The organism is Moraxella sp. K1664, from assembly GCF_039693965.1.
Lineage (GTDB): Bacteria > Pseudomonadota > Gammaproteobacteria > Pseudomonadales > Moraxellaceae > Moraxella.
In genome coordinates, this window is the sequence record NZ_CP155576.1 from 115343 (window position 1) to 172534 (window position 57192).

63 protein-coding genes, 3 tRNA genes and 2 pseudogenes (2 of these 68 only partly in view) are annotated in these 57192 nt (G+C 42.1%); 23 read left to right on the forward strand and 45 right to left on the reverse strand.

Annotation, left to right across the window (positions count from 1 at the left end; genetic code table 11):
• Positions 1-1684 carry the 5' portion of a 1-deoxy-D-xylulose-5-phosphate synthase gene (locus tag AAHK14_RS00625; protein WP_065255467.1) on the reverse strand. It extends 419 nt beyond the left edge of the window, so only the first 1684 of its 2103 coding nucleotides appear in the window; the start codon lies at positions 1682-1684; its stop codon lies beyond the left edge, outside the window.
• Between the two features lie 279 nt (positions 1685-1963).
• Between AAHK14_RS00625 and ribA the strand changes: the two genes are divergently transcribed.
• Entirely contained in the window at positions 1964-2569 is a 606-nt protein-coding gene (ribA, locus tag AAHK14_RS00630) for a GTP cyclohydrolase II (protein WP_172823625.1), read from the forward strand.
• Here ribA and AAHK14_RS00635 read toward each other — a convergent pair.
• The 7 genes from AAHK14_RS00635 to AAHK14_RS00665 all read right to left on the reverse strand — a co-directional run bounded on the left by AAHK14_RS00635 (position 2562) and on the right by AAHK14_RS00665 (position 8677).
• Positions 2562-2873 carry a DUF3761 domain-containing protein gene (locus tag AAHK14_RS00635; RefSeq protein WP_065255468.1) on the reverse strand — a complete coding sequence of 104 codons (312 nt, stop codon included), beginning with the start codon at positions 2871-2873 and terminating at the stop codon, positions 2562-2564. The genes ribA and AAHK14_RS00635 overlap by 8 nt on opposite strands.
• A complete protein-coding gene (locus tag AAHK14_RS00640) occupies positions 2874-4721 on the reverse strand; it encodes a DUF4407 domain-containing protein (protein WP_194092508.1) in 1848 nt (615 codons plus the stop codon).
• Between the two features lie 70 nt (positions 4722-4791).
• Complete coding sequence (locus tag AAHK14_RS00645) at positions 4792-5409, reverse strand: hypothetical protein (protein WP_065255470.1); 618 nt, start codon at positions 5407-5409, stop codon at positions 4792-4794.
• 25 nt (positions 5410-5434) lie between these two features.
• Complete coding sequence (locus AAHK14_RS00650; protein ID WP_065255471.1) at positions 5435-5881, reverse strand: surface-adhesin E family protein; 447 nt, start codon at positions 5879-5881, stop codon at positions 5435-5437.
• Positions 5882-5910: 29 nt separating this feature from the next.
• Complete coding sequence (locus AAHK14_RS00655; protein WP_065255472.1) at positions 5911-6267, reverse strand: hypothetical protein; 357 nt, start codon at positions 6265-6267, stop codon at positions 5911-5913.
• Positions 6268-6276: 9 nt separating this feature from the next.
• Entirely contained in the window at positions 6277-6588 is a 312-nt protein-coding gene (locus AAHK14_RS00660; protein ID WP_156065031.1) for a hypothetical protein, read from the reverse strand.
• 220 nt (positions 6589-6808) lie between these two features.
• The gene (locus tag AAHK14_RS00665) at positions 6809-8677 is read right to left on the reverse strand and encodes a DnaJ domain-containing protein (RefSeq protein WP_319822976.1); all 1869 of its coding nucleotides are present in this window, start codon (positions 8675-8677) and stop codon (positions 6809-6811) included.
• Positions 8678-8937: 260 nt separating this feature from the next.
• Between AAHK14_RS00665 and AAHK14_RS00670 the strand changes: the two genes are divergently transcribed.
• On the forward strand, positions 8938-9351 hold the full coding sequence (locus AAHK14_RS00670; RefSeq protein ID WP_065255475.1) for a helix-turn-helix transcriptional regulator: 414 nt from the start codon (positions 8938-8940) through the stop codon (positions 9349-9351).
• 161 nt (positions 9352-9512) lie between these two features.
• Positions 9513-9848, forward strand: a complete 336-nt coding sequence (locus AAHK14_RS00675) for a hypothetical protein (RefSeq protein ID WP_065255476.1) — start codon at positions 9513-9515, stop codon at positions 9846-9848.
• An 82-nt stretch (positions 9849-9930) separates the two neighbouring features.
• On the opposite strand, the gene secB is transcribed toward AAHK14_RS00675, so the two are convergent.
• The 5 genes from secB to AAHK14_RS00700 all read right to left on the reverse strand — a co-directional run bounded on the left by secB (position 9931) and on the right by AAHK14_RS00700 (position 12989).
• Complete coding sequence (gene secB, locus AAHK14_RS00680; protein ID WP_029103669.1) at positions 9931-10371, reverse strand: protein-export chaperone SecB; 441 nt, start codon at positions 10369-10371, stop codon at positions 9931-9933.
• A gap of 53 nt (positions 10372-10424) precedes the next feature.
• Positions 10425-10685, reverse strand: a complete 261-nt coding sequence (gene grxC, locus AAHK14_RS00685; protein ID WP_062498975.1) for a glutaredoxin 3 — start codon at positions 10683-10685, stop codon at positions 10425-10427.
• A 60-nt stretch (positions 10686-10745) separates the two neighbouring features.
• Positions 10746-11165 carry a rhodanese-like domain-containing protein gene (locus AAHK14_RS00690; protein WP_065255477.1) on the reverse strand — a complete coding sequence of 140 codons (420 nt, stop codon included), beginning with the start codon at positions 11163-11165 and terminating at the stop codon, positions 10746-10748.
• 66 nt (positions 11166-11231) lie between these two features.
• On the reverse strand, positions 11232-12278 hold the full coding sequence (rsgA, locus tag AAHK14_RS00695) for a ribosome small subunit-dependent GTPase A (protein WP_065255540.1): 1047 nt from the start codon (positions 12276-12278) through the stop codon (positions 11232-11234).
• 150 nt (positions 12279-12428) lie between these two features.
• Positions 12429-12989 (reverse strand): LysE family transporter, encoded by a 561-nt coding sequence (locus AAHK14_RS00700; RefSeq protein ID WP_281133521.1) that lies wholly within the window; start codon positions 12987-12989, stop codon positions 12429-12431.
• A 33-nt stretch (positions 12990-13022) separates the two neighbouring features.
• On the opposite strand from AAHK14_RS00700, the gene AAHK14_RS00705 reads away from it, so the two are divergent.
• Both AAHK14_RS00705 and AAHK14_RS00710 read left to right on the forward strand, forming a co-directional pair.
• On the forward strand, positions 13023-13559 hold the full coding sequence (locus AAHK14_RS00705) for a helix-turn-helix domain-containing protein (RefSeq protein ID WP_065256690.1): 537 nt from the start codon (positions 13023-13025) through the stop codon (positions 13557-13559).
• A 2-nt stretch (positions 13560-13561) separates the two neighbouring features.
• Entirely contained in the window at positions 13562-14482 is a 921-nt protein-coding gene (locus AAHK14_RS00710; protein ID WP_264753555.1) for an IS3 family transposase, read from the forward strand.
• 43 nt (positions 14483-14525) lie between these two features.
• On the opposite strand, the pseudogene AAHK14_RS00715 reads toward AAHK14_RS00710, so the two are convergent.
• From AAHK14_RS00715 to AAHK14_RS00745, 7 genes and pseudogenes are all read right to left on the reverse strand, one after another.
• Positions 14526-14618 (reverse strand): annotated as a pseudogene (locus AAHK14_RS00715) (amino acid transporter); the annotation flags it as partial.
• A 56-nt stretch (positions 14619-14674) separates the two neighbouring features.
• Positions 14675-14765 (reverse strand) — tRNA-Ser (locus AAHK14_RS00720).
• A gap of 84 nt (positions 14766-14849) precedes the next feature.
• A complete protein-coding gene (locus AAHK14_RS00725) occupies positions 14850-15554 on the reverse strand; it encodes a YdcF family protein (RefSeq protein ID WP_065255479.1) in 705 nt (234 codons plus the stop codon).
• Positions 15554-16603 (reverse strand): UDP-N-acetylmuramate dehydrogenase, encoded by a 1050-nt coding sequence (gene murB / locus AAHK14_RS00730; protein WP_065255480.1) that lies wholly within the window; start codon positions 16601-16603, stop codon positions 15554-15556. The genes AAHK14_RS00725 and murB overlap by 1 nt, the downstream gene beginning before the upstream one ends.
• A gap of 1 nt (position 16604) precedes the next feature.
• Positions 16605-17066, reverse strand: a complete 462-nt coding sequence (locus AAHK14_RS00735) for a low molecular weight protein-tyrosine-phosphatase (RefSeq protein ID WP_065255541.1) — start codon at positions 17064-17066, stop codon at positions 16605-16607.
• Positions 17067-17284: 218 nt separating this feature from the next.
• The gene (locus AAHK14_RS00740; RefSeq protein ID WP_083108149.1) at positions 17285-18331 is read right to left on the reverse strand and encodes a mechanosensitive ion channel domain-containing protein; all 1047 of its coding nucleotides are present in this window, start codon (positions 18329-18331) and stop codon (positions 17285-17287) included.
• Between the two features lie 24 nt (positions 18332-18355).
• Positions 18356-19171 (reverse strand): energy transducer TonB, encoded by an 816-nt coding sequence (locus AAHK14_RS00745; RefSeq protein WP_083108165.1) that lies wholly within the window; start codon positions 19169-19171, stop codon positions 18356-18358.
• Between the two features lie 220 nt (positions 19172-19391).
• On the opposite strand from AAHK14_RS00745, the gene AAHK14_RS00750 reads away from it, so the two are divergent.
• Positions 19392-19482 (forward strand) — tRNA-Ser (locus tag AAHK14_RS00750).
• 21 nt (positions 19483-19503) lie between these two features.
• Here the strand turns inward: AAHK14_RS00750 and AAHK14_RS00755 are convergent.
• The 13 genes and pseudogenes from AAHK14_RS00755 to AAHK14_RS00815 form a co-directional block, all read right to left on the reverse strand.
• A complete protein-coding gene (locus tag AAHK14_RS00755) occupies positions 19504-19833 on the reverse strand; it encodes a DUF3817 domain-containing protein (protein ID WP_143821921.1) in 330 nt (109 codons plus the stop codon).
• 128 nt (positions 19834-19961) lie between these two features.
• On the reverse strand, positions 19962-20330 hold the full coding sequence (locus AAHK14_RS00760) for an MliC family protein (protein ID WP_065255482.1): 369 nt from the start codon (positions 20328-20330) through the stop codon (positions 19962-19964).
• Positions 20331-20439: 109 nt separating this feature from the next.
• A complete protein-coding gene (locus AAHK14_RS00765; RefSeq protein WP_065255483.1) occupies positions 20440-20703 on the reverse strand; it encodes an OST-HTH/LOTUS domain-containing protein in 264 nt (87 codons plus the stop codon).
• Between the two features lies 1 nt (position 20704).
• Positions 20705-21618, reverse strand: a pseudogene (locus AAHK14_RS00770) (NYN domain-containing protein).
• A 1-nt stretch (position 21619) separates the two neighbouring features.
• A complete protein-coding gene (topA, locus tag AAHK14_RS00775) occupies positions 21620-24211 on the reverse strand; it encodes a type I DNA topoisomerase (protein ID WP_065255543.1) in 2592 nt (863 codons plus the stop codon).
• Between the two features lie 206 nt (positions 24212-24417).
• A complete protein-coding gene (locus AAHK14_RS00780) occupies positions 24418-24945 on the reverse strand; it encodes a hypothetical protein (protein ID WP_065255486.1) in 528 nt (175 codons plus the stop codon).
• A gap of 24 nt (positions 24946-24969) precedes the next feature.
• Complete coding sequence (locus AAHK14_RS00785; RefSeq protein WP_065255487.1) at positions 24970-25353, reverse strand: response regulator; 384 nt, start codon at positions 25351-25353, stop codon at positions 24970-24972.
• 141 nt (positions 25354-25494) lie between these two features.
• On the reverse strand, positions 25495-27711 hold the full coding sequence (locus AAHK14_RS00790; protein WP_065255488.1) for an ATP-binding protein: 2217 nt from the start codon (positions 27709-27711) through the stop codon (positions 25495-25497).
• Positions 27712-27720: 9 nt separating this feature from the next.
• Positions 27721-28713 carry a galactose ABC transporter substrate-binding protein gene (locus AAHK14_RS00795; protein WP_194092611.1) on the reverse strand — a complete coding sequence of 331 codons (993 nt, stop codon included), beginning with the start codon at positions 28711-28713 and terminating at the stop codon, positions 27721-27723.
• 302 nt (positions 28714-29015) lie between these two features.
• On the reverse strand, positions 29016-29456 hold the full coding sequence (locus AAHK14_RS00800) for a roadblock/LC7 domain-containing protein (RefSeq protein ID WP_065255489.1): 441 nt from the start codon (positions 29454-29456) through the stop codon (positions 29016-29018).
• Positions 29457-29508: 52 nt separating this feature from the next.
• Positions 29509-30033, reverse strand: coding sequence for an ATP/GTP-binding protein (locus tag AAHK14_RS00805; RefSeq protein ID WP_065255490.1), 525 nt, complete (start codon positions 30031-30033; stop codon positions 29509-29511).
• 105 nt (positions 30034-30138) lie between these two features.
• Positions 30139-31257 carry a hypothetical protein gene (locus tag AAHK14_RS00810; RefSeq protein ID WP_156065035.1) on the reverse strand — a complete coding sequence of 373 codons (1119 nt, stop codon included), beginning with the start codon at positions 31255-31257 and terminating at the stop codon, positions 30139-30141.
• Positions 31258-32032: 775 nt separating this feature from the next.
• Positions 32033-32698, reverse strand: coding sequence for a DUF4230 domain-containing protein (locus AAHK14_RS00815; RefSeq protein ID WP_194092610.1), 666 nt, complete (start codon positions 32696-32698; stop codon positions 32033-32035).
• Positions 32699-33021: 323 nt separating this feature from the next.
• Between AAHK14_RS00815 and AAHK14_RS00820 the strand changes: the two genes are divergently transcribed.
• Positions 33022-34749 carry a proline--tRNA ligase gene (locus tag AAHK14_RS00820; RefSeq protein ID WP_065255544.1) on the forward strand — a complete coding sequence of 576 codons (1728 nt, stop codon included), beginning with the start codon at positions 33022-33024 and terminating at the stop codon, positions 34747-34749.
• Positions 34750-34877: 128 nt separating this feature from the next.
• Positions 34878-37025, forward strand: a complete 2148-nt coding sequence (locus AAHK14_RS00825; protein WP_083141349.1) for a M3 family metallopeptidase — start codon at positions 34878-34880, stop codon at positions 37023-37025.
• A gap of 252 nt (positions 37026-37277) precedes the next feature.
• On the opposite strand, the gene queF is transcribed toward AAHK14_RS00825, so the two are convergent.
• The 5 genes from queF to AAHK14_RS00850 all read right to left on the reverse strand — a co-directional run bounded on the left by queF (position 37278) and on the right by AAHK14_RS00850 (position 41378).
• Positions 37278-38135, reverse strand: a complete 858-nt coding sequence (gene queF / locus AAHK14_RS00830; RefSeq protein ID WP_065255300.1) for an NADPH-dependent 7-cyano-7-deazaguanine reductase QueF — start codon at positions 38133-38135, stop codon at positions 37278-37280.
• Between the two features lie 157 nt (positions 38136-38292).
• Positions 38293-39063 (reverse strand): ABC transporter permease, encoded by a 771-nt coding sequence (locus AAHK14_RS00835; RefSeq protein WP_065255301.1) that lies wholly within the window; start codon positions 39061-39063, stop codon positions 38293-38295.
• Positions 39056-40036, reverse strand: a complete 981-nt coding sequence (locus tag AAHK14_RS00840; RefSeq protein WP_065255302.1) for an ABC transporter ATP-binding protein — start codon at positions 40034-40036, stop codon at positions 39056-39058. Before AAHK14_RS00840 ends, AAHK14_RS00835 begins: the two co-directional genes overlap by 8 nt.
• Positions 40037-40137: 101 nt before the next feature.
• A complete protein-coding gene (locus AAHK14_RS00845) occupies positions 40138-40821 on the reverse strand; it encodes a metallophosphoesterase family protein (protein ID WP_065255303.1) in 684 nt (227 codons plus the stop codon).
• An 89-nt stretch (positions 40822-40910) separates the two neighbouring features.
• Entirely contained in the window at positions 40911-41378 is a 468-nt protein-coding gene (locus AAHK14_RS00850) for a c-type cytochrome (RefSeq protein ID WP_065255304.1), read from the reverse strand.
• A gap of 192 nt (positions 41379-41570) precedes the next feature.
• Between AAHK14_RS00850 and AAHK14_RS00855 the strand changes: the two genes are divergently transcribed.
• The 3 genes from AAHK14_RS00855 (at position 41571) to AAHK14_RS00865 (ending at position 42818) form a co-directional block, all read left to right on the forward strand.
• Positions 41571-41647 (forward strand) — tRNA-Arg (locus AAHK14_RS00855).
• Between the two features lie 422 nt (positions 41648-42069).
• Complete coding sequence (locus AAHK14_RS00860) at positions 42070-42240, forward strand: hypothetical protein (protein ID WP_156064997.1); 171 nt, start codon at positions 42070-42072, stop codon at positions 42238-42240.
• A gap of 14 nt (positions 42241-42254) precedes the next feature.
• Positions 42255-42818: a hypothetical protein gene (locus AAHK14_RS00865; RefSeq protein ID WP_065255305.1), complete on the forward strand. Its 564-nt coding sequence runs from the start codon at positions 42255-42257 to the stop codon at positions 42816-42818.
• An 84-nt stretch (positions 42819-42902) separates the two neighbouring features.
• Here the strand turns inward: AAHK14_RS00865 and AAHK14_RS00870 are convergent, their stop codons facing one another.
• Entirely contained in the window at positions 42903-43085 is a 183-nt protein-coding gene (locus AAHK14_RS00870; RefSeq protein ID WP_065255306.1) for a hypothetical protein, read from the reverse strand.
• Between the two features lie 70 nt (positions 43086-43155).
• Between AAHK14_RS00870 and AAHK14_RS00875 the strand changes: the two genes are divergently transcribed.
• The 12 genes from AAHK14_RS00875 to AAHK14_RS00930 all read left to right on the forward strand — a co-directional run bounded on the left by AAHK14_RS00875 (position 43156) and on the right by AAHK14_RS00930 (position 50819).
• Positions 43156-43374 (forward strand): hypothetical protein, encoded by a 219-nt coding sequence (locus AAHK14_RS00875; protein WP_197035875.1) that lies wholly within the window; start codon positions 43156-43158, stop codon positions 43372-43374.
• Positions 43375-43899: 525 nt separating this feature from the next.
• Positions 43900-45192, forward strand: a complete 1293-nt coding sequence (locus AAHK14_RS00880; protein WP_083108155.1) for a replication initiation factor domain-containing protein — start codon at positions 43900-43902, stop codon at positions 45190-45192.
• Between the two features lie 64 nt (positions 45193-45256).
• A complete protein-coding gene (locus AAHK14_RS00885; protein WP_065255310.1) occupies positions 45257-45547 on the forward strand; it encodes a hypothetical protein in 291 nt (96 codons plus the stop codon).
• 9 nt (positions 45548-45556) lie between these two features.
• On the forward strand, positions 45557-45784 hold the full coding sequence (locus AAHK14_RS00890) for a hypothetical protein (RefSeq protein ID WP_065255311.1): 228 nt from the start codon (positions 45557-45559) through the stop codon (positions 45782-45784).
• A gap of 10 nt (positions 45785-45794) precedes the next feature.
• Positions 45795-46064 carry a major capsid protein gene (locus AAHK14_RS00895; RefSeq protein ID WP_065255312.1) on the forward strand — a complete coding sequence of 90 codons (270 nt, stop codon included), beginning with the start codon at positions 45795-45797 and terminating at the stop codon, positions 46062-46064.
• A gap of 72 nt (positions 46065-46136) precedes the next feature.
• Positions 46137-46595: a hypothetical protein gene (locus tag AAHK14_RS00900; protein WP_065255313.1), complete on the forward strand. Its 459-nt coding sequence runs from the start codon at positions 46137-46139 to the stop codon at positions 46593-46595.
• Positions 46596-46768: 173 nt separating this feature from the next.
• Positions 46769-47842: a hypothetical protein gene (locus AAHK14_RS00905; protein WP_194092609.1), complete on the forward strand. Its 1074-nt coding sequence runs from the start codon at positions 46769-46771 to the stop codon at positions 47840-47842.
• Between the two features lie 13 nt (positions 47843-47855).
• Positions 47856-48149, forward strand: coding sequence for a DUF2523 family protein (locus tag AAHK14_RS00910; RefSeq protein ID WP_083108159.1), 294 nt, complete (start codon positions 47856-47858; stop codon positions 48147-48149).
• Between the two features lie 83 nt (positions 48150-48232).
• Positions 48233-49285, forward strand: coding sequence for a zonular occludens toxin domain-containing protein (locus tag AAHK14_RS00915; protein ID WP_065255315.1), 1053 nt, complete (start codon positions 48233-48235; stop codon positions 49283-49285).
• 56 nt (positions 49286-49341) lie between these two features.
• On the forward strand, positions 49342-49671 hold the full coding sequence (locus AAHK14_RS00920; RefSeq protein ID WP_065255342.1) for a type II toxin-antitoxin system RelE/ParE family toxin: 330 nt from the start codon (positions 49342-49344) through the stop codon (positions 49669-49671).
• Positions 49664-49945: a NadS family protein gene (nadS, locus tag AAHK14_RS00925; protein WP_062498565.1), complete on the forward strand. Its 282-nt coding sequence runs from the start codon at positions 49664-49666 to the stop codon at positions 49943-49945. Before AAHK14_RS00920 ends, nadS begins: the two co-directional genes overlap by 8 nt.
• Positions 49946-49994: 49 nt before the next feature.
• Positions 49995-50819: a site-specific integrase gene (locus tag AAHK14_RS00930; RefSeq protein ID WP_065255316.1), complete on the forward strand. Its 825-nt coding sequence runs from the start codon at positions 49995-49997 to the stop codon at positions 50817-50819.
• Between the two features lie 175 nt (positions 50820-50994).
• Here the strand turns inward: AAHK14_RS00930 and gloA are convergent, their stop codons facing one another.
• The 6 genes from gloA to pilQ all read right to left on the reverse strand — a co-directional run.
• A complete protein-coding gene (gene gloA / locus AAHK14_RS00935) occupies positions 50995-51528 on the reverse strand; it encodes a lactoylglutathione lyase (RefSeq protein WP_065255317.1) in 534 nt (177 codons plus the stop codon).
• Between the two features lie 115 nt (positions 51529-51643).
• Positions 51644-52267, reverse strand: coding sequence for a carbonic anhydrase (locus AAHK14_RS00940; RefSeq protein ID WP_065255318.1), 624 nt, complete (start codon positions 52265-52267; stop codon positions 51644-51646).
• 32 nt (positions 52268-52299) lie between these two features.
• The gene (locus tag AAHK14_RS00945; protein WP_194092608.1) at positions 52300-53283 is read right to left on the reverse strand and encodes a hypothetical protein; all 984 of its coding nucleotides are present in this window, start codon (positions 53281-53283) and stop codon (positions 52300-52302) included.
• Positions 53284-53733: 450 nt separating this feature from the next.
• Positions 53734-54846 (reverse strand): 3-dehydroquinate synthase, encoded by a 1113-nt coding sequence (gene aroB / locus AAHK14_RS00950; protein ID WP_065255319.1) that lies wholly within the window; start codon positions 54844-54846, stop codon positions 53734-53736.
• A gap of 65 nt (positions 54847-54911) precedes the next feature.
• Positions 54912-55523, reverse strand: coding sequence for a shikimate kinase (locus tag AAHK14_RS00955; RefSeq protein ID WP_065255343.1), 612 nt, complete (start codon positions 55521-55523; stop codon positions 54912-54914).
• A 122-nt stretch (positions 55524-55645) separates the two neighbouring features.
• Positions 55646-57192: the 3' portion of a type IV pilus secretin PilQ gene (pilQ, locus tag AAHK14_RS00960; RefSeq protein ID WP_065255320.1), read on the reverse strand. The gene runs 577 nt beyond the window's last position; only the last 1547 of its 2124 coding nucleotides appear in the window; its start codon lies beyond the right edge, outside the window; it ends in the stop codon at positions 55646-55648.

Below are 57192 nucleotides of genomic sequence, written 5' to 3' on the forward strand. Positions count from 1 at the left end.
ATACCACCCTCGCCCGACCAATGGCGAAACTCTCATCACTGTCCTTGATAATCTGTCGCCCCACACCCACACCCCTGGGATAGCGAATGGCACTTGTGCCTTGATAGGCATAACAAGCACTAAGCAAATGATAGCATTCATGTTCATCGCTTGGAGCAGCAATGACAACATTTGGCACACAACGCAAATACGCCAAATCAAACACGCCTGCATGAGTTGCACCATCTTCGCCCACAAGTCCCGCTCGGTCTATGGCAAAAGTTACATCCAGATTTTGTAAGGCAATGTCATGAATGAATTGGTCATAGCCACGTTGTAAAAAGGTAGAATAAATCGCCACCACAGGCTTTAATCCACCTGTCGCCATACCCCCTGCTAAGGTTACGGCATGCTGTTCGGCTATTGCCACATCAAAAAATTTATCAGGATAAGCCTTGGCAAATGCCACCATCCCCGAACCCTCACTCATGGCAGGGGTAATGGCAACCATGCACTCGTCTGTGCCGTTATCCATAAGCCACCGCCCAAATACGTCCGAGTACTTTTGGGGTTTTGAGGCAGGGTCTGTTTTATCAGTTTTTGGCGGCTCGTTTTTGGGTAATTTACCAATGGCATGATAGGTAATGGGGTCAGCCTCAGCAGGCAAAAAGCCCTTACCCTTAACCGTATGCACATGAATCAGCACCGCCCCTTTTAACTGTTTGGTGCGCCGAAATACTTGTAAAAGTTTTGGCAAATCATGTCCATCAAAGGGCCCAAGATAGGTAAAACCAATCGCCTTAAATAGGTTATCAGGGAAAATATGGTCATGCACTTTTTCAGCGATTTTATCAGACAAGGGCATGGGCGGGGCATTTTTACCAAAGAGATTGCCAATGTTTTGCACAAGATTGCCACCGAGTTTGGCAGGGATTTTTTCTAGGGTTTCTTTTGCCCCATTTGCCATGTGTATATAATGGCGAACCCGCCTGTCATCAGGGCTAATCTCACGCTTTATCATCAAGATATTGCCATGCTTATCAATGTCAAAAGCCAGCCCACGTTGCCATAAACGTGCCAAATGGCGACTAAATCCGCCAATGGCTTGCGAGATTGACATGTCATTATCGTTTAGCACCACCGTCAAATCAGCATTTTGCTGAACAGCGTCATTCATCGCCTCAAACGCCATGCCCCCTGTCATCGCCCCGTCTCCGATGACCGCCACCACTTTGCGGTTTTCGCCCTTGATACGGCTCGCAAGGCTCATGCCAAGCCCTGCCGATATGGACGTGGAGCTATGTCCCACGCCAAAGGTGTCGTACTCACTCTCACCTCGCTCAGGAAATGCCGTCAAACCGCCTTTGGCACGGATATGCAAAAGCTCATCACGCCGACCTGTCAACACTTTATGGGCATACGCTTGATGCCCCACATCCCACACAAGTTTATCATAAGGTGTGTCATAAATGGCATGCAAAACAACCGTCAGCTCTACCACACCCAAATTTGCCCCAAAATGTCCACCACTTTGACCGACCGAATAGAGCAAATATTCACGGAGTTCGTCCGATAATTGGCACAGCTTATCGGTGCTTAACGTCTTTAAATCTTTGGGTAAATTCACTTTATCCAAAAGTGGTGTCGTTGGGCGAGAGATGGGCAGGTGCGTAAAGGTGCGTGGGGTGTGAACAGAGGTTGGCATAAGGCTAGTGTTCCAGATTTTGATTTTTCAAAAGTCATCTTTGCAAAGTTATGTTAAATCATGACAAATTTGGGGTATAATGCCAAACTTGATGATGGCAAAGCCAAACTTAAACTTAAATGAGTGGCTTATTTTACAAGATAGCCTTTTAATTTGCCATAGCAGCACCATTTAATTCACAAATTATTCACAATTTATTCACAAGTTAATCAGGGCGTGCCAACATTGATGACACAATAAGGACAGCACGCCCCATCATTGTACGTTTTGGGGAAAATTTTGTATCAATTTATCAGCAAAGCCAACTTGCCTACCGTGCATGGCGATTTTATCATTCATGCGTTTGAAAATGAACACGGTCAAGAACACGTCTTACTAAGTGTCGGCTTGCCGTCCACCGACCCCGACAAAATCCCACTCATTCGCATTCATTCTGAATGTCTGACGGGGGACGCTTTTGGCTCGTTAAAATGCGACTGTGGCCCTCAGCTTAATACCGCCATGCAAATGATACAAGCCCACGGATGTGGGGCGATACTCTATCTGCGTCAAGAGGGGCGTGGCATTGGGCTTGTGAATAAAATCCGTGCCTACGCTCTACAAGACCAAGGACATGATACGCTAGATGCCAATCTCATGCTTAATCTGCCAGCGGATGCTCGCACTTATGAGATGTGTGAGGTTATGCTAAAACACGTTGGCATTACCAAAGCCAAACTTTTGACCAATAATCCTAACAAACTTGCCTATTTGCAAGAACTGGGGATTGATGTGGTGGAGCGAGTGCCGTTACTGGTGGGTGTCAATCCATTTAATGCCGAATATTTGGCGATTAAAGGGGCAAGAATGGGGCATTTTATCCCCACGCATGTAAAGCCTATCTAAGCCAATGCTTGACACCGCCATGTGATGAACAAACACCACGCCTGCCCAAACTTTTAGAACACGTGCCGTCATTACAAATGGCGGTACATTGATTGTCATAACCATAATGCTTACTTGATGAAGCATCTTCTACTTTATTTTTTTGGGTGTGATAATAATGGTCTCTTTGATGGTTTTCTTTTTTATTTAAAAACACATAACCAAAAAATACAGACAATATTACAATAATAGCCAATGGCTTATTTTTGATGCTTTGCCAATATGCTCCGATGGCAAAGAAAATGAGCATTAAAAAATAAATCATTTATTTGTCCTGTTCATCATCTTTATTGACATAATAAGTGTATTTGTATTTTCCTTCTTTTTTGTGCTGTTCGGCGATAAATGCAATCTCTGCCTCATCACCCTTGATATAAGGCGTTTCCATGTCAGAAAAACTTGATAATAACTCTATCTGCTTTAATTCCAAATTTAAAATGGTTTTATTCCAATATTTTTCAATTTGAGAAATTCTATCCAGCTTTGATATGATGTCATCGAGTTGCTTTTTTAAGTCATCTACCTTTTGTTTGTGAATATTCATGTCTCGCTCAAAACTTAGATAATTATCTTTCATATTTTTAATGGTTTGGCTTTGGGCATATACCGCCTCCTCTGCGGCAATATAAGCACGCACCCGCTCTGGGCTGTTTCTGTCTTTGTTGGCAAAATCATTGACAATCTCTTGCAATTCAAGCAATTTTTTATTGGCCTCCTGCATTCTTTTATGCCTTGCTTCGCTGTCCTCTCCTTTACTTTGATACAATCTTTCTGCCTCAAAATACAGCTCCTCAACCTGCTTTTTTTCTATGTTAAGCTGCTCTCTTTGCGGTGTACTCTCTTGTAAAAACTGCTCTTTTTGGTTACAGGCTTCTTTGAGTGCTTTTTCTATTCTTTGTTTTTTGTCCTTAACCACTTTGTTTTGGTATTCATAGTTTTGAGCTTCTTTGGCATAGCGTTCATAATGGGATTTTTCACCATTTTTTAGTGCTTTCATGTGATTTTCTTCATCTAACATGGCTTGTCTTTTTTGCTCTCTTTTTTTGATATTATCTTGCTCTCGCTCTTCTAAGGTTTTTGCATAGCGAATGGCGATATTTTCAAAAGTTTGTGGCATTGGCATATGAGCCATATGACTGCTTTTTTCACTCTCTGGCAGATAATCATCATAGTTGCCATCGACATAACTTGACCACGCCTCTTGTAATCTGGAAGAATAATACATTTTTAAAGATTTTGGCTGCAACAATTTAGATAAAATCAAAATAACCCCCACCAATATCAAAAATCCATCAACAGCATATTGAGTATTTTTAAAGGCAGGTTCTTGTTTGAATTTATTAATGGCATTTTCACGAAAAATAGGACTGTCTTTTACCATTAAAATGCCAAAACTTTTTAATGTTTGCTCATCATTATTGACAATTGCGGTTTCTAGTTTTAATTTGTCATTTTCAAAATTTGTTTTTAATTCATCAAGATGTGTATTTGCCTCATCAATCTCTTGTTGAATGCTTTGTGCCACAGGGCCTTTGCCGTATTTTGAACCTTTTTTACCTGCAATCTCATTTTGTAATTTATCGTGCAATTTTTGAATGTAGGTTTGCTGTTCATTAATTTTCTCTTCAATTTTTCCCATCGTTTCATCTTTGGCTTGATTGATGCTATTTTGATATTGGATTGCCATCTCATTTTCAATGTCAGTTTTAAACACAAGCTGCGTCAAAAAAGGTGCGGTGATAATAAGCGATGTGATGACAATGCCCAAGCGTGCCATAAAAACAAAATAAGGTTTGTATTTTTCCCAAAAATTGGGAACATAATCTTCACCGTCTAAGGTTTTGGCATGTTCTTCGGTCATCATGTCTTGGGTTACCATGGTGCGGTCAAAAAACCAAAACAGCATAAAGATAAACGACCCAAGTACCACACCCCCCAAATAAGGATTGTCAGGTGTAAAGGTACTGCCAAAATGACCCCAAGCAAAACCCTCTGATAGAGCCGCCAAAAAAACAATCACCGAGATGACCGTCAGGTAATTTGCACCCCCTGCTGTTAATAAATTACCTTGATAAATCTTAAAGGTCAAAAAATACCAAATCTGCTTAAACATGCCAATACCAATCCAAATAGACCATATAAATAAAATGATAAAAATATGAATGCGTTTATTTTATAAACAGTTAATCAACCACTTTAAACGACTGCGTGCCAAACTCAGCACCCCCCACCCCAACTCGGATATGATAAATGCCTTTTAGGGTATTGGCGGCAAAAAACCAACAAGCATCTAGCTGATTTTGGGTGGCGTAAATTTGTCTGGCAAATTTGGCGGTATTTGAGCTTGTTTGTACGCTGCTGGTTAATTGATTATTGTCATTTTGTCCTGCATTGCCTGTAAAGCTTGCATGAACTGGCATGGTAAATAGCTCGCTGACTTCATAAGTTTGAGAGCCATTGACAGGGGTAACCGCCCAACACAGCATGTCATTTTTCTTTAAGGATAGATTCATATGACCTTTGGGTTTGCCTGTTTTTTGATTGATGACTTGCACATACAGTCTGGGCTCTTGTGCCTGCTCATATCTTTCAAGTCGTCTGCCCAATTCTTGTTCTAGCCTTTGTCTTTCTAACCGCTGTCGTCTTAACTCTTCATAATAATACGCATCTTGGGCATTTTCATATCTGGCACGACTCGCCCCTTGCTCATAAGCACCGAATAAGTTGGGGATATACATGGCATGGGCGGTGAGAGTGGATAATAATAAAGTTGATAAAGTGAGTTTGGATAGGGTTTTCATAGGGTTTCCTTATTTTTGATGAGTATTATTTGGATTGATACATTGAGCAAATATTTTTCGTAAGGTAATAATTGACAGTACCAGGGATTATTTCATCCCAAGAATCAGAAGAATAGGTATTGATATGTCGTTTTGCTCCATTGACCGCAATGCCTGATGCATTATAAAAATGAACTTCACTATTAAATACCTTATTGCGATTACAGTCTATATAATACAAATGCACACTTTCTTTGTATTTGTTACCACTTTCTTCTAATGTCTGTAATGTTGGATACACTGCTTTTACCCAAGCAGTGATGTAGTAATTGACTTTATCAGAGTTATTAAAATAATAACCTTGAATGCTATCAAAATCAATATAATTTGTTTCGTTATCTGCTACGCTATTTGCATTAGCATTTATCCAATTCACCGCCACCGCCATTTGACTGCTTGCCAAAATAAAACCTGCTAACATTAACTTTTTCATAAAAGCTCCTAAATAAAAAATTTTAAAAATCAATAACAAAACCCATAACTATTGTCAGAGATTTGCCATTGTCTACCATTTTGGTCTATGCCATTGGTATTAAATAACATACCGCCAGCAACATAAATATCATTGATTTTAATAATACTGGCTTGACCCCTATCCCACCAAATCACCGCATAATGACTAAACATGTCATAATTGCCAAAAAAGGGATTGCCTGTGGCTTGATTTAACTCTTGACCTGTATAAATCTGCGTCTGCACCTGATAGGATTTTGACCAGCTATAATTGGTCATATATTTGGCACAGATATTTTTAATCTCATAAGCATGGGCATTATTTATCAAAAATAATGCCGTTAATGCTAAGAAAAATTTTTTCATAAAATCTCCTTAAAGATTGGTAATTAAATCTAATTGCATGGGATGAATGACAGTTGCAGGACAAGTAACACCATTTATTTTTAAATGCCTCTCTGACAAAATGATTTTTTTATAGCCATGACTACCGATACTACCGAAAGTACTGTCGGATAAGCCATAGCCAACTTTATTGATAAGCTTATATTCTATCTTAGCCGCCATCTCATCATCATCCAGTTTTCTAGTGGAAAATATTGGGGTGATAAAATATGGCTTTGGAAATTGCCAAAACCCACCACCAAGATCACGACCCAAAACAATCTGATAGTCATATTTTGCCATGTCTACCGCCTTACCATCTTTGCTAGATTTGATAACATACGACATGCCATCATTAAAAAAATAGTAATATAAATATTGTTGATTGTCCGAGCAGTCAAAAGAAATAATGCCCTCTACATTGTGATACCTTATTATCACTTGACCATTATTTAAATATAAAAATAAGACGAATAGCAATAGAAAAATACCGCCAATTATCGTACCAATTATATTTCTCATATTAATAAATCTCGTTTAGCTTACTATGATTAAAAACAAAACTATTATTAATCACCATGGATGGGCAACACGCAGGGTCTTCGTGTTCGCTGTAATATTTGGATTGAGTATTAATCACACCATCATGAGCTACCCTAATACTTAAATCAATACCTAGCGTACGAATATCACCATAAAGATACTGATTATTACCAACTCCTAAATATACCGCTAATTCTGATGACTTGGTTGTCATATGACAATTTGCCACTTCGCAATAACGAAGTGCCACTACCGCATCTTTGATACCATCATTATTAACATCGGCATAAGTAATATCCTGACTTTCTAATTTATGACTATACCCATCATAACTGGCACTGTCTCTATCTAAAAATAATAAAGATTTTTTAACCGTATCATTGATTAAATCATTTAAATGATAGCCATTTTGACTGCTTTGCTGATTTTGATAATAAGCAGGTCCAACATTTTTAGGTTCAGGTGGTGTAACCACGGTATTTAACTGCGTTTTTAGATATTCTGCCCGCTCATTTAGTTGTAACACTTCACAAAGATAGCGATAAGTCTTTGCCAAATCTTTATCACTGCTTTGGGCGTTGCCATAAGCGGTACAGTCGGCTTCTCTTTGTTTGTTAATGGCTCGCTGCTCATTTCGCAAAAAATCTCGGGTGCTTGGGTGTAAGCTGTTCCATACCGTATTAATATTGGCAACGGCATCATCATAACGATTTTTTGCTTCTGCTAAGATGGCTTTTGGGTCTGGTTGTATCTCTTCACCAAAATCAGCTGTCTGAACCCTATCAGAAGCAAAATCAAATGTTGGCGTGTAAGAGCTTTGAAATGTTGGTGTGTAAGAGCTTTGATCGCTTTGATAAATTTGCTCTTGACTGCTTATGGTATCTTCTTGTGTATTGGTTGCACCATTAGTCAATATAGTCAACACTAAAACACTAGCCAATCCTAAAACTAGGATAAAAATACCGATTGCAACCATCCAAACCCAAAAGTAATCTTTTTCATAGTCGCCATCATAATCGCCCATGTCATTACTTCTTGGGTCAGCCCCAAAACGATTTCCTCCTTTTGTTGGCCGCCAAAAGCAAATGATGAGAAACATAAATGGTATTAACATCCACCAACCACGACGATCACAATCGTGCAGTCTTTTTGTGCCGATAAATAACAAAAAATAATTAAGCAACATCTCTATTATTCTCACATCAGAGCCAGCAGTAACGACTAGCATCATCACCCATAACAATAAGGTGGGAATAGACAATAAAATATAAGTCGTCCGTCTCATTCGCCCATGCAACGACCAAAATGATGGTTTATTTACCGTACTTTTTGTTTTATGGTAATGGCTGTGTTTTTGCCCATTATCTGAATGATGGTGGCGTGTATTTTGATGGGTGTTAGTATTTGTATTTGTATAATCATACTGCTTTTGTGTATTTGTGCGATTGTTATTTTTGGCGTTATCTTTTTGATTTTTTTGACGGCTTTGACCGCCCGTATCATCATAAAACGATGAATAATGATTACCAGAGTTTTGATTAGCAGTTTGGTTTTGGGTGTTTTGATGTTGATTATTTTGTGTTTGATGAATTCTTTCTTGCTCGGCTATCCATCTGTCATGCTCTGCTCGCTTAATTGGGTCTGATAAAACTTCATATGCCTTATTGATAACTTGCATAATCTTTTGGGCATTTGGGTTGTTGGGGTTTTTGTCAGGGTGATATTTTTGGGCAAGGGCTTTATAGGCAGCCTTAATCACCGCAATGTCAGCATTTCTAGCAACATTTAGATTGTCATAATGCGTGCGAAATTTTTTCATAAACTGCCTCAATAGGTCTCCTAACCACATGACTAAAAACAACCAAAAATAACGCCCTAAAACCAAACATCATATTTTGATGACCAGACATCATCAATTGACTGGTGATAAACTTTTATATATCTTATCGGCAATGTGATGGTTTAAGATGCGTTATTCATCCATACAGGATTTTATTTGCCAAAAAATTTCTGATATGTTACAATAATTTACTAAAAAGTTAAACCAACCCACACTCTACATCTGACAACTGCCAGTATGCTTCTTCTATTTATTTTATAAGGTTTTCTATGATTGACTTTGACACCATTCGTGAACTTCGTGAAGAACGTCATTGGACACAAGAACAAATGGCAGAAAAATTGGGGCTAACCCGCAATGGTTATGCTAAGATAGAGACAGGAAAAAGTACGCCTAGCCTAGAACGCTTAGATGAAATTGCAAGCCTATTTGGTGTTAAATTTGAACTGTTAAAACTTGACAGCAAAAGCGTGGTTTATCAAATCGGTGAGAATTATCACGGCAATAACAATTATTATAACAACAACGAAAAACTACAAGAACAGATTCATCAGTTGCACAACGACATAGAAAAGTTAAGACTAATCATCGCCCATAAAGATGAATTATTAAACCAAAAAGATGAGTACATCAAAATCTTAAAACACCTTGCAAAAGCTGATGATGAACTGCCAGAACTATAATATTTTATTTATAAAAATAAAAAACCATGAATAATTATCATAAACACCCCAAAAACCTGCCGTTTTGAAATTCTATAACCTTTACTTTATGTCATGATGTGCTTAGAATGTTCATGTTAATCATCATCAATCCTTTATTAATATCATCTAAGGAGCATATCATGACTTGCACCATTCACCCCAACCACGACCACGTTCACGGTAAAGACTGTGGACATACTGCCATTGTTCATGACGACCATGTGGATTATCTGCATGATGGACATTTGCACCATCAGCATGGCGACCACGTGGACGAACACGTCCTAGAAGTCAGCGAGCAAAACCCTGCCGAGTGCAACCAAGCTCACCACTGCACGGGTCACGTTCATGGCGAAGGCTGTGGACATGAAGCCGTGCCACATGGCGACCACATTTGCTATATCGTGAACGGACGTTTGCACTATCAGCATGGCGACCACTGCGATGACCACGGTGCGGTAGAGATTGTTGCTTGATATTATCACGCACGAAAAAACCCAAAAGCATGAGACTTTTGGGTTTTTGTTTTATCAATCAAATGATAAAATAGCCTAGCGATTAGGCATTGCCTTCGGCTTGGGCTTGGCTTTGTAGGAACGCTTGGTCAAAATTGACAGGAGCAAGCAGAAGTTGTGGGAAGCTACCACGAGCGATGATGTCGCTGATGACCTCACGAGCATAAGGGAACAGCACGTTCGGGCAGTAGGCGTTCAATAGATGTGGCATGTCCGCCTCTGGGATATTGCGTAGCAAGAAAATACCTGCTTGTTGTACCTCAGCGATGAATGCGGTGCTACCTGCATTTTTGGCGGTAACGCTCACGGTCAATACCACTTCTTTGTGGTCTTCGTCTAGGTCAGAGCTGGTGGTGGTCAGACCGATGTCCAGCTCAGGTTGCCACTCTTTGGTGAACACTTCGGCACTTGGAACTTCAAGTGAGATGTCTTTGACATAGATACGCTCTAAACCCAGTTGTGGGGCGGTTTGTTCGTCAGCCATGATAGCCTCCTCTGATTTAAAATTAAACTTACATTAAAACTAAATTAAACCATTTAGGCACTTAACATCTCGTCAAGTTTACCTTCTCTGTCTAGTTTGTTTAGGTTATCAAAACCGCCGATAAAGGTGTCGCCAATAAAAATCTTTGGCACGGTGCGGTAATGATTGGTCTTAACGGCAACTTCTTCAAGCTCTGTCTCGCTCATCTTGGTTACGTCAAACTCAGTGTACATCACGCCCTTATGTTCTAGCAGTCGCTTGGCGTTAATGCAATAGGGGCAGGTTTGTTTGACATAAATGGTTACAGGTTTCATAATTACTCTAAATGTTGTGTATTGCCATTATATAATGACGGATTTGGCGATTTCAAGGGGTTATTTTTTGGTTGTTTTTACGCCAACCAGTGGCAAGCCTTGTGCTTGATAATTGGCAATACCCCCTTCTAGTCGCATGGCATTGGGCTTGGCAACCAGTTGCACCGCCATGCCTGCCTGCATACCGATATCACAGATAAAGACAATGGGGGCGGTCATCGCTTGTAACTCGGACAGATGATTTTTTAGCTCGGTAAAAGGAATGTTGCGAGAGCCTGCGATGTGCCCTGTGGCAAATTTATTGGCAGGGCGAATATCAATCAACGTCGCATTGTCGTTATTGACCAGTAGCCCCAACGCTTGGGGGGCGATTTTTTTACCGCTACGTTTACTCTCAATACTAAAAAACATGATGGCAAGGACAAAGAGTAGCCCGAATAAAAACGGGTGATTGCCCATAAACTCAAACCAACGCTCCATGACTGCTCCAAAATTTCAAAAGCTGATATTATACCTGTTATTTGTCATAAATGCACTTATTTTGGGCTATTTTATCACACTTGCCCCTTGCCTGGCTTCTGCGACCAGCCCATTAAAGCTCTCCACACGCCGAGACAGCACCGCCCCGTCCGCCACCGCCTGCCAAAACGCACAGCCTTTGGCGTTGGGGGCATGGCTACAATCTCGAAATTGGCACGCCCCATGCAAATCATTTAACTCATCAAACCCCTTTAAAATATCATCTGCCGACAAATGCCAAATGCCATATTCACGAATACCAGGAGTGTCAATAATCCCGCCTTGGGTCAAATCACTCACATCATAGGCGAGAAGGCGACTGGTGGTCGTGGTGTGCTGACCCAACTGCGAGCCTACCGAGATGATGTTCGTGGACTGCTCGGCATGGGGCAGGATTTGGTTGATTAGGCTTGATTTACCCACCCCTGACTGCCCTGCAAAAATGGCAAGTTTGCCTGTGATGTGCGACATCAGGGTATCTAACCCCGTCCTGTCCATGCTTGAACTTTGGATAACATCAAAGCCGTATCGCTCCCCAAGTGCTTGATATTCTTGATAAATCTGCACCACATCGGGGTGTTCATCTAACAAATCCGCCTTATTTAGCACAAGCAGGGGCGTAACGCCCGCCAGTCGTGCCACAAGAATATAACGGTCAATCAGCCCTGTGGCAGGCTTTGGTAAAGGAGCAAAAATAATCGCCAAAATCGCCACGTTACTGGCGACAGGCTTGACTTTATGATAACGGTCAGGGCGAGTGATTAGGGTCGTGCGTGGCAGTAGCTGTTCAATGCGTCCTGTACCTGCAACATCATCAATGCTAAACTTGACCGTATCGCCTGTGGTCAGCATGGGCAAATTGGTGCGAACATGACACCGCCATATCTGCCCGAGTGCCAACGCTGTCTGTGGCATGATGTCAGGCAAGGCGGTGATTTGCACATCTAACTGTTTGCCAAAATGCGACACCACCACCCCTGTGGCAAAAGTGCCGTCATCGATGATGGTTTCTTGGTTTTTTTGGATTTGGCGAGTTTGGTTTTTGGTGAGTTTGCGTTTACGGATAAGGGACATGATGATTTTTGGGAAAAATTTCACACATTTTAGCCCAAAACCGCCCAAAAATAAATGACTTTATCCCAAATGGTGTGGTTGGGTTTGGCAGATTGGGTTGATTTAAAAGGCGATTTTATTTTAAAACACCTTTAAACCATAATGATAATTTTAACCTACCCACACCCCATAAGCATATTTTATCAGCCCCAGTGCAATCGCCCACATCACCACACCAATGAGCGTGTCTAGCATTTGCCATGTTTTGGGCTTACTAAATAACGGTATCAGTAGCCTTGCCCCATAGCCCAAACCAAAGAACCACACCCCTGACGCTCCAACCGCTCCCAGCAAGAATAACTGTTTTTGGTCGGCGGTCAAAGGGGATGCGATACTCCCGACAAGCACTAACGTGTCCAGATAAACATGGGGGTTTAGTAGGGTCAGTGCCAAGGTGATGCCCACGCTCTGCTTGATGCTCTTGCCACCGCCATCTTCATCACTTTCAGCCGACACCATAAGATTTGCCCCACCCTGCCAAGCTGATTTGAACGCACGCAAGCCATACCAAAATAAAAACAGCACGCCAACCACGGCAAGGCTCAGCAAGGCAGTCTTGCTCTGTCCGATGAGCGTGCCAAATCCCAGTACGCCTGCACTTATCAGCACCGCATCGCACAAAAAGCAGGTCAGACACACCCAAAAAACGTGCCGTTTTGAACCGCACCCCAAAAGTTAGACACACTAACCTTTGGGGTGCTTTTTATGGCAAAATACACAACCGACTTTAAACTGTCTGTGATTGGGTATTATCTTAATCATCATGGCTACAAACAAACCGCCAAACACTTTAATCTAAACCACACAACCGTAGAGCTATGGGTTAAACTCTATCAAGCACATGGCATTGATGGCATAAAAAGACGACACACAAAGGCTGTCTATGACACAGATTTTAAGCTTAATGCCGTTCAAGCCATACAACAGGGCAAATCGCTTACACAACTTGCCATAGAGCTTAATCTGCCACAACCTTCTTTACTGTCAACTTGGTTAAAGTCCTACCAAGCCTTTGGTATAATGGGACTAATACCCAAACCCAAAGGCAAAAAAGCAATGTCAAACAAACACAACGCTAATAAAACCAAATCAACTTGGAAAACCAAACAAGACCACGAAAAAAGTGTGGATGATTTGCTTGATGAACTTGCCTATCTTAGAGCAGAGAATGACTATCTAAAAAAGCTAGATGCCTTAATTCGTCAAAAGGAACAATCAGTACAAACAAAGAACAAGTCCTGATCATCCAAGAATTAAGGCATAAGCACAAACTTGCTGACTTATTGGCAGTGTCAAACTTGCCAAGAAGTGTGTTTTATTACCACATTCGTCAAAGTACAAAGCCTGACAAAGACCTTGACTTAAAAGAACACATTAACCACATCTACCACCAACACAAGGGCAGGTATGGTTATCGTAGAATCACATCAGAGCTTAACAATCAGCTTGCCCAAAAAGGCATGGTCATTAATCATAAACGAGTGCAACGACTGATGGCTAAACTTGGACTCAAAGCATTGGTTCGTCGTCAACGTAAGTTTAATACTTACAAAGGCACAATGGGCAAAGATACCATTCAGGACAATATACTCAAAAGAGACTTTAAAGCAGACAAACCCAATCAAAAGTGGGCAACAGACATCACAGAGTTTAAAGTACAAGACAAGGCAAATGATGGCAGTGTCATTCAAAGAAAACTCTACCTATCGCCCATCATCGACTTGTTTAATGGTGAGATTGTCAGTTATACGATGAAGGACAGACCAACGTATGAGTTGGTCAAAGAGATGTTAAATGATGCCCTATCCAAGCTAAGCCAAGAAAAGATGGATGACAAACCCATCATTCATTCAGACCAAGGCTGGCACTATCAAATGCACCAGTATCAACAAACCCTAAAAGAACAAGGCTTAACCCAAAGCATGTCAAGAAAAGGCAATTGTTTGGATAATGCTGTGATAGAGAGCTTCTTTGGTACGCTAAAACAAGAGATATTTTATGAGACAACCACATTTACATCAACAGATGAACTTAAACAAGTGATTGATGAGTACATACACTACTACAATCATGATAGAATAAAGAGCAAATTAAAAGGACTAAGTCCTGTTAAGTACAGAAACTTAGTCCAATTAGGGTTAATACAACCACTTGCAACAACCTAACCTTTAATCTTATGTCTAAGATTTGGGGGTCGGTTCATTTTAGCAGTCCTTGTTTTAGAACATGGGCGTTTTGAGCTCCGATAGCCACAATCAACCCAAATGACACCCAAAATCCATGAAAAATATGCGTAAACATCATTCCCTTCCCAGTCAGCACAAAAAAACCGCCCAAAAGGACGGTTTTTCAAATAATGGCGGAAGCTGAGAGATTCGAACTCTCGGTGGGCTATGAACCCACGCCGGTTTTCAAGACCGGTGCATTCAACCGCTCTGCCAAGCTTCCATGGGTGCGTATTATAGCTAAATTTTTAAATAATGCAAGCCTTTTTTGTAAATTTTTAAAAATATTTTTAAAAAGCATTCAACCCTAGAAAAATACTTTTGGTTCACGTCTGGGCGTGCTAATCTCTTCTAAGCTAATCTCATCAGCTGTACGGCAGTTGTTCTGTGGGCGAAAAATGTCTCGTGCCAACGCCACCATCTCATAAATCGTCCGCCGTGAATGCACCCAGTTATTACTCCAATCCGTCCAATCAGGGGCGATGGCAAGGGGCGCGATGATGGGGGCGGTGGCAATGCCAGCCCTTGCAAATTGTCGCCTTGCTCGTGCCATGTGGTAGCGGTCGGTGATGAGATAGACGCTTTTGGGCAGTTCGTGATGGCTCATGAGTTTGGCGGTAAAGGTGGCATTCTCGCAGGTGTTCATGCTGGCGTTGTCGCTCACGATGACCGCTTCGGGGTGGACGGTTTTTATGTGTTCTCGTAGCCACGGCGACTCAGCTCCGCTTGTGATGATGGGCAGGGGCGTTTGTGCGTACAATGTAATGACAGTATCAGCACGGCTTTGGCTATAATGATTTAGCACAATCACGCCATCTTTTTTGGTAAGTCCGCCCCCCAGTACCGTCATGGCGGTGGGATTGTGGGCGGTGTCTAGGGTAATTTTGCTAAACACATCAAGGGCAAATACCCCCACATTGGCAAAAATGGGCGTAAAAATAGATACGGCAGTCAGTCCACCGACCACTACTGCCGTCTTGACCGTCCGCCAAATCCACCGCCCTATGCTCATCAGTCCACCCACACAGGCTCACGCGCCAAGGTTATGCCAAACTTGTCCTGCACGGCATTCACGATAAAATCCTGAGCCGTGCGAATGTCGTCTTGTGTGGCGGTGTATTGGGCGTGGTTGGTTAGCACAAGGGCTTGCTTGTCGTGTGTCAAAATCGGAGCGACTCCCTTGCCCTTTAAGCCTGCCTTGTCAATGAGCCACCCTGCGGGGATTTTGATAATATCGTCATTGACAGGATAACTTGGCAAATCGGCAAATTGTTCTTTTAGGGCGGTAAACTCGCTCATGGGGATAATCGGATTTTGAAAAAACGAGCCACAATTTGCCAAAACGGCAGGGTTTGGCAGTTTGCTGTTGCGAATGTCAATGACTGCATGAAATACGTCAATGGGGTGGGGGGTGTCTCGTCCGTTTTTGTTGGCAAGCTCTTGTGCCAAACTTGCCAAATCGCCATAGTTGGTTAAGGTTTTGGGGATTTTGTGAAGCGTGAATACCACATGGCTAATCAAATACCGCCCTGCATTGTCCTTAAAAAAACTGTGGCGATAATCAAACTTGCAAGCGGTGTTGTCAAACTCGCATTTTTGACCGTCCGTCAAATCGTAAGCGATGACTTTTGTAATAAAATCAGAGACTTGCACGCCATAGGCTCCGATATTTTGTACAGGACACGCCCCCACAAGCCCCGGAATCAGGGCAAGATTTTCAAGCCCAAAATAGCCCTTGTCTAGGCAAGTTTTGATAAAATCGTGCCAATTTTCTCCGCAAGCGACTTGCAAGGTTATACGCTCATCATCTTCTTGCAAAATCTCAATGCCTTGTATCTTGGGCAATAAGACAAGGGCGTTTAGCACACTTGGCAAAATCACGTTACTGCCGTAGGACAGCACAAACAGCGGTAAATCATGGCGTTTGGCAAAGGCTATGGCGGTCGTGATGTCATCGCCAAGCGTGTCAATATCATCCAAAATCATCGCATGGCGAGCGGTGCAGGACAGTGCCATGGTGTTGTTGTGCGATAGGTCGTGGTTATTTAGAATGTTAGCCATGTTATTTTCCGCCCTGCCAAAGGTCTAGCCATGCACGGCTGACACGCTCAATATGCCCAAACATCGCCCGAAAGTCGCTCACATCGCCATAATATGGGTCGGCAACTTCTTGTTTGGTAAATTTATCAAACAGCATAACTTGGGCGGTGGCATCGGACGGCATCACCTTTTTGATATTGGCTAAGTTGTTGTTATCCATCGCAAAAATTATGTCAAACTTATAAAAATCCTGCGTGGATAGCTGTCTTGCTCTAAGAGAAGTTAAGTCAAAATCAAGCGTACCGCCAACGTCTATCGCTCGTGGGTCGGGGCGTTCGCCTGTGTGGTAATTTGCCGTACCTGCTGAGTCAAAACGAATGGCAAGTCCTTGATTTTTGGCAAGTTTTGTCATGACGGCTTCGGCAGACGGGCTTCGGCAAATGTTGCCAAGGCAAACAAAAAGAACGGATTTTGGGGTGGTCATGATGATAGCCATTGTAGTAGATGGTTGCTTAGATGGTTATTTGGATGAGCCGAGATAATCACTGGACATGAGTGGTGTTACAAGTTATTTTATCACAAATTACAGATGACCCATAGAACACCTGTAATTTGTCTTTATTCTGCTTTATGCTTATTAAATTATGGACTGGGTTTGTGTGATTGATGAACAAACCAAATAAAAGTGGATTGTTTTGTTGTTTATTTCATCTTGACTTCATGGCTATCAATACCTTTGGCGGTCATCAACATGTCATCAAGCCCATCGATTTGCAATGTGCGAATGGGAAAAGGAATGTTGATATTCTCCTCATCAAAGACATATTTGATGCGTTCTAGCAGGTCGCATTGCACCGCCCACCAGTCGTTATTATTTGTCCATACATACATGATAAGATTCACCGAACTGTCAGCAAGTTCCGTTACACGCACGATGGGTTCGGGGTCTTTTAATACCAATTCATGCTCATCTGCAACTTGTATCATAAGATGGCGTGCGGTCTTGATGTCACTGTCATAACCGATACCAACAGGCACTTCCACACGGCGGTTGGGCAGAGATGAATAGTTGATACTTGCTGATGTCATGATGTCGCCATTAGGGATGATGACTTCATGGTTGTTGGGCGTGCGTATGCGAGTATTTACCAGTGTAATCTCCTGCACCGTGCCTGTCTGCCCGCCCACTTCCACATAGTCGCCACGACGAAACGGATGAAACACCACAATTAACACGCCTGCCGCTAGGTTGGACACCTGGTCTTTTAAGGACACACCGATGGCAACTGTCATGGCACCAAGTACCGCCACAAAGGATGTGGTGCTAATACCAAGCTGGTTTAGGGATGCCAAGATGACCGCTGCCAGCATGACTCCATAAAGCAAATTGCCCAAAAAGCTAACCGCCGTGCCGTCCATCGAGCTACGCACCATGGCACGTTTGGCAAGATTAACAATGCGTTTGCCAATCCACTTGCCTACATAAAAGATAATAATGGCAAGCACGGCTTTGATGGCAAATTCAGCAGAGTTGGCGATAAGTGTGCGAGTATCCACCGTAATACCGAGCAATTCTAGGGTATAATCACTGGCGGTCTCTACGGTTTTGGTCGTACCCGTAACAACCTCTCGGGTAGTCTCCGCCACCATCTCGCCTGTTTTTGATGCGGTGCTTTCTAGGCGTTCGGCGGACTGTTCGGCACTATTTTTCAGTTCGTCAAGAATCGGATCGGGGGTTTGTTTTGTCATAATTTAGAGTTTATCAAAATTGTGTTAATTGGTTACTTCAATTTTATCACTATATCGCCATGTACGAATGATTCTAATCTCGCTAAGCTTACCCATCTCTTCATCAAAATGACCATAAGGAGCAGATTGACGAACCGATTGCTTGGCAGCTTCGTCTAATATGGCAGAACCTGACGATTCAAGCAGACGAATCGCTTTGACATAACCATCGGGTGAGATAATCACCATCAAACGAACATCGCCCATGATATTATTGCGACGTGCTTCATTAGGATAATATCGATTGGCGATACGCTCAACATGGCGACGAAAATTTTCCAAATATCCTGCCGCAACCCCATGTGTGGTTGCATTGCTATTAACCGTGTGAATGTTGGATTTGGATGAAAAAACTTGCTGTTTTTGAGACAGTTGAGCTTCAAGTGTACGAATTTTTTTACGAATACGTTCTTCTTGGGACTCCAAATCGTTTTGATTTTTTTTGGTATTGTTGTCATTTTGGTTGTTTACATAGCGGACAGACAGTGTGGTACGTAGATAATTTTCTTGGTAGGCCTCTTGACGGCTTTGTTTTTGCAGGTTAATAATGTCTTGGGTCTCCTCCATGTCATCACTGACATCAGGACTGATCATGGTTGTTTCTTGGCGTAACTGCTGACGCACCTCTCCGCCACCCTCTTGACTGGCATTTGCCACAAAACGTGCTTCTTTGTTTTTCTCTTTATTATCACTTAAAACCGTCGCCACTTCTTGTGCCATCTCATTGGGCAACACATCTGCATTAAAACTCACCCCAAAAATCACAAAGACATGTACCGCCACTGCAATAACGGTCGCCATGGGAATGTCTGGATTTTTATCTTGTAGAATATGGCTTAGAAAATCAGGCAAGCTAGGCACAGGTTTTCTCTTAAATCAAAATGGTTGATATTCTATCTTAATTTGATAAAATTAACAAGTTGGCGATGGGCATTTTTTCATCTTAAATTCTTAAATCTTGTCCAATAACGAATAAAAAAGATGACAAAACTAAAAAATCCTGTTATAATTGTTAGGTATTGGTGACGTGGCTGAGCGGTTGAAAGCGCACGCCTGGAAAGTGTGTATACGTTAATAGCGTATCGAGAGTTCGAATCTCTCCGTCACCGCCATATTGTAAGCCCTGAATCTCATCAGGGCTTTTTACTCATCTGTGTCGCATCTAGCAGTTTGGCATCTGCCAGTTCTAGCTTATGAATGTATCTTTCAAACCAAAATGGAACAAATGGCAAAACAGAAGCCACAAGTCCGATGACAAAAACTTTTAATGACCAGCCCTTTACCTGACACGCCAAAAGTAGCAGCACAATAAACAACACAAACATCACCCCATGGAACATGCCTGCATATAATACCAAAAATGGCTTGCCCATCATGTACTTTAAAGGCATGGCAATCCCCAAAAGCAGGATGAAGGATACCCCCTCCAAAAAACTCACCAAACGCAATAACTTTGTCATGATTTTTCCTGATTTAAAAAGCGTTATTCATCAATAATAAAATAAAACAAATGATAAAACAAAACAAATGATAAAACAAAACACCGAACGAGCGGTGTTTTGTGTTGGTATCTTACAACTTAGGGCGTGCCTTATTGTGCAGTACAGCTTACCTCAGCTGTGCCGTGTACGCCTGGATAACTAAATATTGCCATGTCGCCTTTTTCATGCCATTCGCCACCATGACCGAAGATGCCAGTATTTGAGACGTAACGTGAGCCTGACCCTCTCGTTGCAGCATTTAGAGTAGTGGTCGCACCTTGCAAGGTCAGTTCAACTTGGTTGTCATTGGGATAGTATAAAGATGGGGTCATGCCGTTCTCACACGAGAAAACCTTGGAAAATGGTTGATAATCTGGCAAAACAACCGCTGATGTGGCAGTTTGGTTAAGTGTTTTGGCGTTGTTACAGCCTGTTAGTGCAAGAGCAACAGCCGTTAGTACTAATGCAAGTTTTTTCATGACAGCTCCTTAGAAGCGTGGTTAAAATAAAAAAGAAAATTAAAAATTAAAAATTAATTCAACCATTGTACGCAAAAATTGGATAAAATACAAGGTAATATTGTTGCAATTATTTCTCTTTTATTGATAGCAGTTTAATTTGTGTTTTATCTGTATCTAATTCAAAATATTTACTGTCGATGGCTTTGATAATTTCTTGAATATTTTGATAGCCAAAAATTCTAGGATTCAAATCTGGGTTTCTTTTAGCAATCTCAATTGCTAAAAGATTGATAGAAGTCCACTCATTTAAACCACGATAATCTATTATCACATCATGAACGATTTTTAGCACCTTGGCGAAACTGGGTTTTTTCCTTAAATCTCTTTCCAAACTAAAAATAAACCCTTGTAAGTATTAGGGTTGAAGTTTTTAAAAATCTACAAAAATCAGGGTTTGGAAAGAAGTCTCTTACAAATTTTTGTGAACCTTCTAGTTTTATCTCAAACAAATCTAATGCCTGCAATAATCCTGATAGTTTGGCACGCCTATAAGTTCTTGTATCAAAATCAGGCTTAATGGTTGCCAAGTGATTGCCTAGCGTAGATAAATTTGCCCAACCATCATCATCCGCAACATCTTTGATGGATTTATAAATAAGTTGCAAAGTTGGCTCGTCTACCTCAACTTGTTGATTAGGCATGGTTGTTGGTTTTTGATTAATATCACTAGACGATTGTTTAGTGCTGTCTTTTGGCGGTGTATTTGCGTTGTCTGCTGTTTTATTTTTTTCATCAGTAGTGATGAATTTTCCTTATTATCAAGTATTTCATTGGTATCATTTTCCACATAGTTTTGAGTTAGATTTTCTATATAAATAAATTTGTCGCACGCATTGATAAAAGCACTTGGTGTTTGGGTTTTGCCAAATCCATAAACCGTCAAGCCACTTTCACGAATACGACTGGCAAGCGGAGTAAAATCGCTGTCGCTTGATATAATACAAAAGCCATCTAATTGATTGCCATACAGCAAATCCATGGCATTGATGATCAGCATCATGTCCGTGGCATCTTTGCCTTTGGTGTAGGCAAACTGCTGAATGGGTGTAATGGCATGCGATAGCGAAACATCACGCCAAACGTGTAGGCGATTGGTTGGCTTGCCGTTTTCATTAATCTCGCTACTCCAATCGCCATAGACACGCTTGACGATTGGCACGCCATATTTGGCAATCTCTTGTAGTACAAGCCCTATGGTCTTGTGAGATGTATTATCTGCATCAATGAGTACCGCCAACTTTTTCATATCACTCACTCACCCAAGCCCCATCTCTCCACACCAACGCAAACTTGGTCGCCTTACCGTCCTTTTCTGAGCCAACATATTGCTCGGCATTTTTGCGAGACCATCTTAAAATAGTCGGATTGCCGTCATTGTCAGCTGTGGGGGCGGATAGTAGATAGTGGAATTTGGGATCAAGCTCGCCTTGTATGGCTTGCAATTCTGCCACTTTGGGCGGACGAGTTTCACGGATTTTGGGGAACTTGCTCGCTGCCAAAAACAGCCCAGCCGCTCCTTCTCGCAAGATATAATGGTCATCAAACCGTACTGAACGTAAATGTGGCATTAAAATGGGCGTCATGCGTGGCGGTGCAGGTTGTCCGTCTTTTTGGACTTTACGGGTGTTGTCGCATTTTTGGCAAGCAAAATACGCCCCAAATCGCCCCGTTTTTAGCTCCATTTGCCCATCGCATTTGTCGCAGTCAATGGTTGGTGCGTCATTGCCTTTGTGGGTTTCAAACACGCCTTTTTCTAGCAAATACCCATCGCAATCGGGGTTATTACCACAAACATGCAACTTTAATCCCCCATCCACGATATAGCCGTCCATTGCCGTGTGGCATTTTGGGCAACGCTTTTTTTCTAATAACGACAAAATCTCGTCCGACTCATCGTCTGCCGTCTGATTGGCAAAGGCTTCTACCGCCATGAGATTTTTTGTGCCTTTACAGCGTTCTTTTGGCGGTAAGTTATAGCCTGTACAGCCCAAAAACACGCCCGTACCGCCTGTACGAATCTGCATGGGGCGACCGCACAAATCGCAATGCACATCAGGGACATCGGTGGGGTCGTTGGGTTTCATGCCGTCTTTGGCTTTGGCGGTTTCTAATTTGCCCTTAAAATCGCCATAAAATTCATCCAGCACCGCCTTATAATCCACATCGCCCTCTGCCACATGGTCAAGTTTGTTTTCCAAATTGGCGGTAAAAGTGTAATCCATTAAATCAGGGAAACTGCCTGTCAAGCGGTCGGTTACAATGTCGCCCATTTTTTCGGCAAATAGGCGTTTGTTTTCGGTGCGGACATAGCCACGCTCTTGAATGGTGGAGATGATAGACGCATAGGTAGACGGTCGCCCAATGCCACGTTTTTCAAGCTCTTTGACAAGGCTGGCTTCGGTATAGCGAGCTGGCGGTTTGGTAAAGTGCTGGCTTGGGATAATCTCGTTTACCCCCAAACTCTCACCCACTTTGACATCAGGCAGTAGCACGTCATCGCTTTTGGCAGGGGGCTGGGCTTTGGTGTAGCCGTCAAAGGTCATGACACGCCCTTTTGCCTTTAATTCCACATTGCCAGACGACACGGTCAAGGTCATGGATAGGTACTGGGCAGGGGGCATTTGACACGCCACAAACTGTCGCCAAATCAGCTCATAAAGCCTTTGGGCATCTCGCTCCATGTCTTTTAGATGAGCGGACAAGACTGCCACATCAGACGGACGAATGGCTTCGTGGGCTTCTTGGGCGTTTTGTTTGTTGCCATAGACGTTGGGCGATTTTGGCAAATATTGACTGCCGTAATTGGTTTCAATGTACGTTCGTACACTTGATAAAGCGTCCGCACTCAAAAACGTGCTGTCGGTACGCATATAAGTGATATAGCCTGCTTCGTACAGGCGTTGGGCGAGCATCATCGTTTTTTTGACGTTAAAGCCAAGGCGTGTGCTTGCCGACTGCTGTAAGGTGGACGTGATAAAGGGAGCGGACGGCTTGGACTGGGTGGGCTTTTGCTCACGGTCGGACACGATAAAGGGGTTATTATTTAAAATATCAACCACCGCCATAGCTTCTTTCTCATTGGCAAGGCTTAACTCTTTGCCATTTTGGCGGACGGCTTCTAGATAAATGTTTTCTTTTGAACTGCTTAATGTATCGGCATGAATTTGCCAATATTCGGTGGGCGTAAAGGCACGAATCTCACGCTCTTTTTCTACGACAAGGCGAGTGGCAACCGACTGCACACGCCCTGCCGACAAGCCACGAGCGACCTTTGCCCACAGTAGGGGCGACACCATAAAACCAACCACACGGTCAAGAAAACGGCGTGCTTGCTGGGCGTTTACACGGTTGTAATTTAAGCTACTGGGGTGCTTAAAGGCTTCGGTAATGGCGGATTTGGTAATCTCGTTAAACACCACACGGCTGTATTTGCTGTCCGCTCCGCCGATGACTTCCTTTAAATGCCACGCAATCGCCTCCCCCTCACGGTCTAAGTCCGTTGCCAGATAAATGGTGTCCGCCTCTTTGGCAAGGGCTTTTAACTCTTTGATGACTTTGGTTTTGTTGGGCAAAATCTCATAATGAGCCTGCCAGCCGTTCTCAGGATTGACCCCCATACGGCGAACCAGAGCGTTATACGCCTTTTGTTCACGAGACAGTCCCGACTCGTCCGCTTTTTCGGCTTTGCCCGTCCCTGACACAGGCAAATCACGCACATGACCCACGCTAGACCGCACGATATAGCCCGAGCCTAGATATTTGTTAATGGTTTTGGCTTTGGCAGGGGATTCCACGATAACTAGGGCTTTGCCTTTGCCTGACACGGGGGTGTCCGCCATGTCGTCCTTGGTGGTTTTGGTCGTTTTTTTGGCGGGTGCTTTTGTGGCTTTGACGGTATTTTTGGTGCGTGTGCTGGGTTTTTTGGGAAGTGCCATGAGTTGCCTATTTGTCTTATAATGTTAAAATGTTCACTTTATAAGGGGGCTTTGGCATTTTGTCAATAGTTTGGTAAAATATTTTAACAATTTTATATACAAGTGGTCGCTTAGTGGGACGATTTTGGGGTATTGATATTTTGCACGCTTTGCAAAAAAGTTTTGAGTGCGAGCAAATCCTGCTCCATGATTGCCATCGCTTGCTCGTCTTTGATGGCAAAACTTTTGGCGTATTTTTCATCGTACCAGTAAATGGTTATGCTATTGGCTTTGGTGGTCAGTCCTTGGATATAGGACAGTAGTGGCTCGGGGGGCATGCCCACACTGACAGGCACACCATCTTCGTTTTGCCAGTCACCCCCTGTCCACAGCAGGCGTTTGGCAGGCAACTGCCAGCTGTCATCGATGACGGTGTACTGGGCTATCATGCCGTGATTGCCTATCTGTTTATCTTGCCTGCTCTCTTTGTACTGCCTTAGCCAATCAGGCGTGGCAACCAGTTTGGGGTGCAAGTCTATCTTGCGAGCAAACATTCGCATGTCGCCCACTCGCACTTCACTCATCTTTGGCTTTAAGCCCATGATGTTGCCAAGCACAAACAGCACGGCAACGATGACGACAATGACCCCAATACTCACAACTGGCTACTTATTTCTTTTTACTCATTTCTTAGCTTTGGCACTAAGCTCAATCAAGCGTTGCATGCCCGCAATCAGCTCTTCGTCATTAAACGGCTTGTAGATAAAGCCCCTTGCCCCGATTTGCAAGGCTTGTAGTGCTGTCATGCGGTCAGAGAGTGCCGAGACGACCAAAATACTCACGCCCGTTCCTTTGCCCACGATACGCTTGATGCATTCAAGCCCATCCATCTGTGGCATGGTCAAATCCATGGTGATAAAATCAGGACGAAATTCATCAAATTTTAACACCGCATCCACACCGTTATTGGCAGTCGCCACAATCTCAATGTCACTGCCTGCAAAACAACGCTCAATGCGGTTACGAATAATATTAGAATCATCAACAATCATCAGACGATAAGCCATCATGTACTCCAAAAATCAATAGATTAAAAAATCAACAATATCACGCCCTTGTGGCGTGTTTTTATAAAAAATCAATCCACAACTCACCGACCGATGAGTTGTGGCTATGGGGCGTATCAAAAGTGTAACACGCCAACTGGGTTATAGTGCATCAAAGTTAATGATGATTTTCGTGTTCAGTCCCGGCTGACTCTCCACGTTAATCTTACCATTGACTTCTTTGACCCACTCACGCACGATGTCCATGCCCACACCACGCCCACTGTCTTCATCCACACCATTGGCGGTTGAGACACCAGAGCGGAACATGAGAGCATATAGACGGCTGTCGGGCAGGCTTGATGCTTGTTCGGCACTCATGAGATTCATCTCAACGGCTTTTTGACGCAGTTTTTGCAAATCCACGCCTGCCCCATCGTCAATCATACTCATGCGTAGCTGATTGCCGTATTTTAGGAGCATTAACGTGATTTTACCCACGTCACTTTTGCCTGCCTGTACACGCACATCAGGGGTCTCAATGCCATGCACGATGGCATTTTTGAGCAGTTGAATGCCCACATCTTGGCAGAATTTTTTGAGCTTTTCGGTCATGTGAATGTCTTCAAAGCCTGTTAAGTTTACCTTAACTTTCTTGCCTTGACGTTCGGCGATTTGGTCGGCATAGTCGCTAAAATATTCATGGAGTCGCTCACGCTCGCTCGATGAAAAAGGCTTGGCGACATCTTCTTGTACGACCACATCATTGCTTGTAGTCACAGGCTCTGGGGCAATCTCTTTGGCAACGCTACTGATGCGTTGTAGTAATTTCTCTACAAATTGGTTCAAATCCAAAATTTCATTTAGGATGACCGTAAAGCCCAAAAAGTCCTGACCCGATACCGTTGATTGGTTACGGATAAACGCCAGATTTTCTTCGCCTTGCTCGGCAAGACGCACAAAGCTACCCATCTTAATGGCAGATGCTTCGCCTTTTAGGCTGTGCATTTTTCTAAACAGGGCTTGGGCTTTATTGTGTAGCTGACCTTCAACTCTTAGAATCTCGTTCATCTCGCTCACACGCTCATAGGTGTTGTTGATAAACTGATTTAGCACGTTGATGTCCACGTTTAGAATATGCCCGATCATCTCAATCTGACGGTCGTGCTGAGCTTTTTCACTCTCCAAAGTTTTTTCAAGCAATACAGAATCGGTTACATCAACGACACTCACAAAGATTTCTTCGACTTCGTCGTTTTCGCTCTCTTGAACACGCAAGAAGCTAAACGACAGGTATTTGACCACCGTATCGCCCTGCTCGTTCGTGACGTTTACTTTGATTTGTCGCAGTGGATTCAAATCCCCAATCAAATCCGACACCACCCAAGGGTTGTAGAGCTGTTCAACAAACAACTTGGCCGCTTCAACATCATCACGCCCCACCATGCCTTGTAACAAGTCGGTCAATGTGATGCCAGCGATGTCCTTACGCCCCAAGATGACTTCTAGATTCTTAGAGTGAGCATCCGAGATGACAAAGTTTTTATCAATCAAGAACAGACCTTCTTGTACCGTACCTAGAATATTGGTTGTTTGACGTTGAGCTATCGCAAGTTTCTCATCCGCTTGCAACAACTGACGAAGCGAACCAAATATGATAGCCAAGAATAGCAAAAATGCAAGAGAGATGCCACCAATCTGTACCATTTTAAGTTGATTGGCACTATTTTGAATCAAGCCATTTCGATAGCTGGTAAAGTCAGCTGTCTCCGCTTGTAGTGCACTGCTATACAACCGAGTATAATCCACCAAATAATCACTGGTTTGCTTTGCAATAACACCATTTTTTGATTCCTTAGCAAAACTATCTAGTAAACCCAAATATGGCGTCCAAATTACCTCAATATCCGTCAAAACTTTTTGCAAATAAGCAGAATCTATTGCCTTGACTGTCACTTCTTGACCTAAGGCATCTGTAACTGTACCTCCTGATTTTAATGCTGTCAAAACCTGAGTAAATTCTTGGGTCTCTGCTTTTAATGCATCAAGCTGATAAATGGCTGTTTGTGACAACAACTCAACAGGAATATTATCTTGAACCACAGATAATTGTTGGTCTTGTTGGGCAACACTTTGTGCTTGTGCGGTTTGCAAATGCAGATTTAAATCCAACAAGTTTCTAGCCAAACGTTGAACCAAAACCGTTTGTTGGGCAGAAAGCTCCAATTCTTTTGTCGCATCTGCAATTCTTTGTGACATAAAGAAGGTATAACCCGACAAAATGATGACAAGTGCAAAAAAAGCCACTGACAGCAAAACCAAGGATCGATACTTGGCAACACCTAATTTTTGAGACGCTAATATGGTATCTTGAGACATGATTTCCTCCTACTGAACTTCTTGGTAAGGCACTTGGATTACCCTATATTCCATGCGATAATCAATGCCATTTAAAGGACTCACATCTGCTGCTAGATTCGATGCCAACCGTAATGCCACCTTTGCCTGATTTGTTGCGTCATTGAGCACGGTTGCTGTCATGCGATCCGCCTTAATAGCATCCAAAGCCTCGCTTGTTGCATCAATGCCAAAAATAGGTAGATTTATCTGCCTTTCTGACAAGGCTCCAGAAGCCCCCAATGCCATAGCATCATTATTTGCCAATATTATCTCCACACGCCCAAAAGCAGGACTTAACGCCCACCGAGAAACGGTTTCCTTAGCTATTTCTTTGTTAAACATGGCGTGTTCATGAAACACAGATTCAACTGGAATGCCTAGTTCGGGATAACTTTCCATGGTGCTGATTGCCCACTTGGTGCGAGCCTGAGCTCCTGCATGCCCAACCAAACCCTCCAACATAGCAAACTGAATCTTGCCATCTTTATTTTTATCCCAATCAGGATTTTCTTTCCACAACTCAAGTACTTTCAATCCTTGCAAAACACCTGCCTGCGTGGCATCACCATCCACAAAGTAGGCATTCTGGCATTTGGCAAGTGCCTTATCCCCTGGATTGCGGTTAAAGAAAACCAATGCCACTTGATTACAATACTTGCCAATAATAGCTCCGCCTTGATTGACATCAGCCAAATTTATCACTAACGCTTTTGCACCTTGACTAATCATTTCTTCAATCTGCTGATTTTGCACATCTTGATTGTCATTGGCGTTATTCAAAAATGCTGTCACTGAAGGCTGGTTTTTTACCTCTACTTCATAAGCCTCATAAAAAGCTTTAAAGAAAGAGTTTTGAGTATTGCTGATTGTCAGACCCACGGTTGATTGCGGATAATTGCTCATCTGCACCTGATTCATTGAATTTGAGCAAGCCCCCAACAAGACTGCACTTACTAGTAACCACAAATAAGTTAACTTCATTACAAACACCTTTACAATCTAATAAAGAAAAAATCATACTAATCTAAAAACATATTAAGGGGTATTGAACTTTTGTATTTGCAATGAAAAATGAGAAAATCGCACGTTTTTCAAGGAAGAATACAGATTGATAGTCATTCCATCAATCAAGTTTTTGATAATGAAAAACAAGATTTAGCCATTTCTATTCTATGCAAAAACATTATTTATTTCTACAATATTTCTAAATTTTAAATTGCGTTATAAATGTTCAACGTGCCTTAATAAATCAACTGCTTATATAAACTTGGGAACGAGATATATTATTTACCGTGATATTGACCATCGAGCTCTACCAAGCGAGCAGTTGTCTTATTCATGGCGTGCATGATTTGCCCGAGCAGAACCTGCTGTTTGGTAACCACAATCAAAATCATGGGCTGATTGACATTTGGCACCGCACTAATCATAATTTTGCCATTTTCAGCATCCAAAATCACCGAACGACACCCAGTCAGCTGAGCCTCGGCAGTTAAGGCTTGTACCAGTGCCAAGATGGATGAACCGACTGCTGAGAGTTTATTGCCATCATAGTTTTTTTGAAAGATAGATGATACTTCAAAACCATCGGTCGATGCCAGTAATACACCATCTACGCCTGTGGTAGAATGCACCAACTCATGAAGCACTTCTTTTGAAAGTGCCACAAATTGCTCAGCAGGCTTGACACGATTAGAATCCAATTTAAAAGGACTAAGGCTCATCGATTTTCTCCTAATTTTTTATTTATAAATAAAGTGGGAATACCCAAATACATCAAGACTGTTCTAGGCTAGCGATGATACTCTCAACGAGCAACAAGACATCTTCACGTTTACGCATGTCCACAGGGAATAGTGGTAAGTTACGCCCAATGCTCGCTAGATAATCACGATAAATGGAGAATTCACGCTCGGGCATTTTGTCCACTTGACTGATACCCAGCACGATACGACCATCATAAATGCCATCAAAGGTCTTTAAATAGTGTGCTAAATCCGCCACAGGATCAGGCGCCGAATGATCAATCAAAATCACCACGCCCAAAGCACCTTGGGATAGGATGGGCCAGATGAAGTTAAAACGCTCCTGCCCCGGGGTGCCGTACAGACCGATGCTTGCCCCGCCATCAATGGTCAGCTCGCCATAGTCCATGCCGACTGTAGTCAAAAGCTTGGCGTTGGTATCAAGGTCGGTATTCATGACCTCGGTTGAGACCACAGGAATGTCAGAGAGACTAGAGATGGCTTGGGTCTTACCTGCACCCATAGGGCCACTAAATACGATTTTAAGACGTTGCATAAGTGCTACCTAAATAACTATATTAAATATAAATAACATGAAAATGTAAATAATGATAAATTTATTGTATGATAAAAATACAAACATTGCAATTAGGACATGTCATCACAACCCCAGTTTACGACGCAGACGTGACAAGAAACCGATTTTCTCTTGTTGTTCGGCGGTTTTTGGCTCAGGTCTTGGTTCAGGCTCGCTCACAGGTGTAGGAGCTGTGACTGTCACTGGTGCCACGGTCGATGTCTGCATGATGGTCGCATTCACGTTTTGGTAGTTATCATCCATCAAATGCTGAGAAAGCAGTAGCGAGACAATCACTTTTTGGACGATAGGACGACCTAGTCCCGTGCGTGCCACAATCTCATCTACCGTGCGTGCTGTATCTTCTAAGGCAACCATTGTCCGCAAGATAATGCGTCTGTCGGCATTATTATCAGGCTTTGCCCATGAACGAAGCTGATAGCGGGCATTGCCATCGATGAGTGGTAATAACATCTCAGCATTCGCCCATGCCATCTGATACAGCCACTGATTCATGTCTATGGCTTGCTTAGGCTCGCCTGCCACACCGCCATACACACGCAGTCGCCATGTCGTCATGTCTGCCACTTTGGCACTTTTTAGCCATACCAGCTGGCGCACCCCATCAATAACAGCCAACACCTCTCCATCTTGGGTCAGCTCAAACAGCGATTTGGGGCGAGCGTGCAACGTCTTAATCAAGTCTATCATGTCATCTAACTTTGATGTGGTAGACTGTGGCGATTGTGCTGTGTAAGCAGTTTGGGCTGACTGGCTGGTTTGATTCTCCTGATTGGTTTGGGTGCTTGTTTTGTCAGGCTTACCAGACGTGCTTGATTTTTGATAAGGCAGACCCTTTAATACATCCACTTTTTCATGAAGCCAGTCATTTAAGGCATTGATTTGTTTTAGGGGTAATACCAGTGAGTCGCCAACGATACCACCATCACCTGTCAGGTTGCGACTGACGTATAAGATGGGTGTGCGTGGGTGCAATTCTATTAGTTTTTGTACGCTGGCAGAATGTTTAAAATCTTGATTGATGACATATAAATCCACATCATCAACCTGAGCAGATACCCAATCCAAATCCACATCCAAGCGTAATAAAACACGCAGATAACCCTTAAAAGTAATTTGGTCGGCAGGGCTGATACCAACCATGGCAATACGCATCGTATTTTTGCTATCAGTACTCGTCATGATTTACTCTCAACCAAAGCAATTGCTTGGAGATTATTAGTCTAAATTGCCTAACGCCATTGTCCTGATATTTTTTGATAAAGAAAATATCTGCTTAATTTTATAAGTAACCCGATACACCATAAATCAATATTTGATTTATGTTTTTCTTTTATCCCAATATCACATTTAATTAATACGACCATTGGTGATAATTGTTGATTTTAAATAAAATTTTAAAAATTCGGTCAGAAAATTTTAAAATTTAATAAAATACCATTATCTAATATCATGTTAAAAAATTTGGTATGGCAGTTAGAATGAGTGCTTTATTTTTTATTTAAAATGATGTCGCTTCATGATACAAATGAGAGTAATTATCGATAAGTTATAAAATTTATCAAAAATTCGTTATCGCTATTGATTAGCATTTGATAAAAAATTAATTTTAATCAATAAATTACCAAAATCAGGCACATTTAACGGCTATTTTGACATGATATCACGCCAAAACATTAATTTTAAATAATAACAGAGATAAAACAGCAAATTTAGGTTGTTAATTTGCTGATTATATTTTATAACATAATTTGGTTTACGGCTATACCAAACAGTAAAAATATTTTACCATTGAGCAATATTTTTATACCCATAAAAATATTATGGGTATAAATTAAGTATGTTTTGTGTATTATTTGGGCAAATTGATGATTTTATGGACACATTTATCCATTTTATCAATTTGATGAAATGTTATTATTTAACATTTTAAATGTCATGCATTAATAACATTTATTTAAATTCGACACGCCCCCACATCGCCATTGACCACCACAGTCGCCCCTGTCAAGGCAAATAAGCCCTTGATTTGTTCGGTGGCGTTATCGGTGGCAAGGGTCATGATGTCGCCTTGGCACGCTTTTTTTAGTACTTCGGCTTTGGCGGATGTTTGGGCTTGATTTAAAATCTCAGGGTCGTTATCCACCACGCCAAACAGCCCTGTTTTCCAGTCATAGACCTGTATGTCATCAAGGAACACCTCAAACACCTGCGATGGCGGGAGTATTACCGTGATGTTGGCGTGTGGGGCGACTTTTGGGTCGGTCTGGGGGTCAAAGGTAACTTGCACGTTGTCCGCCGTGATTTTACCCAAATCCACGCCTGCCAAAACCCGCCCACGAGCAACAAACAGCCCCTTTTGTTCGTCCTGCCATAGCTTGTACCAATTGCCTTCTTTTTGGGCAGTGATGACCGTGTCCACGCCAAAAGCAACGGTATTTAGGCGAGCCATTTTTTGGATTTCGGTAACAACACCGTCTCGGCTAATGGCGGATACGGCAGGCTCTTCGGTCAATTTTAACGTCCAAAAAACTGCCAAAAATGCAATCATTGCCATGACCGCCACGATACAAAATAGGGTGAATTTATTGGCTTTTTTGGATTTTGGGGTTGATATGCTCATGTGTCTCCTTAAGATTGGATGGAGTAAAATGAAAGAGAAAGATTGATAAGTTGGATCATCATAGCACTTTATGGGAATAAATTTTTAAAATTTTTATAAAAAGACTTGCACAGTTACCAAAGTTTACTTTAATATAATACGTTTTTACTAAATTTAAGATTTGGGATTGTTTAACCAAGAGATATTGTAAAAAATTTGGATGCGTAAGAGCAATGTATTCGCTCAAAAAATCAATGCGTTTACAGGGCAAATGTGATTTACCCCTACAAATCTGCCCAAAGCATGACAATCCACAATACCAAACACCAATCAGCGAGAATTTTATGAAAGCCAGTCAATTCACCCTAGCCACCCTTCGCAACACCCCAAGCGATGCCGACATCATCTCTGCCCAGCTTATGATAAAAGCAGGACTCATTCGCAAACTTGCCTCAGGCTTGTATGTGTGGATGCCAACAGGCTTGCGTGTGCTAAAACGAGTGGAAAAAATCGTCCGTGAAGAGATGGAACGCATCAGTGCCCAAGAGCTACTTATGCCCGTCACCCAACCTGGCGAACTGTGGCAAGAGAGTGGGCGTTGGGAAGATTATGGGGCGGAGCTACTTCGCTTTAAAGACCGCCATAGCCGTGATTTTGTGCTAGGACCTACCCACGAAGAAGTCATCACCGACATCGCTCGTGGCGAATTAAAAAGCTACAAACAGCTCCCTGCCACTTATTATCAAATCCAAACCAAATTCCGTGATGAGATTCGCCCACGTTTTGGGGTGATGAGAGCAAGGGAATTTACCATGAAAGACGCCTATTCTTTTCATATTGATAAAGACAGCCTTGCCAAGACTTATCAAGACTTTTATGAAGCCTACACTCGCATTTTTACCCGTTTGGGGCTTGATTTTAGGGCGGTGCAAGCGGACACGGGGTCTATTGGCGGATTTGCCAGTCATGAATTTCACGTCCTAGCCGACAGCGGAGAAGACGACATCGCATTTAGCACCGAGTCGGATTATTCAGCCAACGTAGAGCTTGCCGAAGCCGTCTGCACCGCCACACGCCAGTCCCCAAGTGAGCCACGCACGGACGTAGATACGCCAAATATGCCCACTTGTGAAGAAGTGGCAGAGCATTTGGGCATTGAGCTATCACGCACGGTAAAAACGCTCATCGTCAAAGGCTCGTATTCAGAAGACACGCCCGATATGCCAAAACTTGTCGCCCTTGTCCTGCGTGGCGACCACACCCTAAACGAGCTAAAAGCGGAGAAGTTGCCCCAAATCAAAGCACCGCTAGAAATGGCAAGCGAAGATGAGATGAAAGAAGCAGGTCTCATCAAAGGCTATATCAGCGTGGACTTGGCAAAATATGGCATACCTGTCATCGCTGATAGAAGTGCGTCCGTCATGGCGGATTTTGTGAGTGGGGCAAATGTGGCAGACAAACACACCACAGGCATGAACTGGGAGCGTGATGCAGTCTATGCAGACGTTGCCGACATTCGCAACGTGGTGGACGGCGACCCAAGCCCTGACGGCAAAGGCGTGCTACAAATCAAGCGTGGCATTGAAGTCGGACACATCTTTCAGCTTGGCGATAAATACTCGCACGCCCTAAACTGTGCCGTCCTTGGTAAAGAAGGCAAGCCTGTTACGCTCATGATGGGCTGTTATGGCATTGGCGTGAGCCGTATCATCTCGGCAAGCCTAGAACAAAACCACGATGATAAGGGCATTTTGTGGGCGGACACGCCAGACCCTGCCGACAACATCGCCCCATTCTATGTGGCGGTCGTCCCCATGAAATCCAAAGACGGCTCGGCAGAAGCCAAAGCAGACGAGCTGTACAACACCCTAAAAGACAAAGGCGTAAACGTCCTATTAGACGACAGAGACGAGCGGGCGGGCGTGAAATTTGCCGATTTGGAGCTTATTGGTATCCCACACCGCATTGTCGTGTCCGAGCGTAACCTTGCTGAGGGCAAATACGAATACGCCAAGCGTGGGTGTGATGATAAGGAGCTGTTGGGGCTTGATGAAGTGCTTGCGAAGTTTTGATTTTTTGCTTTAACTTTTAAAAAGACAAGCCGTGTGGTTTGTCTTTTTTTCATTCATGTTTATCCATAACAGCTCTTGATTTTTTAAATCACTTTGCGTAAGATAAAGTTTTTTTATCAGGAGACATCATGGAACGCCGTCAATTTTTACAACTTAGCTTAGGAACCGCTCTTGCCATGAGCCTACCCAAATTTGGCATGGCACACCCCCTACCCTTAGATTTGCCCACCACTTTACAAGACAATCCCCTACTACACTTTGACGGCTTGCCCAACTTTGGGGCGGTTGAGATTTCGCACATCACGCCTGCCATTGACTTTTTATTAAAACACAACAAAGACGTGGTCAAGCGTGTCTGTGCCCAAAAAAGTATCACATGGGACAACTTCTACGCCCCGATAGAAGATGCCCAAAACAAACTAGACCGTGTGTGGGGCGTGGTCGCTCATCTGCATTCGGTCAAAAACTCAGATGCCCTGCGAGCGGTATATCAGGACATCACCAAAAGCACAAGCGACTATGAGTCGTGGTTTGGTATGTATCGCCCTTTATATGAAGGCTTTAAAAAACTTGCCAAAAGCGATGAGTTCAAAACCTACACCCAAGCCCAACAAAAAGCGATAAACGATGCCTTGCTGGATTTTAAACTATCAGGCGTGGCATTGACAGGCGACAAAGCCAAACGCTATACCCAAGTGGTTGCTCGCTTGTCCGAACTATCTACCCAATTTAGCAACAACGTACTAGATGCCGACATGGGCTGGGAGCTTGTCATTGACGACAAAGCCAAACTATCAGGACTTAGCGACATCGCCCTACAAAAAGCAGAACAATCCGCCAAATCCAAAGACAAAACGGGCTACCGTTTTGGACTAGACGTGCCAAGCTATCTGGCAATCACCACCTATGCTGATGACAGAGAGCTACGCAAGCAAATGTACGAAGCCTATCGCACTCGTGCATCCGACAAAGGTCAAAATGCAGGCAAATGGGACAACACCCCCATCATCAACGAACTTATTGATTTGCGGTTGGAGCTTGCCCAGCTACTTGGCTACAAAAACTACGCCCAATATGTGCTTGCCAAACGCATGGCAAAAGACACCGATGAAGTATTGGGCTTTTTAAAAGATTTGCTTGCCAAAACTCGCCCCACCGCCAAAAAACAAATGCAGGACTTACAAAAATACGGACGTGATATTGGTGTATTGGGTCAAGATGATAAGATTGAGCCGTGGGATTTTGCTTATTTGTCTGAAAAACAAAAGCAAGCACTTTATAACATTGACAAAGAAGCCCTGCGGGTGTATTTCCCTGTGGATAAAGTGTTAAACGGCATGTTTGAAGTAACTCGCCGTCTGTTTGGCGTGGACGTGCGTGAAAAAACAGGCGTGTCCTTGCCCCACCCCGACACTCGCTTTTTTGAGCTGTATCAAGACGGCAAACACATCGCATCATTTTATCTGGATTTATTTGCTCGTGAAAACAAGCGTGGCGGTGCGTGGCATAGCACAGCGATTGGGCATTTTAAAAAATCCACTGGCGACACCCAAAAACCTGTCTCCATGCTCGTGTGCAACTTTGGCGGAGCAACCAGCGACAAACCTGCCTTGCTACTACATAGCGAAGTAGAAACGCTGTTTCATGAGTTTGGGCATGGCTTACATCACATGCTCACACAGGTGGACGTGCTTGCCCTGTCGGGTACTCGTGTGCCAAGAGATGCCGTGGAGTTCCCAAGCCAAATGCTAGAAAACTGGACATGGGATAAAGACGTGCTTGCCCTTATCTCGGCTCATTATGAGACAGGCGAACCTATTCCTATGGACATGGTTCAAAAAATGCAAACCGCCAAAAACTACCTATCGGCGACTTCTATCGTCCGTCAGTTAGAGTACGCCCTATTTGATTTTCGTTTGCACGTTGAGCATAAGCAAGGCGACAAAAAAACACTTTCTCGTCTGCGTGATGACATCCGCCAAAACGTCTCGGTACTCGGTGAACCTGACTGGGTGCGGATGGCTCACAGTTTTAACCATATTTTTTCAGGCGGTTATTCGGCAGGGTATTATAGCTATCTGTGGTCGGAAGTGCTGGCAAGCGATGCCTTTACTCGCTTTGACAAAGAAGGACTGCTTAAACGACAAACAGGGCAAGATTTTGTCAATGCCATTTTATCCCAAGGCGGTGCGGATGAGCCGATGAAGCTGTTTGAGCAGTTTATGGGTCGCAAACCCCAAAACGATGCTCTGTTAAAGGCTCGTGGGATTGGTTGATTAGGGCATGCCTACCCTTTATAACACTATTTGCAATTCAGAAATATTTTAGAGATAAATTAACCGTTTTTGCATGAAAAATGGCTAAATCTTGTTTTTCTTCGTCAAAAACTTGCTTGATAGAATAACTATCAAGCAAGTTTTTTCCTTGAAAAACGTGCGATTTTTCTCATTTTTCATTGCAAATACAAAAGATAGGCACACCCTAATAAATAAACCCTGTCATTACAGGGTTTATTTTTTACTTTTATTTTATTGACGAATAAGCCGTCTAATCCGCCCCTTATCCGCATTAAATACCCGTACAGGGTTAATGTCAATCCCACCACGTCTTGTATAATTCGCCAACACTTTTAAAGAGGTCGGCTTAAAATACATCATCATATCGGCAAATATCCGCTCCACGCATTGCTCATGAAAGCCGTTATGCTGTCTAAATGACAAAATGTATTTTAAAAATTCGCCAAAATCCAATGCGTATTCGCTTGTCATCTCAATTTGCACCGTCCCCCAGTCAGGCTGATTGGTAACAGGGCAATTTGAACGTAAAAGATTGCTATAAAATTGATAGGCTTTTAATTCGCCTTTTTTGGCATTTTTTAAAAACTTGCTATCAATATCATCGCTTAAAATGACTTCATCAGATAAATGATTTAATACATCATCAATACAAATGCCAATAGGTTTTACGATAGCTAATTCATCGCTATTTAAATCAATAATCTCAACGTCCACATTCGCACCAACACAAGCGGATAAATCTTTTTGTAGCGTGATTTTTAATTCATCAATACTGCTAAATTTAGTAAAGTTTAGGCTATTCAGATAGAGCTTTAATGATTTGGATTCTACGATATTTGGCGAATTGGCAGGAATGGCAAAACGAGCCATTGCCACTTGTGAAATACCAATCGGATTTAGCCATGACAATTCAAAGGCTTGCCAAATATCCACGCCTTTTTTAAATTCGTCATGGTAATTATTAAAATCAAATCCCACGTCTTTTAAAATCTCATCTCGTCCGATTTGCCGAGAAATGGGATATAAAATAGTGGGGTCATAAGTTTTTGAATAGGTGGTGCTTTCGCCCAGTACGCCGTGAATGCTCATATTTTACCTTTTTTATTTGATTTATATTAGACTTCCTGCAAAACCCCAAATTAAGGAAAACCGTTCGTGGTGAGCCTGTCGAACCATGACGGTTTTCCGCCACCCTTCGACAAGCTCAGGGCGAACGGAAAACTAGTTTTACAGGAAGTTTATTAAACTAAGAAAGCCGAATTCTTTTACCGTCTTTTAATATTTTATATGCCACGCCATAAAACACCGCACAAAATACCAAAATCGCCAATAACGAATAACCGACATTCACATCAGAATGCCCCAATATGCCATAACGAAAGGCATTGACCATATAAACAATGGGATTTAGTAGGGATAAATTTTGCCAAAATGGCGATAAGTTTTCTAAGGAATAAAACACCCCACCCAAATAAGTCAAAGGCGTTAAAATAAAACTTGGCACAATAGAAATATCATCAAACGAGCGAGCAAATACCGCATTGATAAATCCGCCCAATGAAAATAATACGGACGTGCCAATAATGGTAATCAGCATGATTGGCAAACTGCTAATCGTTAATTTAGTAAAAAATAACGCCACAATACTCACAATCAAGGCAATGGCAAGCCCACGAAATACGCCACCGCCCACATAGCCCAATAATATGGCGTGCTTGGATATGGGAGAGACGAGCATTTCATCAATACTGCCATGAAATTTGGTGCTAAAAAATGATGATACGACATTAGAATAACTGTTGGTAATGACCGACATCATAATGAGACCTGGCACGATAAACTGCATATAGCTCACCCCGCCCATTTCTCCGACACGAGAGCCAATCATTTGCCCGAATATCACAAAATACAGCGTCATGGTAATAACAGGCGGTAATAAGGTTTGGGGCCAAATACGAACAATGCGTTTGATTTCTTTAAATAATAGGGTATTAAAAGCGGTTAATTGATTATTCATAATTTTCCCCATTATTTAATTTATTCTCACCTTTCATCTTGCCTTTATGAAAATGGCTATCCACCACACCCATAAATAATTCTTCTAGGCGGTTGGCTTTATTTCTCATGCTGACAATTTGGATATTTAGATGATTTAATTGGGTAAATACATCATTTAAATGTTGGGTTTTATTTAATGTGATTTCTAAGGTTTTATTATCCACTAAATGAATATGGCTGATATTATTAAGAGCTGGTGCATTTTTTAATTCATCTTTTAAATCAAAGACAAAGGTTTCTAAGGATAACTGCGTAAGCAATGATTTCATCTCAGTGTTAATTAAAATCTCGCCATGATTTAATATGGCGATATATTTACATAACTGTTCGGCTTCTTCTAAATAATGGGTCGTCAAAATAATACTTGTGCCTTCGTCTTTATTGATACGCTCCATAAAATCCCACATAGAACGGCGTAATTCAATATCCACCCCTGCGGTCGGCTCGTCTAATATCAAAAGCCTAGGGCGGTGCATTAAGGCACGGGCAATCATCAGACGGCGTTTCATACCGCCAGAGAGCGAACGAGCCTTGGTATCTTTCTTATCCCACAGTCCCAATTCTTTTAATAAAAATTCGGCTCGTGGCAGAGCGTCTTTCTTTTTTATGCCATAATAACCCGCTTGAATGATAAGAATATCCAAGCATTTTTCAAATTGGTTAAAGTTAAATTCTTGGGGGACAACGCCCAAATGAGATTTGGCAAGGCTTGGATTTTTGTGTAAATCCACACCAAAAATCTCCACCGTGCCGTCTGTTTGGGGAAATAAGGAGCTGATGATACCAATCATCGTGGATTTACCCGCCCCATTTGCCCCAAGCAAGGCAAAAAATTTGCCCTGTGGCACGGTCAAATCCACGCCTTTTAGGGCGGTAAAGCCATTGGGGTAGGTTTTTTTAAGGTTGGTTATTTTTAAGGCTGGTGTGGTCATGATTTGATTTTTTAAAAATTTTATAATTAAATTAGGACAAATAACAAAAAGACAAATTCACTTTTTAAATAAGTTAATTTATTTAAATCAATACAAGTTAATTAAAAGAAATTGCTTACGTCTGTGATATAAAAATCACCGTCATTATCCGCTTGATAGAGCTTTTTGCCATTTACTTCTATTGCTGTCAGACAACCGTCCCCATATGCCCATGTGTCAATGCAAATAATACCGTTTTGAAATAACACCTGTCCGTCTCGCTGTTCGGTATGCCCGCAAATCACGGTTTTGCCCGAGACATGACCGACATGGTCGCTTTCCAATTTACGCCAGCGTAGGGCATAATCATTTTGTTTGTCCATTGGCAAATATGGGTGAATGGACGCATGACAAAAGATAAAATCGTCCGTTTCATGATAATCCACGGTGTTATTTAAAAAACCCACATAATTAAATGGCAAATGTAAACACTCTGATCGCATGGGCATTAAACAAAAAGATTGCAAGGTTTTATCGCCACCGACTTTTAGCCAAAATTCAAAATCATCTTTGTATTTTAACCCTGCCAGCATAATCAGCTCATGATTACCCATGATAAAGACCGTTTGGCATTTGTTGGGCAAATCCATTAATATATCCAGCACGCCTTTGCTGTCATCGCCACGATTGACATAATCGCCCAAAAATATCAATGTGTCGTCAAGGGTCGGCTGTATGCCGTCTATCAGCGTGGCTAGGGCAACCCTACTGCCGTGAATGTCGCCAATGGCGAAAATTCTTGTCATGATTTACCTTTTAATCAAAAACATAAAATATAAAAACGCCAAATAGCCTAAGCGGTTATCCGCCTAAGCCATTGGAATAATCAGATGAATTATTGCGATTGGGCGATGATATAATCAACCGCGTTTTTCACTTCATCATCAGAGATGTCTGCACCACCACGAGCAGGCATGGCGTTAAAGCCGTTAATGGCGTGGTCATACAAAGTCGCCTTGCCTTTGGCGAGACGTGGTGCCCAGTCAGCCGTACCAATCTTTGGCGAACCCACCAAACCTGTATCATGACACGTGGCACAGATGGCGTTATAGAGCATATCGCCTGGTCTTGCCTCGCCCTCCACCGCAGGAGCTAGCACGGTGATATTAATATCACATTCTTCGCCGTCAAAACAGACTTTACCCACAGGGGCGATACGAGCCACCAGTTGTGGAGACATGGCGATGAGTTTTTTGACCTGAGCACTGTCTTCTGGAATGGTTTCAGTACTATTTGCATGGCTGGTCATCACGCCAGAGATTGCCATCAACATGGCAAAAGATAAAGTTACAATTTTTTTCATTGTCTTATCTCATTTAGCCTTGAATAATCTTGTTATTCTGGGTTTGGAAAATTTACCCTACTATTATAAGGGAAAACAGGGGTAAATTGCCACGTTTTTTATGTAATTTGTAAAAAATTAGCAAGATTTTTTGGTATTTTTACAAAAACATGGTAATTTTGAGAAAAATCTGCTAAAATATCGCCCTTAAATGTGCCTGTAGCTCAGTTGGATAGAGTGTTGGCCTCCGAAGCCAAAGGTCGTGGGTTCAATTCCCGCCAGGCACGCCAATTTAGGAACTCCCAAAGGTGTGCATTTTCAGGCTCTAACTCTAATTTTGCTTGATACAAAGTATCTGCCTTATCTAGTCCCATATACTCCGCAAGCCTAATGATTGTTTCATCATTGGGCTTTCTTTTATCCCCTGTTTTGTAGTTTTTGAATGCTGATAATCTTTGCTGTGTTAGCCCTAAGATTTCCGCTAATGCTGTTTGATTGCCTGCTTTTTTTGTTGCATTATCAAAAAGTTGTGAAATCATAAAAATTCCCCTTGACTTTAAACCCATTTGGGTGTACCATATCAATAAACCCAGATGGGTTTTAAAATTTCTTATCATTACACCCATTTGGGTTTAAACCCCTTTGGGTATATAGATAAGATTATACCCCTAACCGCCAATTTTGGCAATATTAACAATGTGGAGTTAATTTCATGAAAAACGTTAGATTTGAATTTGTTGTCTACATCGCAGATGATTCCGATAACAGTCTTGTTGCCTATTCTTTGAATACCATTGAGCAAGTCCAATTTGCATTAGAAATCAAAGACGACCGCAGGTTACAAGAATTTTTAGAACTTTTTGGTGAACCTGAAATTTTTTAATTCGGAGTTAAAACATGACAACATTTTCACAATTCATCAAAGAGTCAGAAACGCATTCACTGTTTCAGACAACCAAGTATGATGTAAAGGTTGTTGGCTTTAAACACCCTTATATGTCAAAGTACTGTCTTGTCCATGTTTTTTCTAAAACTAGGACTCTTGACGGTCTTATCATCGAAAAAGATTTGATAGCAGACGCAAAGTCATGTACTGCATTGCTTAGGGTTGTTAAAACTGTAAAAGCCGTGAAAGGCAATGATTTTTCTCATTACATGGATGAGCTTTGCTATCTTTATAAAAATTATTTGGCAGAACAATCCAATCCAAACGAAAAGCCCCAATCAGACGAACAAGACGGCACCGTCGTTGTCGTGATTGCAAAAGACAATAAAGCCCCTGCCAAAGTCGGATTTCATCCGTCTTTGGCTAGTTTACCAGTTTGTCACCCATCCACATCGCCCCTTTTGGGGCGGGGTGGCTCTTTTATTTTCGCTTCCGCTCTCCCTTTTCGTCAAAAATCCCATACTTTCGGCGTTGGCGTTGGCGGTGTTCCCGCTCTTGCTTTGTTGCCTCCCTAAATTCTGGGCGGATAATTTTAAGCGGTTTTTGCTTACTTTTACGCTGTGTCAATCGCTTGGCAAGCGTTTTAAAGAATATACCAATCACAAGCCCCACAACGGCACCAATGACAAGATACAGGGCATGGATTTAACGGTACTTTGATTAAACAGTTCTGATTGGTAAGGCTCTTGGGTGCTGTTGCTGGTCTCGGATTCCACATAAATCCGTTTATCGCTAAGCTCTTGGAACTCTTTCCAATCTTGGCTTTGATTACTTTCACTCATGGTAATACTCTATGGTTTGGAGTCGCACTCTTATTATAGCAGTATTACCGCCTTTTTTAATAGGTGCATTATGGACTTTGATGATGATTTTGATGATTTTGATGGTTGGCTTTGTATCGCTTGCTCTGCTTCCATTCCTGAAAATAGCGAATTTGAACTTTGCGACGACTGCAAAGAACATCATTTAGAAGAAATTTACGGCGATCAAACGCCATGTAGATTCTGTGGCGAACCGCTCGGTCATTTAGAATTTTATGATGATTTTCATGTTGAGTGTTGGCACCCTTAATCATCAATCCTTTTAATCATTAATTTTGCTTTTTAAATTAATGATTAAAAGGATTTACGGGGGTTTGGGGGTGTAGCCCCCAAGTGTTAAGAATACACCCTATGTTTAGTACGTTACTCCGCACTGGATGCGTTAGGGATTGCAGCGAAAATATCTTTTAAACAAAGGATATATTTTTCTTAGATAAATTTCATTTCTCGGTAGAAAGAATGAAATTTTGCTTAGGAAAATAATACTTTGGCTTAAAAGGATTGAAGCGAAAAGCCCGACCCGCAGGGGAACGCCCAAAGACAAAAAGCACAAATACCGCTTATTTTGTTCCCACAACACACTAAGAGTAGCGAAAATACCAAACGAAAAACCCAAAGACAAGATAAAAAAAGACAAGACAAAAAAGACAAGATAAAACCCAATACCCAAATTTTTGGGTTTACGCCTTATGTAATACGGCGTAAACAAAACTAACCACCGTACAGGACTTTGCACCGTACGTTACAAACAAGACGTTTTAATGTGGAAAAACAAATGAACTCATCAATACTAGAAACAATATCAACCGTGCAAGAACAAACGATATTAATAGGCGGTGAAACACACCTTTTGCCCCTGCGTGTACCAACAAAAGGCGAATATGTGGTTATTGATGCCCTTAATATTGTCTGCTCCGTGGAAACATTTACAAATAAGCAAATGTATGAGCTTGGCACGACTGCCAAAGACTTGTTCAGATTGGACTTGGACAATGAGCAAAAAGAACATCTAAATGACATGGTCATCTCTGCCATGGCTCTGGACTTATCAAATATATTTGGCGATATGTTCGGCATTATCATCCCGAAAAATGCCGGCATACATTATTACAAAAACGGTTATACCGTTTATTCCCCCGAAAATGAAATTTTATTAAATATCGGTATCGGTGGGCAAAATGAAACGGTATTTTTGGGCTTAACTGGCATGGGCTGTAAGCTCGCTGATGAAGGTTGGGAATTAAGACTACATCATTGGCTTGATAACGTGGCGACCGACGGAAAAATATCACGCATTGACTTAGCCCATGATGACTTCAAGGGCGAATACAGTAGCTTTGATTGGGCAAATGAACAAGAATCCAATGATATGTTCCCACTGCCCAAAACTCGTAACCGCCCTGCATGCACCATAGCTGGCGAATTTAAGCATGGCGACCCACAAAACAAGGGTTTAACCCTGTATGTTGGCTCTCGCAAAAATGGCAAGGTCATACGCTGTTACGAAAAAGGCAAACAGCTTGGCGATACAAGCTCGCCTTGGTTCCGCTCGGAGCTTGAAATCCACGCTAAAAAAAGGCTAATACCTTTTGATATTCTGCTACACCCTACTGAATATTTTTGTGGTGCTTACCCTTATTGCCTTGATTTGATTGAACTTGCAAAAAAGAATAAGGGCGACCACACGCCCCAAATTGTGGATAAATTTGAATCAATTAAGCAAGAATCACAAATCAGTCTGCACCGTGCCATAGATATTATTAGGCACCAGTTTGGCAAATACATCAAAGTCTTTGGTGAGATATTTACCAATACATACATGAACGCACAAAAAACCCCTGATTTTCAAAAGATTTTTTCAAAGATTTGCACAAAAAAGGACAAGGATTATTACCCCAAACGTCTAAAACTTTGTGCCAATTACTACAATCCAAATTCAAAATATGCTGACTTGGATAAGATTTTGAACCACGTTAAGGCACCGCCCAAAACCAAACAAACCGACCTTGAAAAGGAATTGTTTGATATATGGGGCATTATAACTACGCCAATGTGGGCAAGCCCATAAAAAATCCTATTTTTTAGCGTTAAAAATAGGTCATTAGCAACTAACGCACAAAAGGAAAACAACCATGTTAAACCCTATCATCCTTGGGGCTAAACGCTCCAAAGGCACCCTAGACAACGGCAATACATACGATTCAACCAAAATCTATGTACAAACCGCCATGAAACCGTCACCTGACCAAGTGGGCTTTTCTGTCTCTGAATTTAACTGGGGCGATAGCTCCAATTATGACAATCTAAAAAACGTCAAATTCCCTGCCGAAGCTAATATCACTTATGAGATGGTTACCAACGGCAAAAGCAATCAAGTGATTGTTACAGACGTTCAAATTTTAAAACCAACACCAAAGGTTTAAGGATTTGCAATGGCTTATATTTGTGCCGAATTGGATGAAACATCCGCCAATGTCGATGGCTTCGCCTATTCTGGTGGCAATGTAGTTAATTGTAAAACTTGGGTGGTTTCGCAATCACCACTCAACGACTTGGCTATCACTGGTTCGCAATCGCTTGAACTCTCTTTTACGATTGCATCACTGCTAATAATAGTCAAGGCTTATAAGATTGCTAGAAAGTCGTTAAACTCAATTTAAGGAAATCGTTATGTCTAAAACTTACGACGAAAAAGGCAATGAACTTGTTGCTAAAACCCAAAAACAAGGCTTGATGAGCAGTGTTGTCCCTGCTTCTGTCCTTGGCTCTGTTGCTGTCATGGCAACTTCTGCCAATGCTGCAACTCTTGACTTGTCTTCTCTAACTACTGAGCTTCAAAGCGTTCAAACTGCCGTTGTCGGTGTTATCGCTGTTGCCATTACAATTGGTATCGCCATTGTCGGTTGGAAATGGGCTAAGCGTGCTTTATTCTCTGTCTAATCAGATTTTTTAGCACAATCACACTTGGGGACGCCTGAGTGTGATTTTCTAAAAAATTTCAAGGGGTAAAATATGCTTACAAGTTTTTTAGGCGATATTGTCAATCAGTTAAGATTCGTACTTTTTGCCATTGTTGGTATGACCGCTGTTGTCTTGACTTTATTTCTTACATTATTGTCTTACAAAAAATATCGTGAAGCCATGTTTATTCTTTATCCAAAGGCCACAGAAGATTTCATCCAATGGCAAAAAGAAAATGGCGATGACTTTGATAACATTAATGATTCTGCCCAGGCTTACATTAATGCCAAAAATGTCGCTGCTAAATTTGAAATGATGCATGGCAAAGAATACAGAAAAAACAACAATACTTTGAAGGTCGTATGGCTTATGAATACTTTCAAAGACAAATCAAAGCACACGATAAAATTCGCTCCATGCCCATACAACCTGTTTATTATTCCGCCATTGACAAAATGGGCTACCGTGGATTTGATGATGATTTTATTTTTGGATGATTCAAAATGCTAATGAGTGCCGAACCCCATGTGCTAAATTGGATATTTCCAATCGTTACTACCATGATTTTCTATTTATTGGTTAAATAAAAGGAATCCCCATGCTACAAATAATCATCCGCATATTCTTACTATACTTACCCGCCATCCTTTTTTGGCTCGCTGTCATTGCTGGATTATTTGGCTATGAACTATAATCGCCCAATCATCATTACACTGCTTGCTGTGCTGTCGCTTTGTGTCAGTACGTTAGCTCGTGCCGAACCTGCACCAGTGCTACCAACAACACCGCCCCCTGCAAATGACCCAATCTATCCAACCCCAACAAATCCGCCCCCTGGCGGATTGCCGACCACTGCCCCTAATGACCCAAAACCCCCATCAAAAAAACCCCCATCAAAATGGGGAAAAGTAAAAGACAATCTAAAAAAAATTGCCAAGCCAAATCCCTATGAAATTGGGGTTGAGCTTGGCATAATGGGACTTGGTGCATTAGTTGATCATCTGCTTGACCCTGCCAACAACGCCCCCCAAAAATACCCAGTCAATGGCTGTGGTCATAGCCACATGTATGGGGATATACGCATGGGCAAGGGCAAGCCCTTCGACTGGTATCCTAGCTTGGTTTGCGAAGATCGTGGACAAACCTACACAGTCCTTTATAAATCACCCTTGGGTAAGATTGGCACCTCATATAGAATGCAGTGTGCTAATGGCTTTGAGTTTTTCAACGTTTGCTATGACTACGATGTGATAAAACCACAACCCCAGCCACAACCACAGCCAAGCCCAAATCCTGCTCCTGCTCCTGCTCCTGCGGTTGAGCCACAGCCAAGCCCGTCGCCTAGTCCTGCACCTGAGCCACAGCCAAAGCCTAGCCCACAGCCAAGCCCGTCGCCTAGTCCTGCACCACAGCCAAGCCCACAGCCAAGCCCACAGCCAAGCCCGTCGCCTAACGATAAGCCCCAAGACGAAACCAAACCCTTTGAACTCCCAGAATTTTGTAAATGGGCTTCATGGTTTTGTGAAGGTGATTTAGATAAAAAAGATACTGACATTGATATTGATGAAATGCCAATACCCACAAACTCGATAAACATTAGTTTTGGTGGTTCATGCCCTACCCCCAAAATTTTTCATTTTCCATTGGTGGTCGCTCCATGGTATTTTCTATGTCTTTTGATTCACTTTGTAAAATTGCAACTTCATTTGGCGGCATTGTTAAAATCATATCAACAATCATCGCCGCTTATATTCTGACGGGTATTAAATCATGAGATTTGCTGGCTTATCATCCCTTTTATCAAGGGTCTTGGACTCTTGGGGTTCAGGATTGTTAAAAAACGTTTTAGCGGGTGCTGGTCTTACATTTGGCAGTACTGTTGTAATGACTTCACTGGTTAATAGTTATGTTGCTCGCATTCGTTCAGATATTAATTTGATTCCTGATACTGTTCTTTCTTTTATGTCCATGTCTCAAATGGATTATGCTTTTTCGGTTATTTTATCCGCTCTTGTTTCTCGTGCTGCCATGAACTCAGCCGGCATTTTTCTTAAAAAGAAATAAAGGGCGGTGAGCGACGACAACGACGTCAGGAGGCGGAGAAGCGAACCGCACGCCAAATCATTTAACTTAATTTGTGGTGAATTATGATTACTTTAATTACTGGAACGCCCGGCTCTGGCAAAACCTTGTTTGCTGTTACAAAGATTTTACAATACGTTAAACAAAATCAAAAATTACTTGAACAAGGCAAAGAACCCCGCATGATTTACGCCAATATAGACGGCTTAAACATAGATGGGGTAGAACCCGCCCCCATTGACTGGCGTGATACACCAGACGGTTCTGTGATATTTTATGATGAGATACAACAGCTAGAACCCTACAAAAAATCTCGTTATGATAATGAGATTTGTGATGCCCTGCAAATACACCGTCACACGGGGCATGATATTTTTGGCATTACTCAATTTCCTGTATTGCTACATCCCAATTTTAGGGCGGTTGTTGGCATGCACCATCATTTACATCGGGGGTGGGGTCTATCATCAGCGACCATTTTTAATTGGGCTTATTGTGTTGATTCCCCAAATGCTCCAAGCAATAAAAAGTTAGCCGAACACACCGAACGCTTTAATTATGATAAAAGCGTTTATAAGTACTATAAATCAGCAACCATTCACACCCACAAAAAACGCATTCCCAAAAACTTATTTTTTATTATTTTGGGTGTGGTTTTATTTGGCTATTTTGCTGTCAAAATGCTATTTTTTAATGATAACTTTTTTTCTAAAATTTATGGCAATTCTACCAAAAAAACACAGCAAGATGATGCCATCAATTCAACATTTTCATTATCAACCGATAATCAAAACAGTTCACAAAGTGAATCAATCACTCAAAATAATGATAAACATCATCAAGATGAATTACACAACCGTCGCTTGTTTTTATACCAAAGGGATTTACCAGAAGATTACATCATCAGACGTCAAGACCCCATGTTACAAGTAAGGGGTGTTATGAAAATGGGTAATGATTGCATCGCATACAATTCTTATGGCGACCGCATGACATTACCAATCAATGAATGTCTAGATTACATCAATAATGGCAAAGTTTATCGCTCTAACACAAATAGCTTTACCAATAATGCTGATTTTGATGCAACTCAAACCCAATCTGAAAATAGCTCTTGACTTATACCCCAATGGGTTATATAATATCATCAAATTAGGAGCTACAAATGCAGTTATTGACCTTTATTGAAACCAATATTTTTACAAAAGCCATTAAAGAATTATTTGATGATGATGAATATCGCAAGATTCAAAATGAGCTGTTAAATGACCCACAAAAAGGGGATTTAATTCAAGGTACTGGTGGACTTAGAAAGATTCGTTTTGGTCGTAACAGTGGCAAGAGTAGCGGTGTTAGAATCTTATATTATTATACAGATGAATTTGGTCGCATTTATCTGTTTGCGGTTTATCCAAAATCCGTCAAAGATAATATTACTAATGCTGAAAAAGCGGTTTTTAAAACCCTTATCACCATACTAAAACAGGAGCTTAAAAATGGATAAGCAACTATTTGATGACATCGTCGCTTCTATGAATGAAGCCATTGCCATTACAAAGGGCGAAATTGCCCCAAGTCGTACATTCACCTATGAACGCCCAAACATCAAAGACATTCGGGCAAAAACAGGGCTATCACAAACCCAGTTCGCCCAGAAGCTACATATTAGCCCTAAAACGCTTAGAAACTGGGAACAGGGCATTAGAACACCAACAGGCCCAGCCATTACCCTAATTAGATTGCTTGACAAAAACCCTGATTTAATTAGCATGGCTTAACTTATTCTGTTTTGCGGTGTAATGTCGCACCGTAAAACAGGTTAAATCTATGAATTTTGAAAAGCTATCTGATATCATCAAATACTATCAGACTTATCATTTAACAAAGTATAAATACACCTATCGGCTTGCACTGCTTGCCCCATTTGATGATTACCCATTATCCACGCTCCGCCGTGCTGATGTCAAAAAATGGGCGTTACAACGCCAACAGCAGGTATCCAATGCGACCGTAAATAAAGAAATTGCCTTTTGTCGTGCTGCGATAAATCGGGCTTCTACTGACTTTGAAGTCACCTTAAACAACCCATTTACCAATGTCAAATACATTGAATCTGATACAATCCCTAATTATCTGACTTATCAAGAGTACGAACGCTTACTAAGTGCAAGTCTTGAATTTGATAATACAGATTTACATGATTTCATCATCTTGCTTGTCATGACTGGATGTCGCCAGTCCGAAGTTTTAACGCTTAAATGGGCAAATGTACACTTGGATAAACACCAATTTATCGTAAGAAATACGCTAAGTAAATCAAGACGTACCATGTACAAATATTTGAATGATTCCGCTTATCAGGTGCTAAAAAACCGCCTTGCCAATAAACAAGGCGATTATGTTTTTACCAATCCCAAAACGGGCGAAAATATCAAATCATTCAACAAGGGTTGGCAACTCTGTAAAAAGCGTGCTGGCATTAACTGCCGTATGCATGATTTACGCCACACTTACGCAAGCTGGCTTGTTCAAAAAGGCGTACCAATTTATACAGTCAAAGAGTTATTAGGTCATGGCGACATATCAAGCACTCAACGCTATGCACATCTGGACTACTCTACCAAGCTACAAGCCGTCGATTTAATCGGCTAATCTTAACAAAAAAACTTATCTCCAATTTATCCACAAATACCCGTGGATAAATTGGGGTTAAAAATTTAACAATTTTTAACCAACTCTCCGAAGCTGAAGGTCGTGGGTTCAATTCCCGCCAGGCACGCCATTTATTTATCATAAAAAACACGCCCAAAAGCGTGTTTTTTTGTGTTTAGCCTTTTAGCTCAATAATCTCTACCCAATAGCCGTCTGGGTCTTTGATAAAGGCGATGTCTTTCATGCTACCGTCTTCGGGGCGTTTTTGGAATACGACATTATTCTCATCAAACCACGCTACCGCCTCTGCCAAATCAGGCACGGCAAAGCAAATATGTCCAAAGCCTCTGGGGTCGCTGTTGCCGTCATGATAGCTAAAATCAGCATCATTTTCGGTGCCGTAGTTGTGCGTAAGTTCTAGAATACCGCGTTGGCGAGAGACATAAGCGGTCAGGTTCTCTGTGGCAGGCAAATTCTCACGCTCATCTTTGGTCAATTTTGCCAAAAAATATAGGTCAAATTTGGCATCAGGGAATTGACTGTGGCGTAATAGGGTCATTCCAAGCACGCCAGTATAGAATTCTAGTGATTTGGTAGGGTCTTTGATACGTAGCATGGTGTGATTAAAAGTAAAGTTCTCAGATGCTGTTGGAATGTCTTTGACACCATCAGCGGTCAAGGCTTGGTCAGGCTGGGGTATGAAAGTCATTAATTTCTCCATTTAGGTTGATATTTGATTGACATTTAATCGATAAAACACTTAGTTGGGATAAGGCAACAAGATTTTGCCACATCGGTAGATTTTAATAAACCTATTGATAAAATCATTCAAAAAAGTTCACTTTACCAGTGGCAACATCATACTCTGCACCGACAATGGTCAATCGTCCGCCATTGACCATATCCTCCAAACTGCGTGAGCCTGATTTTAATTGGCTAACCGACAGTCTTACATTGGCACGCACAGCACGGTCAATAAACTCATCCATATCTATCTCGTTGCCATCTGCGGTTAATATCTCATGTAGATTGTATACACTGGGGCGGATTCTGTCAACAATGGATTGTAAATTGGGCGAATAATACTGCTCAGGGTTGATGAGTGTTTCCACGCATGCTGTTACCGCACCACAGTGGCTATGTCCAAGCACAACAACAAGTTCGGTACCGAATTTTTCAGCAGCAAACTCTACCGAACCGATCTGACTTGGGGCAACCACATTACCCGCCACTCGGATCACAAACATTTCGCCCAATTTTTGATCAAAAATCAACTCCACAGGCACACGAGCATCCGAACATCCTAAGATAATCGCTGATGGTAACTGCTCTTCTACCAATATGGGCGGGGGTTGGTAATGTTCTTTGGCGTTTTTGATTTTTTCAATATAACGCAAATTGCCCGCTTTTAATTGTGCTAACACCGCTTGGGCGTTTAAATTTTTCATTCCAACTCCTTGTTAGCTCTGCCATATGCTCATCACTCATCACCTGGAATGGCAGATGTGTCTACACCAGACATGGATGGTGCTGGTGCCAAATCAGCAATATTTGCACTTTGGACAGGCTGTTCAGGCTTAGGCTCAGCTTGTTGTGGCTTGGTCTCGCTGCTTGTACTCGGCTTAGACTGCTCTGGTATCTCTTTGGGGATGATGGTTGGTGGCATTTTGGGCTGTTCGCCAACATCAGGCTTGCCAGATTTTGCATTGGGCTTGGTATTTGGCTTGGCTTCTTCGCCAAAATCAGCAATATTCTCTTCTTTAACTGCCTTAGGCTTGACCGTCTCTTGACTGCTCTCTTCTTTTGGTGCTTCGGCAGGGATTTCTTTTTTGGTGGGTTGTAATTTTACCGAACGGGGTGCTTCTTCAGAAAAATCCACAAACGTCTCTGGACGTTCATAGTTATCCACCATGCTCACATAGCGACCCATTTCTTCAGGCATGGGTGTCACGCTTTTTGGCAGTCCAAAATCTATCACTCTTATCGTCCCCAATGCTTCTTGGGTGCTACCCATGATGCCATAGGTTAGGATATAACGTTGTTCGTTATTGGCATTATGATAGCGAAAATAAGCAAATTTTTCACGGTCGCTCCGCCCTTTGAGATATTCGGTAATAATCTCATTTTGAGCCACGTCCATCACTTGCACCGTCCAACGTTTTTTGTTATCTTCAAAAAACTTCTTGCCTTTAAACTCAGCAGGATAATTACGCAAATCTCGCACCACCGTCGCAAAATCAATGGGTGGCACTTCCTTGGAGAGTTCATTTAAATTGTCAATGGTCACCGGCAAAGCAAAGTCCTCTGCAACCGCTTGGGTTTTTTGACGCTCTTTGGCAGTCGCTGGCGTGCCATGGGAGAGCGACATTAAGAACCACAATATCAACATGATGCCTGCCATGACAAGCCACATCACCGTCTGTCTTCTGGACTTTTTGTTAATCATCGATACACTTTGGGTCATGGTTTTGCCTTGTTATGTAAATTAATTAAAAACAATAATTAGGGCGTGCCTGCCTTTGGTATTTGCAATGAAAAAATACCTGTTTAAAAAAGCAGGGGAATCGCACGTTTTCAAGGAAAAGTCCGCAGTTGATATTAAAATATCAACAAGGGCTGTGACTTCGAGCCACAATCCGACCACTTAATTTTAAAAATGAAATAAACAAATCTTAAAATCACACAGTTAAGTAGTCGGATAGCCATTTTTCATGCAAAAATTGATTTAAAATGTTAAGTTTTTACCTTATCTTATAAAAATGTTATCAACGGCAAGCACGCCCTAAATACTTCACACTCAACCTAAAATAGCAACTTATTGATTGTCTCATAATTATTTTTTGGATTGTAGGGGCAAATCATATTCGCCCTTGATAAATCAAGCACTTATATCAAGTTGAGAATGGAGCAATAGTTATGATAAATACCCATCAATGCCATCTAACACTTGTTCGAGCAGTACCATCTCAAAATCCTTGGTGACAAACGCCTTACCCAACGTCTCCAACAACACCAAGCGGATGGAGCCATTTTGCACCTTTTTATCATGCCCCATCAGGTTGAGTGCCACTGCTGGGTCAATGGCTGGCGGACATACTGGCAAATCAAACGTCCTAAGCAGTGCCACCACACGCACCACATCATCACGACCAATCAGTCCCAGCTTATGCGACATCGCCAATGCTTGTACCATGCCCACCCCCACCGCTTCGCCATGGAGCCAGTTGCCATAGCCCATGTGGGTCTCGATAACATGACCAAAGGTATGACCAAAATTCAATAAAGCACGCACGCCTGATTCACGCTCGTCGCTGGCGACAATTTGAGCTTTATAATCACAGCAACGATATACCATTTCACCGAGTATGTTGGCATCTCTAGCGTTGATTTTGGTGGCATTGGTTTCAAGCCAATCCAAAAAATCTTTATCAAAAATCAGGGCGTATTTTACCACTTCTGCCAGTCCTGCTGCAAACTCTCTTTTGGGCAATGTCTCAAATGTCGTCATATCCGCCAGTACGCACACGGGTTGCCAAAATGCCCCAATCATATTCTTGCCAAGTGGATGATTGATGCCCGTCTTGCCACCTACGGACGAGTCCACCTGTGCCAATAACGTGGTCGGCACCTGAATAAAATTCACGCCACGCATAAAACTTGCCGCCGCAAAGCCTGTCATGTCACCAATCACTCCGCCACCCAAGGCGATGAGCGTACAATCTCGGGCAAAATGATTTTTCATTAACGCATCATAAATAGCATTGACATGCTCTTGGTTTTTGTACTGTTCACCGTCAGGCAGAATACAGCTCGCCACCGTCAAACCTGTCGCCATCAAACACTCGCTAAAATCAGTCAAATACAAAGGAGCAACTGTACTGTTGGTAACAATAAGCACCTGCTTACCCTTGATAAAAGGCAAAATAGGGCCTGCCAAATCTATCTGACCTGTGGGGCTGGCACCGATAAAAATGGGGTAATCATGGCTCTGGGTATGAACGCTAAGCGTACTGGCAATGTGTGTCATGGGTACTTACTACTGAGTGATGATGGAAAAATAAGGGTGGATTAAAACAAACAAATCAAGCTAATTTATATGACACTCGATTTACTCTCAATATCTTTGGCATAAGCAATTAGGATGTCTAATATCTCATTCATCATTTGTTTAGGATAAGCACGTCCTGTTGCAACAGTGATGTCCGCCACTTCTTTGTATAAAGGAGCCCGCCTTTGGTAAAGCATCTCCAAGACCGCTCTGGGGTTGTCATTTTTTAACAAAGGGCGATTTTTATCTTTTTTGGTGCGATGAATTTGGGTGTCCACACTGGCATCCAAAAATATCACCAAACCACGTTGCAGATACTCACGGTTGCACTCACGCTCTACCACGCCACCACCTGTGGCTAGCACAATATCTGGCATGGCAGACAGCTCGTCCATGGCATGGCTTTCTCGCTCACGAAAGCCCGACTCTCCTTCTTTGGCAAAAATCCAAGGAATATCCGCCCCTGCCTTTTCGCTGATATACCAATCTGCATCCAAAAAGGGTCGTTTTAGATGTTTGGCAAGCAGTTTACCAATGGTTGTCTTGCCTGCCCCCATGGGTCCCACCAAAAAGATGGATGGCAATAGATGGGCATAGTGATGAATGGGTCTTTCAACCAAAACTTCTTCAATCACTGCCGTTTCTTCTACATTCATAATGATGTCGCTAAAAATAAATGCTTTATCATACAAGGTTTGGGCGATTATGGCTAGTGATTTTTTGTGAACGCAAAATAAAAAGCAGACCAATCGCCTGCTTTTTATTTAAATCATCAAGATTAGTAGCGACTAACGCCATCATTGACGATGCGTGGTGTAACAAAGATAAGGAGCTCTTCTTTGTTGTTAAGTCTAACGTCATTTCTAAACAAACGACCCACCCCTGGTAAATCACCCAAGAAAGGCACTTTATTTTGGTTGTTACCAATGGTGTTCTTAAAGACACCGCCCAGCACCACAGTCTGACCATCTTCTAAGATGACATTAGTTTTTATCTCATCTGTATTAAGAATTGGCACGCCCAATACCCTACTACCAGAGTCTGCCGAATTGGTGATTTCTAGGTCTAGACCAATCTTCCCCTCTGGGGTGATATTTGGTGTGGCAGATAGCACTAAGGCTGCTTCTTTGAAACTGACGCTCGTTGCACCGCTGGCTGCTGCCTCTTGATAAGGAATCTCTACCCCAGATGATATTTTTGCCGTTTGCTTGTCGGTTGTTAAGACCTTTGGTGAAGAGATGAGTTCCCCTTTATTATCCGCTTGCATCGCTGATAATTCCAAGCCCAGTGCATAGTTATCAATGTTTAAAAGTCCCAACGATATGCCGCTTGTCGCTGTAACACCCAAATCAACAGCAAAGTTACCAAAGCGTGATTCGGTATTTGAAGAAGACAAACCATTCATGCCACGAATGTCAAACTTGTTACCAGTTCTATTAAAACCCCATCTAACACCCAACTGTTTGGAGAACGAATCCGAAGCATTCACAATGCGAGCTTCAATCATTACCTGCTTGACAGGAATATCAATGGTTTCAATCAATTGGCGTACATTATTAATGCTTCGTGCTGTATCATTAATAATGATGGTGTTAGTGCGAGCGTCAAAGGTGGCATTACCACGTGGGCTAAGCAGTGAATTGTGATTGTTAGCCGAACCAATTGTGCTACTTGCACTGCCCACTCTGCCTATCAATTCATGGATATCCTCTGCTTTGGCATAATTTAGGCGAATGTATTCTTGACGAATGGGTTCTAATTCATCCACTCTTCTGGCATCTTCTAACTCTTTGATTTCTGCAGCAGCTATCTCGTTAGCAGGTGCCACCAAAATCACATTGCCATTTTTACGCTGACCTAAACCCTTGCTTTTTAGGATGATATCCAAAGCTTGATCCCATGGCACATTCATCAGTCGTAGCGTAATATTGCCCTGTACATTGTCATTGGCAACAATATTCAAATAACCCTGATTGCCACTGGCGTTATCATTCACAAACTTAGCCAGCACATCCAAAACAGTACGCACTGAGACATCCTGAAACTCCATAGACAGGGGCTCACCGGTATAAACCTTCTCTTCTAAGGTAGGCTCACGCAACATCTTAGGTGGTAGCACTGATACATTTAAGGTGGAACCTGACTGATACGCTTGGTATTCAAAGTCCCCTGTCATGTTGATGGTAATCACACCGTTTTGACCTTGGTTGGTTGCATTAACATCTGCAACCAATCCATTGCCAGCAATACGTCTTAATAGATGGCGTGGAATGGTCGTGCCAGTGGTGCGAATCACCAATTTGTTGCCTTGGCGTTGTACATCTA

What these genes read in the sequence shown, in the direction of transcription:
- AAHK14_RS00635 (WP_065255468.1), bottom strand. Translation starts at nt 2,873, where the DNA reads ATGATTTATTTTTTAATGCTCATTTTCTTTGCCATCGGAGCATATTGG.
- AAHK14_RS00640 (WP_194092508.1), bottom strand. Translation starts at nt 4,721, where the DNA reads ATGTTTAAGCAGATTTGGTATTTTTTGACCTTTAAGATTTATCAAGGT.
- AAHK14_RS00645 (WP_065255470.1), bottom strand. Translation starts at nt 5,409, where the DNA reads ATGAAAACCCTATCCAAACTCACTTTATCAACTTTATTATTATCCACT.
- AAHK14_RS00650 (WP_065255471.1), bottom strand. Translation starts at nt 5,881, where the DNA reads ATGAAAAAGTTAATGTTAGCAGGTTTTATTTTGGCAAGCAGTCAAATG.
- AAHK14_RS00655 (WP_065255472.1), bottom strand. Translation starts at nt 6,267, where the DNA reads ATGAAAAAATTTTTCTTAGCATTAACGGCATTATTTTTGATAAATAAT.
- AAHK14_RS00660 (WP_156065031.1), bottom strand. Translation starts at nt 6,588, where the DNA reads ATGGCAAAATATGACTATCAGATTGTTTTGGGTCGTGATCTTGGTGGT.
- AAHK14_RS00665 (WP_319822976.1), bottom strand. Translation starts at nt 8,677, where the DNA reads ATGTGGTTAGGAGACCTATTGAGGCAGTTTATGAAAAAATTTCGCACG.
- AAHK14_RS00670 (WP_065255475.1), top strand. Translation starts at nt 8,938, where the DNA reads ATGATTGACTTTGACACCATTCGTGAACTTCGTGAAGAACGTCATTGG.
- AAHK14_RS00675 (WP_065255476.1), top strand. Translation starts at nt 9,513, where the DNA reads ATGACTTGCACCATTCACCCCAACCACGACCACGTTCACGGTAAAGAC.
- secB (WP_029103669.1), bottom strand. Translation starts at nt 10,371, where the DNA reads ATGGCTGACGAACAAACCGCCCCACAACTGGGTTTAGAGCGTATCTAT.
- grxC (WP_062498975.1), bottom strand. Translation starts at nt 10,685, where the DNA reads ATGAAACCTGTAACCATTTATGTCAAACAAACCTGCCCCTATTGCATT.
- AAHK14_RS00690 (WP_065255477.1), bottom strand. Translation starts at nt 11,165, where the DNA reads ATGGAGCGTTGGTTTGAGTTTATGGGCAATCACCCGTTTTTATTCGGG.
- rsgA (WP_065255540.1), bottom strand. Translation starts at nt 12,278, where the DNA reads ATGTCCCTTATCCGTAAACGCAAACTCACCAAAAACCAAACTCGCCAA.
- AAHK14_RS00705 (WP_065256690.1), top strand. Translation starts at nt 13,023, where the DNA reads ATGGCAAAATACACAACCGACTTTAAACTGTCTGTGATTGGGTATTAT.
- AAHK14_RS00725 (WP_065255479.1), bottom strand. Translation starts at nt 15,554, where the DNA reads ATGAGCATAGGGCGGTGGATTTGGCGGACGGTCAAGACGGCAGTAGTG.
- murB (WP_065255480.1), bottom strand. Translation starts at nt 16,603, where the DNA reads ATGGCTAACATTCTAAATAACCACGACCTATCGCACAACAACACCATG.
- AAHK14_RS00735 (WP_065255541.1), bottom strand. Translation starts at nt 17,066, where the DNA reads ATGACCACCCCAAAATCCGTTCTTTTTGTTTGCCTTGGCAACATTTGC.
- AAHK14_RS00740 (WP_083108149.1), bottom strand. Translation starts at nt 18,331, where the DNA reads ATGACAAAACAAACCCCCGATCCGATTCTTGACGAACTGAAAAATAGT.
- AAHK14_RS00745 (WP_083108165.1), bottom strand. Translation starts at nt 19,171, where the DNA reads ATGGCGACCGTTATTGCAGTGGCGGTACATGTCTTTGTGATTTTTGGG.
- AAHK14_RS00760 (WP_065255482.1), bottom strand. Translation starts at nt 20,330, where the DNA reads ATGAAAAAACTTGCATTAGTACTAACGGCTGTTGCTCTTGCACTAACA.
- topA (WP_065255543.1), bottom strand. Translation starts at nt 24,211, where the DNA reads ATGGCGGACACCCCCGTGTCAGGCAAAGGCAAAGCCCTAGTTATCGTG.
- AAHK14_RS00785 (WP_065255487.1), bottom strand. Translation starts at nt 25,353, where the DNA reads ATGGCTTATCGTCTGATGATTGTTGATGATTCTAATATTATTCGTAAC.
- AAHK14_RS00790 (WP_065255488.1), bottom strand. Translation starts at nt 27,711, where the DNA reads ATGTCTCAAGATACCATATTAGCGTCTCAAAAATTAGGTGTTGCCAAG.
- AAHK14_RS00795 (WP_194092611.1), bottom strand. Translation starts at nt 28,713, where the DNA reads ATGAAGTTAACTTATTTGTGGTTACTAGTAAGTGCAGTCTTGTTGGGG.
- AAHK14_RS00800 (WP_065255489.1), bottom strand. Translation starts at nt 29,456, where the DNA reads ATGAGCCTTAGTCCTTTTAAATTGGATTCTAATCGTGTCAAGCCTGCT.
- AAHK14_RS00805 (WP_065255490.1), bottom strand. Translation starts at nt 30,033, where the DNA reads ATGCAACGTCTTAAAATCGTATTTAGTGGCCCTATGGGTGCAGGTAAG.
- AAHK14_RS00810 (WP_156065035.1), bottom strand. Translation starts at nt 31,257, where the DNA reads ATGACGAGTACTGATAGCAAAAATACGATGCGTATTGCCATGGTTGGT.
- AAHK14_RS00815 (WP_194092610.1), bottom strand. Translation starts at nt 32,698, where the DNA reads ATGAGCATATCAACCCCAAAATCCAAAAAAGCCAATAAATTCACCCTA.
- AAHK14_RS00820 (WP_065255544.1), top strand. Translation starts at nt 33,022, where the DNA reads ATGAAAGCCAGTCAATTCACCCTAGCCACCCTTCGCAACACCCCAAGC.
- AAHK14_RS00825 (WP_083141349.1), top strand. Translation starts at nt 34,878, where the DNA reads ATGGAACGCCGTCAATTTTTACAACTTAGCTTAGGAACCGCTCTTGCC.
- queF (WP_065255300.1), bottom strand. Translation starts at nt 38,135, where the DNA reads ATGAGCATTCACGGCGTACTGGGCGAAAGCACCACCTATTCAAAAACT.
- AAHK14_RS00835 (WP_065255301.1), bottom strand. Translation starts at nt 39,063, where the DNA reads ATGAATAATCAATTAACCGCTTTTAATACCCTATTATTTAAAGAAATC.
- AAHK14_RS00840 (WP_065255302.1), bottom strand. Translation starts at nt 40,036, where the DNA reads ATGACCACACCAGCCTTAAAAATAACCAACCTTAAAAAAACCTACCCC.
- AAHK14_RS00845 (WP_065255303.1), bottom strand. Translation starts at nt 40,821, where the DNA reads ATGACAAGAATTTTCGCCATTGGCGACATTCACGGCAGTAGGGTTGCC.
- AAHK14_RS00850 (WP_065255304.1), bottom strand. Translation starts at nt 41,378, where the DNA reads ATGAAAAAAATTGTAACTTTATCTTTTGCCATGTTGATGGCAATCTCT.
- AAHK14_RS00860 (WP_156064997.1), top strand. Translation starts at nt 42,070, where the DNA reads ATGAAAAACGTTAGATTTGAATTTGTTGTCTACATCGCAGATGATTCC.
- AAHK14_RS00865 (WP_065255305.1), top strand. Translation starts at nt 42,255, where the DNA reads ATGACAACATTTTCACAATTCATCAAAGAGTCAGAAACGCATTCACTG.
- AAHK14_RS00870 (WP_065255306.1), bottom strand. Translation starts at nt 43,085, where the DNA reads ATGAGTGAAAGTAATCAAAGCCAAGATTGGAAAGAGTTCCAAGAGCTT.
- AAHK14_RS00875 (WP_197035875.1), top strand. Translation starts at nt 43,156, where the DNA reads ATGGACTTTGATGATGATTTTGATGATTTTGATGGTTGGCTTTGTATC.
- AAHK14_RS00880 (WP_083108155.1), top strand. Translation starts at nt 43,900, where the DNA reads ATGAACTCATCAATACTAGAAACAATATCAACCGTGCAAGAACAAACG.
- AAHK14_RS00885 (WP_065255310.1), top strand. Translation starts at nt 45,257, where the DNA reads ATGTTAAACCCTATCATCCTTGGGGCTAAACGCTCCAAAGGCACCCTA.
- AAHK14_RS00890 (WP_065255311.1), top strand. Translation starts at nt 45,557, where the DNA reads ATGGCTTATATTTGTGCCGAATTGGATGAAACATCCGCCAATGTCGAT.
- AAHK14_RS00895 (WP_065255312.1), top strand. Translation starts at nt 45,795, where the DNA reads ATGTCTAAAACTTACGACGAAAAAGGCAATGAACTTGTTGCTAAAACC.
- AAHK14_RS00900 (WP_065255313.1), top strand. Translation starts at nt 46,137, where the DNA reads ATGCTTACAAGTTTTTTAGGCGATATTGTCAATCAGTTAAGATTCGTA.
- AAHK14_RS00905 (WP_194092609.1), top strand. Translation starts at nt 46,769, where the DNA reads ATGAACTATAATCGCCCAATCATCATTACACTGCTTGCTGTGCTGTCG.
- AAHK14_RS00910 (WP_083108159.1), top strand. Translation starts at nt 47,856, where the DNA reads ATGAGATTTGCTGGCTTATCATCCCTTTTATCAAGGGTCTTGGACTCT.
- AAHK14_RS00915 (WP_065255315.1), top strand. Translation starts at nt 48,233, where the DNA reads ATGATTACTTTAATTACTGGAACGCCCGGCTCTGGCAAAACCTTGTTT.
- nadS (WP_062498565.1), top strand. Translation starts at nt 49,664, where the DNA reads ATGGATAAGCAACTATTTGATGACATCGTCGCTTCTATGAATGAAGCC.
- AAHK14_RS00930 (WP_065255316.1), top strand. Translation starts at nt 49,995, where the DNA reads ATGAATTTTGAAAAGCTATCTGATATCATCAAATACTATCAGACTTAT.
- gloA (WP_065255317.1), bottom strand. Translation starts at nt 51,528, where the DNA reads ATGACTTTCATACCCCAGCCTGACCAAGCCTTGACCGCTGATGGTGTC.
- AAHK14_RS00940 (WP_065255318.1), bottom strand. Translation starts at nt 52,267, where the DNA reads ATGAAAAATTTAAACGCCCAAGCGGTGTTAGCACAATTAAAAGCGGGC.
- AAHK14_RS00945 (WP_194092608.1), bottom strand. Translation starts at nt 53,283, where the DNA reads ATGACCCAAAGTGTATCGATGATTAACAAAAAGTCCAGAAGACAGACG.
- aroB (WP_065255319.1), bottom strand. Translation starts at nt 54,846, where the DNA reads ATGACACACATTGCCAGTACGCTTAGCGTTCATACCCAGAGCCATGAT.
- AAHK14_RS00955 (WP_065255343.1), bottom strand. Translation starts at nt 55,523, where the DNA reads ATGAATGTAGAAGAAACGGCAGTGATTGAAGAAGTTTTGGTTGAAAGA.